Below are 55688 nucleotides of genomic sequence, written 5' to 3' on the forward strand. Positions count from 1 at the left end.
GAAGAGCCTGTCGTTCGCCCAAGCCGCCGCTCTTCCCCTCACCTCGATCACCGCCTGGGAGCTGCTGTTCGACCGGCTCGGTGCGGTGCCGGGCAAGAGCGTCGATCCGCGCACGCTGTTGATCACGGGCGGCGCCGGCGGCGTCGGCTCGATCCTGATCCAGCTCGCCCGCCGCCTCACCGGGCTGACGGTGCTCGCCACCGCGACACGGCCGGAGTCGCAGAAATGGTGCCTCGATCTCGGCGCGCATGCGGTGATCGACCATGGCAAGCCGATGAAGGAGCAGATCGAGAAACTGAACCTGCCGCCGGTCGCACTCGTGGCCAGCCTCACCTTTACCGACCAGCACTACAAGGCGATTGCGGAATTCATGGCACCGCAGGGCAAGTTCGGCCTGATCGATGATCCTCCGGAGTTCACGATTGCCGCATTCAAGGGCAAGGCAATCTCGGTGCACTGGGAATCGATGTTCACGCGCTCCTCGTTCCAGACGCCTGACATGATCGCGCAGCATCATCTGCTCAATGACGTGGCCGACCTCATCGACAAGGGCGTGTTGCGCACCACACTCGACCAGACCTTCGGCACAATCAACGCAGCCAACCTGAAGCGCGCGCACACGCTGCTTGAAAGCGGCAAGTCGCGCGGCAAGATCGTGCTGGAGGGGTGGTAGGCTAAGGCTTCGTCAGGTGGGCAAGGCGCACTTGCGCAGTGCCCACCATCTCTCTCTAGTCGCGACAATGGTGGCACGCTTCGGTTTGCCCACCCTACGGCACCGGTGTCCCTTCAACGAACAACAGCCGCCGCTCCAGCGCCGTCTGCCGCAACTTGAGCGCTTCGGCATATTCCGGCGAGGCGTACCATTCCTTCAGCCGCCCCATCGACGCGAATTCGACGATGATAATGGCCTTTGGCGGCAAATTGCCTTCGGCAAGCTCGGCCTTGCCGCCGCGGACGAGATAGCGCCCGCCGTACTGCGCGACCGTCCTGGCGGCAAGTGCGCGATAGGTTTTGAAGTCCTCGGGATCGCGCACCTCGACCTCCGAGATCACATAGGCCGCCATGCGCATCTCCTCAGGCGATCGTGTTGACGATGCCACCTTCTGCGCGCAGCGCTGCGCCGTTGGTGGCGGATGCCTCCTTCGAGGCGACATAGACCACCATGTTGGCGATCTCGTCGACGCTGGCGAAACGCTGCAGCAGCGAGCTCGGGCGATGCTGCTTGACGAAGTTGGCGGCGGCCTCGTCCACGGACTGGCCGTTCTGCTTCGCGAGATCCTTGACGAACGTCTCGACGCCCTCCGACATGGTCGGGCCCGGCAGCACGGAATTGACGGTGACGCCGGTGCCGCTGGTGAGCTGCGCCAGGCCGCGCGCCACCGAAAGCTGGGCCGTCTTGGTCATGCCGTAGTGGATCATCTCGACGGGAATGTTGAGCCCGGATTCCGAGGAGATGAAGACGATGCGGCCCCAATTGCGCTTCAGCATGCCCTTCATGTAGGCGCGCGACAACCGCACGCCGCTCATCACGTTGACCTCGAAGAAACGGCTCCAGTCCTCGTCGGAGATGTCGAAGAAATCCTTGGGCTCGAAGATGCCGGCATTGTTGATGAGGATGTCGACCTCGGGCAGCGCCGCAACGAGTGCCTTGCAGCCTGCCGCGGTCGAGACGTCGGCCGCGATGCCGCGGACCTTGGCGCCCGTCCCTTCCAACCTGCGCACCGCCGCATCGACCTTGTCCTGGCCGCGGCCGTTGATCACGACGCTGGCGCCGGAGCCGGCGAGCCCCCTGGCGATGGCGTGGCCGATGCCGGCGGTCGAGCCGGTGACGAGGGCGGTTTTTCCGGAAAGGTCGATCTTCATGCGATATCTCCATGGATGCGGATGGAGATATCGGAAGCGGCTCCCTTAGCTGCAATCGGGGCTCACCGACGCGTGAGGAGCGTGAATGGGGGCACGGGGCGCCAAGAGAGCGCCTTTGTCCACCCGACCGTTCCAACAAAAAAGCGGCGCCAAAGGCGCCGCTCTTGAAACGTCATGCCGATCGGGCTTTACGCCGCCTCGGCTTCCTTCTCCTGCACCGGGCCGGAATCCTGGCCCTTGGCATCGACGTCGCGATCGACGAACTCGATCACGGCCATCGCGGCGTTGTCGCCGTAGCGGAAGCCGGCCTTGATGATGCGGGTGTAGCCGCCCTGACGGTCCTTGTAGCGGGTCGCCAGCGTGTCGAAGAGCTTCTTGACCATGTCGACGTCGCGCAGCTCGGAGATGGCCTGACGGCGCAGCGACAGGCCGCCCTTCTTGCCGAGGGTGACGAGCTTCTCGACGATCGGGCGAAGCTCCTTGGCCTTGGGCAGCGTGGTGACGATCTGCTCGTGCTTGATCAGCGCGGCCGCCATGTTGGCGAACATCGCCTTGCGGTGCTCGGCCGTGCGGTTGAGCTTCCGATGAACCTTGCCGTGACGCATGTGTGTAGTCCTTCTTCGATTGTGTCGCGGTGGTTCAGCGACTGGTTTTCAGGTGGGCTTCCTGCGTTCGCCCTAGGCTGCGAGTGGCGAATGGTGAGTAGCGAATAGATCTTCTTCCCCTACTCGCCACTCCCTACTCGCCATTCGCTCAGTAATGATCCTCGAAGCGCTTGGCGAGCTCGTCGATGTTCTCCGGCGGCCAGCCCGGTACTTCCATGCCGAGGTGCAGACCCATCTGGGCCAGCACTTCCTTGATCTCGTTCAGCGACTTGCGGCCGAAGTTCGGGGTGCGGAGCATTTCCGCCTCGCTCTTCTGCACGAGGTCGCCGATGTAGACGATGTTGTCGTTCTTCAGGCAGTTGGCCGAACGCACCGACAGCTCGAGCTCGTCCACCTTCTTGAGGAAGGCCGGGTTGAAGGCGAGGTCCGGGATGATCTCCTGGGCGACTTCCTTGCGCGGCTCTTCGAAGTTGACGAACACGTTGAGCTGATCCTGCAGGATGCGGGCGGCGTAGGCCACCGAGTCATCCGGCGTGATCGCGCCGTTGGTCTCGATCGTCATGGTCAGCTTGTCGTAGTCGAGGATCTGGCCCTCGCGGGTGTTCTCGACCTTGTAGGAGACCTTGCGGACCGGCGAGTACAGGCTGTCGACCGGGATCAGGCCGATCGGCGCATCCTCGGGACGGTTGCGCTCGGCGGGCACGTAGCCCTTGCCGGTCGAGACCGTGAACTCCATGCGGATCTCGGCGCCCTCGTCGAGCGTGCAGATCTGCAGATCGGGGTTGAGCACGACCACATCGCCGACGGTCTGAATGTCGCCCGCGGTGACGACACCCGGGCCCTGCTTCTTCACGACCATGCGCTTGGGGCCCTCGCCCTGCATCTTGATCGAGATGTCCTTGATGTTGAGCACGATGTCGGTGACGTCCTCACGGACGCCCGCGATCGAGGAGAACTCGTGCAGCACGCCGTCGATGTGCACCGACTGCACCGCCGCGCCCTGGAGCGAGGAGAGCAGGATGCGGCGCAGCGCATTGCCGAGGGTCTGGCCGAAGCCACGCTCGAGCGGCTCGGCGACGATGGTCGCGAAACGCGAGGAATCGCTGCCGGGCGTGACCTGGAGCTTGTTCGGCCGAATCAGTTCTTGCCAATTTTTCTGGATCGTCACTGTTTCACCCATACAGGCCAGTCAATTTGACGGTGCAAATACTGGCGTTGGAGAAAGGCCGCAGATCATTCCCGCGGCTTCTTGCAAAGTCGCCGCGGGCGCCGACGCGCCCGCAGCTCGTCAAAATCAAACGCGCCGACGCTTGCGGGGACGGCAGCCGTTGTGCGGGATCGTGGTCACGTCGCGGATCGAGGTGACGGTGAAGCCGGCAGCCTGGAGCGCGCGGAGCGCCGATTCGCGGCCCGAACCGGGACCGGCGACCTCGACTTCCAGCGTGCGCATGCCGTGCTCCTGCGCCTTCTTGGACACGTCCTCGGCGGCAACCTGCGCGGCATACGGGGTCGACTTGCGCGAGCCCTTGAAGCCCATCGTGCCGGCCGAGGACCAGGCGATCGTATTGCCCTGCGCGTCGGTGATGGTGATGGTCGTGTTGTTGAACGACGAGTTCACATGCGCGACGCCGGAGGCGATGTTCTTGCGCTCACGACGACGAACGCGGGTGGCTTCCTTGCCCATTGAGTCCCTTTCCTGAAGATCTCAAACGCCGCCGTAATGCCAGCGGCTACACCTATGGAAGCGAATAGCGAGTAGCGAGTGGCGAATAGGGAAGCCCCCTACTCGCCACTCGCCACGTCCGATTCGCCAGTTTACTTCTTCTTGCCGGCGATGGCCTTGGCCGGGCCCTTGCGCGTGCGCGCATTGGTGTGGGTCCGCTGACCGCGCACCGGCAGACCGCGACGATGACGCAGGCCGCGATAGCAGCCGAGGTCCATCAGACGCTTGATGTTGATGCCGACCTCACGACGCAGGTCGCCCTCGACGAGATAGTCGCGGTCGATCACTTCGCGGATCTGGAGCACTTCGGCGTCGCTGAGCTGATTGACGCGACGATCCACGGGGATCTTCACCTTCTCGAGGATCTCACCAGCGATCTTCTGGCCGATGCCATGGATGTACTGGAGCGCGATCAGCACGCGCTTGTTGGTGGGAATGTTCACGCCGGCAATACGGGCCACGGCCTTCTCTCCTGTTGCCGATCCCTCGTCAGGGATCGGGCTTTAAGTGCTTGCTTTCTCGGGCAGGTGTTCACAAACGCGAACACGACGCCCACCCCCGGTCTTCCTGGGGCCCGGCATCGTCTGAAACTATCCGACTTGGATGCGGGGCTTATTAAGGGATTCCGGGGGCTTTCGTCAACCGCTGCTAGCGCTTGGCTCGCTTTTTCGTGACCTTTTTTGCGGCCTTTTTGGCACCCTTTTTGACCGACTTCTTGGCTGCTTTCTTGACGGCTTTCTTGGAGGCTTTCTTGGCCGCCTTCTTTGGGCCTTTCACCGCCGATTTGGCGGCCTTTTTAGCCGATTTGACGCCCTTTTTGACCGTTTTTGCCGGCCTTGCCGCCGCCTTCTTCCCCGCCTGGGCCTTTTTAGCCGGCGCCGCCTTGGCGGCGCTCCGGGCATGCGTCTTGGGCTCGACCGCCCCCAGAGCCAGCAGCTGGCGATGGATGGCGCGGGTGACCTCGTCGATGGTCATCATGCCGTCGATGGTCGAGAGTTTCCGCCGCTCGGAATAGTAGTGAATCAGCGGTTCCGTCTGGCTGCGATAGCTGGCCAGCCGCTTGGTCAGGACCTCCGGGGTATCGTCGAGCCGGACCTCCTCGCCGCGCTCCCGCATTTGGGCGACGCGGGTCTCGACGCGGCTCAGAAGCGCACTCTCATTGACCCGGAGCTCGATCACCGCGTCCAGCTTGAGGTGCTTGCGCTTGAGCAGCTCGTCCAGCGCCTCGGCCTGCGGCACGGTGCGGGGGAAACCGTCGAGGATGAAACCGCTCTTGGCGTCCGGCTGCTCGATGCGGTCGGAAATGATTCCCACCACGACGTCATCGGGCACGAGGCCGCCGCTCGCCATGATCTCCTTGGCCTTCAACCCGACCGGGGTGCCGGCCGCAACCGCGGCACGCAGCATCTCGCCAGTCGAGAGCTGGACGATGCCATAGCGCTGCACCAGGAGCTGGGCCTGGGTCCCCTTGCCCGACCCCGGCGGTCCCAGAAGTATAATTCTCATCGGCGTACGCCCCCCGGATTGGTGAGCGACACCTCGCGCACCTGCGTTTTGATATCAAGGACGGTGCAAACCACAACCAGCACTGCACCACCATTGACGACCATACTATAAGGCAGCCCGATCCCGTAAAGCTCGAACACCTCCGGAATCAACTGCAACGCCGTCAGGTAGACGGCTCCGACGACTGTCGTCAATGACACGACGCGATCGAGATAGTCCGCGGTGGCCTCGCCGGGACCGACACCGGGAATTGCGCCCTCATGGCGGGTCAGGGATTTGGCGGTGTATTCGGGATCGATCACATAAGCAGTGTAGACGAAGGCGAGCACGAACACGGCGATCGACACGAGAATGAGGTGCGCCGGCTGCCCCAGCTGGAGATGCCGGTAGGTTGCGGCAACCAGGGGATGATCGCCTCCCAGGATGAAGCCCGCAAAGGCAAGCGGCAGATAGAATATCCACGGCGCCACGGTGACGGGAATCACGAACCCGGCGCTGTTGAGCTTAATCGGCAGTATTGCATCGCGCACAGGCAGTTGCCGCGTACCGACGCTTTGTGCTGCGAACTGGACCCGGATATTTCGCCGCGCACCTTCGACAAGCACGATCACGACGACGATCGCGATCCAAAACACGACATGGCCGAGCACAAGATTGCCCGAGATCGTCCCGCTCCGCACGAGATCCGCGATACCGGCAATGTTTTGCGGAACGGCGACGATGAAGCCGGCACTCAAGATCAGCGCCAAGCCATTGCCGATGCCGTAGCGGGTCATCTGTTCGCTGAGCCACACCAGCACGACGACGCCGCCGACCATCGAGGCCGTAGCCGTCGTCACGAACCAGCCGTCGGGATTTTTGACGAGGCCCGGGATCGACGTCAGTGCCGAGGCGATGCCGTAGGCCTGAAAGGCCGCAATTCCGAGTGTGAGCCCGAGCGTGGCACGTGCGATCTTACGCCGTCCGCCCTCGCCGGATCGTTCGAGCGAACTCAGGCCGCGCCACACCATGGACAGCAGCCGGATCAAGATTGCCGCAGTCAGATAGGGAATGAGGCCGAGCGCAAAGATCGAAAGCCGGGAGACGAGATCCAGCGCCGGCGAGACGTCGGAGAGATTCAGTCCCGCAATCGGGATCTGCGTGCCGAGCCTGAAAAGGAGCAGCGCGCCGATCGTGAAAGCGATTCGGCGCGCGAGCTCCCTGCTCATCTACGGCGGCCCCGCAGCTTGGACTTGCGGATCAGACCTTCATACTGGTGCGCCAGCAGATAGCCCTGGACCTGCGCCACCGTGTCCATGGTGACGCTGACGACGATCAGCAGCGAGGTGCCGCCGAAATAGAACGGCACCGAAGCGTAGGAGATCAGGATTTCCGGGATCAAGCAGACGATGGCGAGATAAATCGCACCCAGCACGGTGATGCGCGACAGCACATAGTCGATGTATTCCGCGGTGCGTTCGCCCGGGCGAATGCCGGGAATGAAACCGCCGTGCTTCTTCAGATTGTCCGCGGTCTCGGTCGGGTTGAACACGATCGCGGTGTAAAAGAAGGCGAAGAACACGATCAGCGCCAGATACATGATCAGGAACAGCGGACGGCCATGGCCGAGCTGTGTGGTGATCCACTGGAACCATTCCGGCCCGCTGCCCGTGTTGAAGTTCGCAACCGTCGTCGGCAAGAGGAGCAGCGAGGATGCGAAGATCGGCGGGATCACGCCGGAGGTGTTGAGCTTGAGCGGCAGATGCGAGGACTGGCCCTCGAACATCTTGTTGCCGACCTGGCGCTTCGGATACTGGATCAAGAGGCGGCGCTGGGCGCGCTCCATGAAGACGATGAAGGCGATCACGACGACGGCCATGATGATGACGACCAGGATCAGGCCGGTCGACATCGCGCCCTGACGGCCGAGCTCGAGCATGCCGGCGAGTGCCGCGGGCAACTCGGCGACGATGCCGGCGAGAATGATCAGCGAAATGCCGTTGCCAATGCCGCGCGAGGTGATCTGCTCGCCGAGCCACATCAGGAACATGGTGCCGCCGGTCAGCGTGATAGAGGTCGAGAGCAGGAAAAACAGTCCAGGTTCGCTGACGACATTGCCGGCGCCCTGAAGTCCTACCGCGATGCCGTAGGACTGGAACGCGGCCAGGATCACCGTGAGATAGCGGGTATACTGATTCAGCGTCTTGCGGCCGGCTTCGCCTTCCTTTTTCAGCGCTTCGAGCTGCGGCGACACTGTGGTCAACAGCTGGATGATGATCGAGGCCGAGATATACGGCATGATGTTCAGCGCGAAGATCGCCATGCGGTTGATGCCGCCGCCGGCGAACATGTTGAACATGCCGAGGATGCCGCCGGCCTGCGAGCGGAACACCTGTTCCCAGGCGCTCGGGTCGATGCCGGGCAGCGGAATGTAGGTCCCGAGCCGATAAACGAGCAGCGCACCCAGGGTGAACCAGATGCGCTTCTTCAGTTCGTCGGCCTTGGCAAACGCGCCGAAATTGAGATTGGCTGCCAGTTGTTCCGCTGCAGAGACCATCTTGGACTTTCTCCCGCCGCCTATTGCGCCGTTGATGCCCGCGGCCGGGCTGAATTAGCGGACGCCGGACATTATCTGGGGCTCGGCTTCGATAAGTCCACGTCCCGCATGCGTAAAGGCCCGCGAGGCGCGGGCCAATGACGCAGTTGTTACGCCGCCTCGCCTTCTTCCTTGGGCTGGGCGAGGATCTTCACCGAACCGCCGGCCTTCTCGACCGCGGCGATCGCGGTCTTGCTGGCGCCGTGCACTTCGATGTTGAGCTTGGACTTGAGCTCGCCTCGGCCGAGCAGCCGCAGGCCGCCCTTGGCGCGGCGCAGCACGCCGCCTTTCACCAGGGCCTCGACATTGACGACGCTGCCGGCGTCGATCTTCTTGGCGTCGACCGCTTCCTGGAGCCGGTCGAGATTGATCTCGGCGAACTCGACGCGGAAGATGTTGTTGAAGCCGCGCTTGGGCAGACGGCGATGCATCGGCATCTGGCCGCCTTCGAAACCCTTGATGCGCACGCCCGAACGCGCGGTCTGGCCCTTGCCGCCGCGGCCGGACTGCTTGCCCTTGCCGGAACCGATGCCGCGGCCGACGCGCATACGCTTCTTGCGCGAGCCGGCGTTGTCGGCGATATCGCTGAGCTTCATCGCCCTTCTCCTTGTGTCTTGCGCACGATCTTCACCGAAAACCGCTTCCCGCTCTCCGGGACCGTGCGCCTTTGCTTACTTCTCGTCGATGATGCGGACGAGATGGTGAACCTTCTCGATCATGCCGCGGACCGCCGGGGTATCCGGCAGTTCGCTGGTGCGGCCGATCTTGTTGAGCTTGAGCCCGATCAGGGTCGAACGCTGCGAGTGATGGCGGCGGATCGCGCTGCCGGTCTGCTCGACCTTGATCGTCTTTGCGGTCTTGGCCATGGGAGTCTACTCCGAAAAGCTTCCGTTAGTCGGCGGCCGCCTCGGCATCGCCGCCGATACGACGGGACTGGAGGGTGGACACCTTGATGTTGCGGCGGGCTGCGACCGAACGCGGCGAATCCTGGTGCTTGAGCGCGTCGAAGGTCGCGCGCACCATGTTGTACGGGTTCGACGAGCCGATCGACTTCGCCACCACGTCCTGGACGCCGAGCGTCTCGAACACGGCGCGCATCGGGCCACCGGCGATGATGCCGGTACCGGCCGGAGCTGCACGCAGATAGACACGGCCCGCGCCATGACGGCCGGCGATGTCGTGATGGAGCGTGCGGCCCTCGCGCAGCGACACCCGCGTCAGGTTGCGCTTGGCGGACTCGGTCGCCTTGCGGATCGCCTCAGGCACTTCGCGCGCCTTGCCGTGACCGAAGCCGGCGCGGCCCTTCTGGTCGCCGATCACGACCAGCGCTGCGAAACCGAAGCGCTTGCCGCCCTTGACGACCTTGGCCACGCGGTTGATGTGGACGAGCTTGTCGACGAACTCGCTGTCGCGCTCCTCGCGCTCCCTGCGTTCACGTCCGCCGCCGCGTTGATCGCGTCCACCACGTTGTTCGCGTTCTGCCATTTTTCTAATCCTTCAGAGACTTACGCCTCAATCCTCAAATTCTGTTAGAAGCTCAGCCCACTCTCACGCGCTGCATCGGCAAGAGCCTTGACGCGCCCGTGATAGAGATAGCTGCCGCGATCGAACACGACCTCCTTGACACCCTTCTCTGCAGCGCGCTCAGCCAGCAGCTTGCCGACCGCCTTCGCCGCATCGATGTCGGCGCCGGTCTTGCCGCCGTCGCGCATCGACTTCTCGAGCGACGAAGCAGAGGCCAGCGTCTCGCCCTTCAGGTCATCGATGACCTGGGCGTAGATGTGCTTGGAAGAGCGGAACACCGACAGGCGCGGACGGCCGCCGGCGGAACGGCGCAGCTTCAGCCGCACACTCCGCTTGCGCCGGGCATTCGTAACCTTGGCTTTCGACATGACCGGCTCCGTTACTTCTTCTTGCCTTCCTTGCGGAAGATGAATTCGCCCACATACTTCACGCCCTTGCCCTTGTAGGGCTCCGGCGGACGATAGGAGCGGATCTCGGCGGCGACCTGGCCGACGCGCTGGACGTCGCTGCCCGCCACCGTGATCTCGGTCGGCTTCGGCACGGTGATCGTGATCCCCTCGGGGATCGGGTAGATCACGTCATGGCTGTAGCCGAGCGCGAGCTGCAGGTTCTTGCCCTGCATCGCGGCGCGATAGCCGACGCCGGTGATCTCGAGCTTCTTCTCGAAACCCTTGGTGACGCCTTCGACCAGATTCGCGACCTGGGCGCGAGCGGTGCCGTAGAGGGCCCGCGCGCGGTTGGTCTCGGTCCGCGGCTTGACCTTGACCTGGCCGTTCTCGAGCTTCACCTCGACGTCGTCGTGGACGACGAACTGAAGCTGGCCCTTCGGCCCCTTCATCTTGACGGTCTGCCCATCGACGGTCGCGGTCACACCCGACGGAACCGCCACAGGCCTTTTGCCAACTCGTGACATGGATGAAAAATCCTTCTCAGAACACCGTGAAGAGGACTTCACCGCCCACATTCGCGTCGCGCGCGCTGTGGTCGGCCATGATCCCCTTCGGCGTCGACAACACCGAAATGCCGAGACCGTTGTTCACCCGCGGCAGGTTCTTCACCGAGGCGTAGACTCTGCGCCCGGGCTTGGAAACGCGCTCAATCTCGCGAATGACGGGCTCGCCGTCGAAATACTTCAGCTCGATCTCGATCTCGCTGCGGCCCGAGGAGTGCTCGAGCGTGGCGTAACCGCGGATGTAGCCCTCAGCCTTCAGAACCTCGAGCACGTTCTCGCGCATCTTCGAGCCAGGCGTGGAAACCTTGGTCTTCGAACGCATCTGCGCGTTGCGGATACGGGTGATCAGATCGCTGATTGGATCGTGCGTAGACATCTAAACGACCCTCCTTACCAGCTGGACTTCACGAGGCCCGGGACCATGCCCTTGGAGCCAAGTTCGCGCAGCGCGATACGGGACAGCTTGTTCTTGCGATAGTTCGAGCGCGGACGGCCCGACAACTCGCAACGCAGGCGGATGCGGGTCGCCGACGAGTTGCGCGGCATTTCCGCCAGCTTCAGGGTCGCGGCGAACCGCTCCTCCATCGGCAGCGTCTTGTCGGCGATGATCGCCTTCAACCGCTCGCGCTTGGCGGCGGCGTTCTTCACCATCCGCTTGCGCCGGTTGTTCTTCTCGACTGAACTCTTCTTTGCCATGCTTGGCTCCTGGGTATCCGCGTTTGAGAGGCTCTAAGTCAGCGTCTCACTGCCGGAACGGGAAATTGAAAGCGGTCAACAAGGCCCTCGCCTCTTCGTCGGTCTTGGCCGTGGTGCAGACGGTGATGTCCATACCGCGGGCTTCCGTGACCTTGTCGAAGTCGATCTCGGGGAAAATGATGTGCTCCTTGATGCCGAGCGAGTAGTTGCCGCGGCCGTCGAAGCTCTTCGGGTTCAGGCCGCGGAAGTCGCGCACGCGCGGCAGCGCGACGTTCACCAGGCGATCGATGAACTCGTACATGCGGGCCTTGCGCAGCGTAACCTTGCAGCCGATCGGCTGGTTCTCACGCAGCTTGAAGGTCGCGATCGCGATGCGCGAATAGGTGACGATCGCCTTCTGGCCGGCGATCTGGGTCAATTCGGCAGCGGCGGTCTCGGCCTTCTTGCGGTCGTTGACGGAATCGCCAACGCCCATGTTCAGCACAACCTTGTCCAGGCGCGGAACCTGCATGACGTTCTCGTAACCGAACTTCTCGGTCAGAGCCGTGCGGATCTTCGCGTCATATTCCGCGCGCAGGCGCGGCGTGTAAGCGGCCTCAGCCATCGATCTCAGCTCCCGAGCTCTTGGCGATGCGGACCTTCTTGCCGTCCGCCAGAATCTTGAATCCGACGCGGGTCGGCTTTCCGTCCTTGCCGACATACGCGATGTTGGACAGTTGGATCGGCGCCTCTTTCGAGATGATGCCGCCCTCCTGGGCCTGCGTCTGCTTCTGGTGACGCTTGACCATGTTGATGCCGCGCACCAGCGCGGTGCCGGCGTCGGGGCGAACCTCGAACACTTCGCCGGTGCGGCCCTTGTCGCGGCCGGTCAGCACGACGACCTTGTCGCCCTTGCGGATCTTCGCAGCCATCACAGCACCTCCGGCGCGAGCGAGATGATCTTCATGTGGTTCTTGGCGCGCAGCTCGCGCGGCACGGGCCCGAAGATACGGGTGCCGACCGGCTCGGACTGGTTGTTGATCAGCACGGCGGCGTTGCGGTCGAAACGGATGACCGAGCCGTCGGCGCGGCGGATGTCCTTGCGGACGCGCACCACGACGGCCTTCATCACGTCGCCCTTCTTCACCTTGCCACGCGGAATGGCTTCCTTGATCGACACGACGATGATGTCGCCGATCGTGGCGTAGCGGCGCTTGGAGCCTCCGAGCACCTTGATACACATGACACGGCGTGCGCCAGAATTGTCGGCCACGTCGAGGTTGGTCTGCATCTGAATCATTGATGCACCTCGTCCTCTTTCTCTTTGCGCCAGCCCAGCCGGCGCTCAACATTTCCCTGAAGTCAGTCGGCTAAAGCCAACAGATCAGGCGCTTTTCTTGTGTTCGCCCCGGATCACGACCCAGCGCTTCAACTTCGAAATCGGCTTCGTTTCCTCGATCCACACCATGTCGCCCGGCTTGAACTGGTTGCTCTCGTCGTGCGCGTGGTAGTTCTTCGAACGGCGGATCGTCTTCTTGTAGATCGGGTGCGTGAAGCGGCGGTCGACGCGCACCACGATGGTCTTGGCTTGCTTGTCGCTGACGACCACGCCCTGCAAAGTACGTTTCGGCATCTTCGTAAGCCTCTTACTTCTTCTTCGCGCGCGTCTGCGCGGCGATGGTCTTGATCCGGGCGATGTCGCGGCGGGCCTCGCGCAGGCGCGAGGTGTTCTCGAGCTGCCCGGTGGCGCGCTGGAAGCGCAGGTTGAAGCGCTCCTTCTTCAGGTTCAGGATGGCCTCATCCTGCTGGTCGGGGCTCATCGCGCGGATGTCTTCGATCTTCATCTGTGCCATGGCCATTACTCCGCAATGCGCTCGACGAAGCGCGTCTTGATCGGCAGCTTGGCGGCCGCCAGGGTCAGCGCCTCACGCGCCGTCTGGGTGTTGACGCCGTCGATCTCGAACAGCACCCGGCCCGGCTTGACGCGCGCGACCCACAATTCCGGCGAACCCTTGCCGGAGCCCATGCGGACTTCGGCCGGCTTCTTCGACACCGGAACGTCGGGGAACACGCGGATCCAGACGCGGCCAGCGCGCTTCATGTGGCGGGTCAGCGCGCGGCGGGCGGCTTCGATCTGGCGCGCGGTGACGCGCTCAGGCTCGGTCGCCTTCAGGCCGAACTGGCCGAACGCCAACGTCGCGCCCGAAGACGCAACGCCGTGGATGCGGCCCTTATGCGCCTTCCGGAACTTCGTTTTCTTAGGTTGCATCATGGCTTTAAGCCCTCAAATTCCTGTCTGGCCTTAGGCAGCGGCCGTCTCGCGGCGCTGACGGCCACCGCGATCGCCACTGCCGCCGGTCTCGCCTTCGGCCATTCTCTTGTCCTGGGCCATCGGATCGTGCTCGAGGATCTCGCCCTTGAAGATCCAGACCTTGACGCCGCAGGTGCCGAAGGTCGTGAACGCGGTCGCAACGCCGTAGTCGATGTCGGCACGCAGCGTGTGCAGCGGCACGCGGCCTTCGCGGTACCACTCCATGCGCGCGATTTCCGCACCGCCCAGACGTCCCGAGCAGTTGATGCGGATGCCCTCCGCGCCGAGACGCATTGCCGACTGCACGGCGCGCTTCATGGCACGGCGGAACGCCACGCGGCGCTCGAGCTGCTGCGCGATCGATTCGGCCACCAGCGTCGCATCGAGCTCCGGCTTGCGGATCTCGACGATGTTGATGACGACGTCGGACGAGGTGATGTCCGCGACCCTCTTGCGCAGCTTGTCGATGTCGGCGCCCTTCTTGCCGATCACCACGCCCGGACGGGCCGAGTGGATGGTGACGCGGCACTTCTTGTGCGGACGCTCGATCACGATGCGGGCGACGGCCGCCTGCTTGAGCTCCTTGTGCAGGATCTCGCGGATCTTGACGTCCTCGTGCAGCAGCTTGCCGTATTCCTGCTTGCCGGCGAACCAGCGGGAATCCCAGGTCCGGTTGATGCCGAGACGCAGACCGATCGGATTGATCTTTTGACCCATCGTGTTCTCCTGCGCCCTTAAGCGGCGGCTTCAGCTTCGACCTGACGAACGATGATCGTCAGCTGCGAAAACGGTTTGTAGACACGGCCCGAGCGGCCGCGGCCGCGGGCGGCGAAGCGCTTCATCACGAGGCCATTGCCGACGAAGGCCTGCGCCACGACGAGATCGTCGACGTCGAGGTCGTGGTTGTTCTCGGCGTTGGCGATCGCCGATTCCAGGCACTTCTTCACGTCGACCGCGATCCGCTTGCGCGAAAACTGCAGGTCGGCGAGCGCGGCAGACGCCTTCCGGCCGCGAATGAGCTGGGCGACCAGGTTGAGCTTCTGCGGGCTCACCCGCAGCATCCGGGCGACCGCCTTGGCCTCGTTGTCGGCGAGGCTCCGTTCGCGCTTAGGTTTGCTCATCGTTTAATCCTCAAGCCTTCTTGGCTTTCTTGTCGCCGGAGTGGCCATGGAAGGTCCGGGTCGGCGAGAACTCGCCGAACTTGTGACCGACCATTTCCTCGTTCACGGCCACCGGCACGTGCTTCTGACCGTTGTAGACGCCGAAGGTCAGGCCGACGAATTGCGGCAGGATCGTCGAGCGACGGCTCCAGATCTTGATGACGTCGTGACGGCCGGACGCGCGCGCGGCATCTGCCTTCTTGAGCAGAGAACCCTCGACGAACGGGCCTTTCCAGACTGAACGAACCATGTCCGGCGTTCCTTACTTCTTCCGCTTGTGGCGGCTTAGGAGAATGAATTTGTTGGTCGACTTGTTGGTGCGAGTCTTCTTGCCCTTGGTCGGCTTGCCCCACGGGGTGACCGGGTGGCGGCCGCCCGAGGTACGACCTTCACCACCGCCGTGCGGATGGTCGATCGGGTTCATCGCGACACCGCGGTTGTGCGGCCTGCGGCCCATCCAACGCTTGCGACCGGCCTTGCCGATCGAGGTGTTCATGTGATCCGGGTTTGACACCGCGCCGATCGTGCCGCGGCAACGACCGTGCACCAGGCGCTGCTCGCCCGAATTCAGGCGGATGATGACGTAGTCCTGGTCGCGGCCGACGAGCTGGGCGTAGGTGCCGGCGGAACGCGCCAGCTGGCCGCCCTTGCCGATCTTGACTTCGATGTTGTGGATGATCGTGCCGACCGGCATGTTGCCGAGCGGCATGACGTTGCCCGGCTTCACGTCGACGTAATTGCCGGCGATGATCGTGTCACCCACCGCCAGGCGCTGCGGCGCCAGGATGTAGGCCTGCTCGCCGTCCTGATACTTGATCAGGGCGATGAAACCGGTGCGATTGGGATCATACTCGAGACGCTCGACGGTCGCGGGCACGTCGATCTTCTCACGCTTGAAGTCGACGGTACGCAGCGTCTGCTTGTGACCACCGCCGCGGAAGCGCACGGTGATGCGGCCGGTGTTGTTGCGGCCGCCCGAGGACTTCTTGCCTTCGGTGAGCGCCTTGACCGGCTTGCCCTTGTAGAGGGCCGAACGATCGACCATGACCAGCTGGCGCTGGCCCGGCGTCGTGGGATTGAATGTCTTCAGTGCCATCGTCGTACGACCTTACAGACCGGTGGTGACGTCGATCCGGTGACCCTCTTCGAGGGTCACGATCGCGCGTTTGCTGTTCGACTGCGAGCCGATGGTGCCGCGGAAGGCCTTGACCTTGCCCTTGCGGACCAGCGTGTTGACGCTCTTGACCTTGACGTCGAACAGCTTCTCGATCGCTTCCTTGATTTGCGGCTTGGTCGCCTTGGCGGCCACCTTGAACAGCACCTTGTTGTGCTCCGAGGCGATCGTCGCCTTTTCGGTCACGACCGGCGACAGGATCACGTCGTAGTGGCGAGGCTCGATGTTCTTGCTCATTTGAAGCGCGCCTCCAGCGCATCGATGGCGGCCTTGGTCAGAACGAGCTTCTGACGGCGCAGGATGTCATAGACGTTGATGCCCTGGATCGGCAGCACGTCCATGTTCGGGATGTTGCGAGCCGCAGCGGCGAAGCCGTTGTTGAGCTCGGCACCGTCGATGATCAGCGCGTTGGTGAGGCCGAGGCCCGAGAAGTGGCCGAGCAGCGCCTTGGTCTTGGCGGCTTCCAGCGCGGCCTTCTCGATCACGACGAGATCGCCGTCCTTGGCCTTGGCCGAGAGCGCATGCTTCAGAGCGAGCGCACGGACCTTCTTCGGCAGGTCGGTGGCGTGCGAACGCACCACCGGACCGAAGGCACGACCGCCGCCGCGGAACTGCGGCACGCGGGCCGAGCCGTGACGAGCACCGCCGGTGCCCTTCTGCTTGTACATCTTCTTGCCGGTGCGCCAGATCTCGGCGCGGCCCTTGGCCTTGTGCGTGCCGGCCTGGCGCTTGTTGAGCTGCCACTGCACGCAGCGCGCGATGATGTCCTCGCGCGGCTCGAGGCCGAAAATGGCGTCGGACAGCTGGACGGAGCCGGCTTCCTTACCTTCGAGGGTGGTGACCTTCAATTCCATCTCACGCCTCCTGCGCAGCCGGAGCGGCTTCCGCGTCGCCAGCAACCTTAAACTTGCCGGGCTTCGGGGCTTCCTTCGGCAGCGGCTTTTTGACGGCGTCGCGCACGCGGATCCAGCCGCCCTTGGAGCCGGGAACGGCGCCTTCGACGAGGATCAGGCCGCGCTCGACATCGGTCTGGACGACGCGAAGGTTGAGCGTGGTGATGCGATCGACACCCATGTGGCCGGGCATCTTCTTGTTCTTCCAGGTCTTGCCGGGGTCCTGACGGCCACCGGTCGAACCGATCGAGCGGTGCGAGATCGACACACCGTGCGTGGCGCGCAGACCGCCGAAGTTCCAGCGCTTCATGCCCCCGGCGAAGCCCTTACCGACCGAAGTGCCGGTGACGTCGACGAACTGGCCGACGACGAAGTGGTCGGCCTGGATCTCGGCGCCGACCGGGATCATGGCGTCCGCGGTGACGCGGAATTCCTCGACCCGGCGCTTCGGCTCGACCTTGGCGACCGCGAACTGGCCGCGCTCGGCCTTCGGCATGTAAACGGTCTTGCGGCTGCCCGAACCGAGCTGGAGCGCGACGTAACCGTTCTTCTCTTCGGTGCGGTGGCCTACGACCTGGCAATTGCCGAGCTTCAGCACGGTCACGGGGATATGTTCGCCGGCCTCCGTGAAGACCCGCGTCATCCCGACCTTTTGTGCGATCACTCCGGAGCGCATCGGCTTGCTTCCTGTTCTCTTTGTCCGCTTTTGGCGAACGGGATCCAAAATCTTAGAGCTTGATCTCGACGTCGACACCGGCGGCCAGGTCGAGCTTCATCAAAGCATCGACGGTTTGCGGGGTCGGATCGACGATGTCGAGCAGGCGCTTGTGAGTGCGCATCTCGAACTGTTCGCGGCTCTTCTTGTCGACGTGGGGCGAACGGTTGACGGTGAACTTCTCGATGCGGGTGGGCAGCGGAATGGGTCCGCGGACCTGCGCGCCGGTGCGCTTCGCCGTGTTCACGATCTCACGGGTCGACGTATCGAGGATACGATGGTCGAACGCCTTGAGACGGATACGAATGTTTTGGCCGTTCATTGCCGAATCTTTCTTAGTGAGTGGCGAGTAGCGAATAGCGAATAGAAACTATTCGCCACTCGCCATTCCCTATTCGCGTTGTTACTCGATGATCGAGGCGACGACGCCGGCGCCGACGGTGCGGCCGCCTTCGCGGATCGCGAAGCGGAGCTTCTCTTCCATCGCGATCGGCACGATCAGGTGCACTTCCATCGCGATGTTGTCGCCCGGCATTACCATCTCGGTGCCTTCCGGCAGGTGCACGACACCGGTCACGTCGGTGGTGCGGAAGTAGAACTGCGGACGGTAGTTGGTGAAGAACGGGGTGTGGCGACCGCCCTCTTCCTTGGTGAGGATGTAGGCCTCAGCCTTGAACTTGGTGTGCGGCTTGACCGAACCGGGCTTGGCCAGAACCTGGCCGCGCTCGACGTCCTCGCGCTTGGTGCCGCGGAGCAGCGCGCCGATGTTGTCGCCGGCCTGGCCCTGATCGAGCAGCTTGCGGAACATTTCGACGCCGGTGACGGTGGTCTTCTGGGTGGCGCGGAGACCGACGATCTCGATTTCCTCGCCGACCTTGACGACGCCGCGCTCGACACGGCCGGTCACGACGGTGCCGCGGCCCGAGATCGAGAACACGTCTTCAACCGGCATCAGGAACGGCTGGTCGATCGGACGCTCCGGCTGCGGGATGTACTCGTCGACGTTCTTCATCAGCTCGAGGATGGCGTCGTGGCCGAGCTTCTTGTCGGAGTCTTCGAGAGCGGCGAGCGCCGAACCCTTGATGATCGGAATCTTGTCGCCGGGGAATTCGTACTTGGAAAGCAGCTCGCGGACTTCGAGCTCGACGAGCTCGAGCAGCTCCGGATCGTCGACCATGTCGCACTTGTTGAGGAACACGACGAGCGCGGGCACACCGACCTGGCGGGCGAGCAGGATGTGCTCGCGGGTCTGCGGCATCGGGCCGTCAGCGGCCGACACAACCAGGATCGCGCCGTCCATCTGGGCAGCGCCGGTGATCATGTTCTTGACGTAGTCGGCGTGGCCGGGGCAGTCGACGTGGGCGTAGTGGCGGTTCGGCGTCTCGTACTCGACGTGCGCGGTCGAGATGGTGATGCCGCGGGCCTTCTCTTCCGGCGCCTTGTCGATCTGGTCGTACGCGGTGAACGTCGCACCGCCGGCTTCGGCGAGAACCTTGGTGATCGCCGCGGTCAGCGACGTCTTGCCATGGTCGACGTGACCGATGGTGCCGATGTTGCAGTGCGGCTTGGTACGTTCAAACTTTGCTTTGGCCATTTGACTCTCCGTTCAATCGTCAGCTTTCAACCGACGACAATCAGGCAAACTTCTTCTGGACTTCTGCCGACACGTTGGCCGGCGCTTCTGCGTAGTGATCGAACTGCATGGTGAAGGTCGCGCGACCCTGGCTCATCGAGCGCAGATTGTTCACGTAACCGAACATGTTCATGAGCGGCACCATCGCGTTGATGACGTTGGCGTTGCCGCGCATGTCCTGCCCCTGGATCTGACCGCGCCGGGAATTCAGGTCGCCGATGACCGAGCCGGTGTAGTCTTCCGGGGTCACCACCTCGACCTTCATGATCGGCTCGAGCAGGACCGACTTGCCCATCTGCAGCGCTTCGCGGAAGCAGGCGCGCGAGGCGATTTCGAAGGCGAGCGCCGACGAGTCGACGTCGTGATACTTGCCGTCGACCAGCTGCACCTTGACGTCGACCACGGGGAAGCCCGCGACCACGCCGGACGACAGCACGCTCTCCAGGCCCTTCTCGACGCCCGGGATGTATTCCTTCGGCACCGCGCCACCGACGATCTTCGATTCGAACTCGAAGCCCTTGCCGGGCTCGTTCGGCTCGACGATGAACGACACGGCCGCGAACTGGCCGGTACCGCCGGTCTGCTTCTTGTGGGTGTAGCTGTGCTCCACCCGCTTGGTGATGCGCTCACGGAACGCCACCTGCGGCGCGCCGATGTTGGCGTCGACCTTGTAGGTGCGCTTGAGGATGTCGACCTTGATGTCGAGGTGGAGTTCGCCCATGCCCTTGAGGATGGTCTGGCCGGACTCGTGGTCGGTCGACACGCGGAAGGACGGATCCTCCGCGGCGAGCTTGGCCAGCGCCACGCCCAGCTTCTCCTGGTCGGCCTTGGACTTCGGCTCGATCGCGATCTCGATGACCGGCTCGGGAAACTCCATCTTCTCCAGGATCACCTGCTTGTCGGGATCGCACAGCGTGTCACCGGTGCGCGCTTCCTTCAGACCGGCCAGCGCGACGATGTCGCCGGCATAGGCTTCCTTGATGTCCTCGCGGTTGTTCGCATGCATCAACAGCATGCGCCCGATCCGCTCCTTCTTCTCGCGGGTCGAGTTCACGACGCCGGTGCCGCTCTGCAGGATGCCGGAATAGATGCGGCAGAAGGTGATGGTGCCGACGAACGGGTCGTCCATGATCTTGAACGCGAGCAGCGCCAGCGGCTCCTTGTCGTCCGCCTTGCGCACGACCTCGTTGCCCTTGTCGTCGGTGCCCTTGATCGCGGGCACGTCGAGCGGCGACGGCAGATAGTCGACCACGGCGTCGAGCAGCGGCTGCACGCCCTTGTTCTTGAAGGCCGAGCCGCACAGCACGGGATAAAACGCGCCGGTCAGCACCGCCTTGCGGATCAGGCGCTTCAGGGTCGCCTCGTCCGGCTCCTTGCCATCGAGATAGGCGGCCATGGCATCGTCGTCGAGCTCGACGGCGGCTTCCACCATCTTCTCGCGGTATTCCTTGGCCTGGTCGGCAAGGTCTTCCGGAATATCGACATAATCGAACTTGGCACCGAGCGACTCGTCGTTCCAGACGACGCCCTTCATCTTCACGAGGTCGACAAGACCCTTGAAGTTGTTCTCGGCACCGATCGGAAGCTGGATCGCGACGGGCTTGGCGCCCAGACGGTCGACAATGTCCGCCAGACACTTGAAGAAGTCGGCACCGATCTTGTCCATCTTGTTGGCGAAGACGATGCGCGGAACCTTGTACTTGTCGCCCTGGCGCCAGACGGTCTCGGTCTGAGGCTCGACGCCCTGGTTGGAGTCGAGCACGCAGACGGCGCCGTCGAGCACGCGGAGCGAACGCTCGACTTCGATGGTGAAGTCGACGTGACCGGGCGTGTCGATGATGTTCAGGCGCTTGCCGTTCCAGAACGCGGTGGTCGCAGCCGAGGTGATCGTGATGCCACGCTCCTGCTCCTGCTCCATCCAGTCCATCGTCGCGGCACCTTCGTGCACTTCGCCGATCTTGTGGCTCTTGCCGGTGTAATAGAGGATGCGCTCGGTCGTCGTGGTCTTGCCGGCGTCGATATGCGCCATGATACCGAAGTTACGGTAGTCCTCGATGGCATGTTGGCGGGGCATGGGTCGTTCCTTGCGAGTCCGAGTGTGTCGCCGTTACCAGCGGTAGTGCGAGAAGGCGCGGTTGGCTTCCGCCATGCGGTGCACGTCTTCGCGCTTCTTGACGGCGTTCCCCCGGTTGTTCGATGCGTCCAAGAGCTCCGCCGAGAGCCGCTCGGTCATGGTCTTCTCGTTGCGCTCGCGCGCAGCCGCGATCAGCCAGCGAATGCCGAGCGCCTGCCGGCGGGTCGAGCGGACCTCGACCGGAACCTGGTAGGTCGCGCCGCCGACGCGGCGGGAGCGGACCTCGATGGTCGGCATGACGTTCTCGAGCGCCTGCTCGAACACGCCGAGCGGGTTCTGCTTGGTCTTGGATTCGATGATGCCGAACGCACCATAGACGATGCCTTCCGCAACCGACTTCTTGCCGGCGTACATCACCGAGTTCATGAACTTCGTGACGATGATGTTCCCGAACTTCGGATCCGGAAGAACTTCGCGCTTTTCCGCAGAGTGGCGACGAGACATAGGCTTGGTTCCCGCTTACTTCGGACGCTTGGCGCCGTACTTCGAACGACGCTGCTTACGGTTCTTGACGCCCTGGGTGTCCAGAACGCCGCGGAGGATGTGATAGCGCACGCCCGGCAAGTCCTTGACGCGGCCGCCGCGGATCATGACCACCGAGTGCTCCTGGAGGTTATGGCCCTCGCCAGGGATGTAGCCGATCACCTCGAAGCCGTTGGTCAGGCGCACCTTGGCAACCTTACGAAGCGCCGAGTTCGGCTTCTTCGGGGTCGTGGTGTAGACGCGCGTGCAAACACCACGCTTCTGCGGCGACTGCTGCAGCGCCGGCACCTTCTTGCGCGACTTCTGCACTTCCCGCGGTTGAGCGATCAGCTGGTTGATCGTCGGCATACTGGCCTTCACCCTTTTTCTGCCGCGGCCCCTCTCGGGTCCGCTGTCTTGCCGCGGCCCGTCACCGGGTCCGCAAATTCTGCTCGAGCTACCCGCCCGAACGGGCCGCCTGGCGCGAAAGACCCGCGCAAAGCGAAATTGCGCCAACCGCTCCATCAACGAGCGGAAAGCGCTTCGACGCCACAGAGGACCGCAGTCTCGAAGCCGTTCAGCGTAACGCCGCGGCCCGCGCACTGAGGTCATGCATCCGAATTCGATCTCAAGAGAACGTGCTCGAGAGAACTAAAGTCGCACTGGCATTGCCTAGCTATGATCGACAGCGTTTGAGCGGCATTCGTCGAGGTTGGTGCCCGTCTTTGCGACCCCTGGCAGATCTAGTCTTTGGGGATCAACGGGTGGCCCGTTCCGACGCTGGCGATGCTCACCGCCTGTCGTTAAGTGAGGCGCTTTCTATAAGTGGGAATCGGTCAAGTCAAGGTGAAACGACAGTCACAAAGCGCTTCATGCGCCTGCAAAAAATCGCCTCTTCGCCGCCTCCCCCGCGCCTGCCTGATATAGGACCGAGGCGACTGACTGCCAGATCTGAGAACAATTTTACCCGGGCTTAATGTAGTTTTATTACCAAGCTGAGGGGGTTTTTCTCCTGCTAGCGCTCAGTTTGCGGGCTGGTGGCCGGTCTACCAGCTTTTCCCGGCCCGCCGCGATGCCCGGTGTGACGCGGCTTCAGCCCGGACTGGTCGATCCGCGAATGGCTCTTGCCCCAAACCATGCGTGCGAAAAAACGCGGCGCGCGGCGGCCGAACGCCTTGCATCAGAGAATCGACGAGTCGACGCTGAACCGCGCGTTGCCTGTGAGACGAGACGATCAGACGCGGCCGCTCGAAGCTCACCGCCCGCGGTTACTCCTCCTCGTCGTCCTCATCGTCATCGAGGTCTTCGTCCTCGTCGTCATCATTGCGGTCGGCGTCGGCGTGAGCTGCCGCGCCACGGGGCTGGTGGATCTGGTCGTTCCACAGCTTGCGATAGGTGCCATTCTTGGCGAGCAACTCGGCATGGGAACCGCGCTCGATCGCCCTGCCCCCTGAAATCACGATGATCTCGTCCATCTCGACCACCGAGGTCAGGCGGTGGGTCGACCAGATCATGGTGCGGCCCTTGGCGACCCTGAGCAGCGTGCGGTTGATCGCGGCCTCGGTGGTCTGGTCCAGCGCCGAGGTGGCTTCGTCCAGCAGCAGCACGGAGGGGTTGCGGATGATCGCGCGCGCGATCGCGATGCGCTGGCGCTGGCCGCCCGACAATGTGTCGCCGCGCTCGCCGACCGGCGTGTCGTAGCGCTGCGGCAGGCTCATGATGTAGCGGTGGATCTCGGCCTTCTTGGCCGCCTCCTCCACCTCCTCGTCCGTTGCGCCCTCCTTGCCGAGCCGGATGTTCTCGCGGATCGACATGTTGAACAGCATGTTCTCCTGGAACACCACCGCCATGCTCCGGCGCAGCGAGTCCAGCGTCACCTTGCGGACGTCGACCCCGTCGATGGTGACGCGGCCTTCGTCGGGCACGTAGAGCCGCAGGATCAAATTGAGCAGCGTGCTCTTGCCGGAGCCGCTCGGACCGACGATCGCGATGCGCTTGCCGGCATCGAGCTTGAGGCTGAGATTGTCCAGCACCGGCGTCTGACTGCCCTCGTACTGGAAGGTGACGTGATCGAAGGTAATGTCGTGGGTGATGCGCGGCAGATCGGGCGCGCCCGGCCGATCGGCGCTGCGGGTCGGCTCGTCGAGCAATTCCTGGATGTGGCGGATCGCGGCGGCCGAGGAGATCGACACCGGGATGAAATGCATCACATGGGCGATGTTGTAGGAGACCTCCCAGAACGCGCTCTCGAAGGTGACAAAGGTGCCGATGGTGATATGGCCCTTGGTCGCCAGATACGCGCCGATCGCGAGCACCACAAGGTGCAGGAGGAGCACCGAGATGGTGACGGTCCGCTCCACCATGGTCGAGAGGAATGTGGCCGAGGCCATCTTGTTGCGGGTCTCGTCGTTGCGCAACCGGAAGAAGCCGAACATCTTGCGTTGCAGGCTGAACGCCTTGATGACCGCCTGGGCGGCCACGTTCTCCTGGACTTGGCCCAGCAACGCCGATTCATTGAGCTTCTGTTCGTAATTGGCCTGCACCGCCTTCGGCGTCAGGATCCGCGGGCCGATCAGCGTGATCGGGAACACCAGCAGCGCGACGACGGCGAGCTGCCAGTTGAGGAACAGCATCAGGATGATGCCGGCGATCAGCTCCAGGAACGGCAGCGCGGCACTGTTGGCGAACGTCTTGACCGAGCCTTCGAAGGCCGAGAGATCGACCGAGAAGCGCGATAGGATCTCGCCGCGCCTGGTGCGGCCGAAATAGGCGGCGGGCAGGTCCTGGACGTGCTCGAACAGGCGTTTGCGAACATCGGAGATGACGCAAGCGGCGAGTCGCGCGTCCCAGCGTTCGTACCAGACCGCAACGATCGAGGTGAAGATGCCGGCGACGGCGAGCACGCCGAGGATCTTGTAGAGCGCCTGAAAATCCTCCTCGCCGAGCGCATCGTCGATCAGGAACTTGAGGCTGAGCGGCATGATGACGTTGAACAACGTCTCGACCACGACGCCGAATGCCACGAATGACAGCATCCGCTTGTAGTTGGAGAGATAGGGCTTGACGAACCCGACAATGGTCGCAAGGGCCCCGGCGGCTTCGCGCGCGGTAAAGACGACGAGGTCCTCGTCCTCATCGTCCTCGTCGAGCTCCAGCTCGTCATCCCCCTCGTCTTCGGCGTCCTCGTCGTCCTTGAGATCCGGCTTGGCAGCGTCGGCGAGCTTGCCATCGAGCCCGGCCGCCTCCTCCGCGGCGAGCTTCTGTTGATCGGGAGATAGAGGCTTGTCGCCAGGCAAGAAAGGCTTGGATGCCATGAAACCAACCGATGCTGACGGCCGGCATGACCGCAGAGAACGCAGGAAATAGCGGCAACCGCTATTGCACCGATTCTATGCGATCAAGATGAATTCGGCAAAACAATTGGCGAATTCGGTTGGCGTCCCCCGGGCTAGTCCTCGTCCTCGACCTTGTCGAAGAAGGAATAGCGCAAGCTGTCCGCGTCGGCGTACCACTGCCCCGGCCCCTTGTTGGCGGCGAGCGTCGCCTCCCACAGCGCATCGGTGCAATCCTTGCGGTGCATCGACAGGTCGAAGCCGTTGCCGAAGAACAGTTCGGACCATTCCCACCAAGTGCCGAGCTTCTTGACTCCGCGCAAGAGGTCGTAGCGGTCGATCAATGCCGGCGCCATGTCCGAGGTGATGGAGCCGAACACGAGGCCGGTCTTGACCACGCGGTTGAGCTCGCGGATCGCGCGGACCACTTGCTTCGGGGAAACGTGGCAGAGGCTGGTCTCGAACACGAAGTCGAACGTGCCGTCCTTGAACGGCATGTCGGTGATCGTGCCGAGCTTGTTGTACTTCTTCAACGCTTTCGGCGTCCTGGCGTGGATCGCGCGGTTGTTTTCGATTCCCCATGCATCGATGCCGCGATCGCGCAGGGCGCCGACCAGTTCGCCGCTGGCGGAGCCCGCGACCAGCAGCTTGGCGCCCGCCGCCCTGCCCCAGACGATGCCGATCAGCTTCGTCAGGTAGTCGGGATCGGTGAAGTGCCGCCACGCCTGATGATAGGGGCCGAGACCGCGATAATTCTCGAAATATTTGCGATCGATCTTGTCCGAGAGCGGCTTGTCGTCCTGCGCGCGCTGGCGGCGCAGCCGCATCATCTCGGTCAGGATGATGTCGGTCGCCGCGTCCGAGGAATCCAGTAGGCCGTTCAGCGTCGAATCGAACAGATAGTCGCCGACCACCACGATGCCGGGGTGCTCCTTCGGCTCGGGCCGGTGATTGGTCATGACGTCGCGCGCGGGCAAACCACCAGGCAGCGCGTTCACCGAGGACAGCCAGCGGTGGATCTTGCCTTCCATAAAGTGCAGACGCGCATCGCCGAGAGAAGCCGGCAGCGATTTCAGGGCGGCCTCGATCAGCTCCTGGTCCGACAGATTGGCAAAAGCCAGCGCATCGGAGCCGGGAATGAGCCAATTCAGAACACCATGCTTGCCGACGTCGTGACGTGCGCCCTCGTTGTAGACGCAGCAGCCGCCGAAGGCTTCCGACATGAACCAGGCACCCGGAATCTTGTCGCCCCAGAACGGCTCGTCGAACAGGATCGAGACGCGCAGATAGTGCGCGGGACGGTCGAAATAGGCCACGTGCTTGACCATCGACCTGCGCAGCTGCTCGCCCTCCCAGCCGAGAGTGGCGAGCCAGGAATGCGGCAGGCAGACCAGCACGAGATCGAAGTCACGGGTCTCCGGCCCCTTGCCGTTCATCATCTTGAGCTGATACCGGCCGGTCGGCGCCTTACCGACGGTGAGCACGCGGTGATTGAGCTGGATGTCGGCATTGACCTCCGACTGCAGGCATTCGATCAGCTGCTCGTTGCCGTTCTGGATGGAATAGAGGCCGATATAGCCGTCGACGTCCATCAGATAGTTCTTGAGCGCGTTGAGCCCGTTGGTGTTGTGGCTCTCGGTCGCGATGTCGGAACGCGCCATCACCTTGAAGAAGCGCTTTGCGGTGACGTCCTCGACCTCCTCGTCGAGCACCTGCTCGGCAGTCTTGTAGGCCCAGGGATGTTCGTTGTCGTGCGCGCCGACGCCCTCGTAATATTCCACCGGCGACATCACCTCGGCGCAGCGCTTGCGGAAGGCTTCGATCGCGGCGGCAGTCCTGGCGCCGTATTTGCGGCGCATGCCGGGAACGTCGTTGAGCAGCTCACCGCCGAACTGCACCTGCTCGGCATCCATCGGAATGGTCTGAAGGCCGAAATGCTGGATCAGCTCGCGCAGAGGATCCGGGCCTGTCATGGAGTAGTCGTAGATCTCGGCAACGCCGGCCTCGTACATCGCGGGCGCCGAATCGAACTTGCGGGTGACGATCTTGCCGCCGAGCCTGTCGGAGGCCTCGTAGATGGTGACGCGGCAGAGGTCGCCGAGCTTGCGCTTCAGGTACCAGGCGCTCATCAGCCCGCCGGGGCCGCCGCCTACGATTGCGAGATCAAGCATGAGAGTTCCGTGGTCTTCCGGCCCTGCCCCCTTGGCGGGACCACCGGTCTAAGGCGCCATAGCACAAGCGCTTTTGCGGCTGAAGGAAAGATGAACAAAGGTTGATCTCGCATCGCAACAAAGCAGCAAAAAGGCCGGCAAAAGCCGGCCTTTTCATTGTCCTCGGTATTCCTACGGATGAACGATCATTCCGCGGGCGGCAGCGCAGGAAGCTCGGCTTCCGGCGCCGGCGACACGACGGCGGCCTGCTTCTCCCGCTCGTCCAGGATCAGCTTGTCGCGCTTCATGGCGACTTCGCGGATCTTGGCCATGGAGGCGCCGGTGCCCGCCGGGATCAGCCGGCCGACGATGACGTTCTCCTTGAGGCCTTCGAGCGGATCGATCTTGCCGTTGACCGCCGCCTCGGTGAGGACGCGGGTGGTCTCCTGGAACGATGCCGCCGAGAAGAAGGAGCGGGTCTGGAGGCTCGCCTTGGTGATGCCGAGCAGAACCGGCGTTCCCGTGGCGGGCTTCTTGCCCTCTTCCTTGGCCTTCACGTTCAGCGCGTCGAACTCGATCTTGTCGACCTGCTCGCCGGAGATCATGTCCGTGTCGCCCTGGTCGGTGATTTCCACCTTCTGGAGCATCTGACGGACAATCACCTCGATGTGCTTGTCGTTGATGAGCACGCCCTGCAGCCGGTAGACCTCCTGGATCTCGTTGACCAGATAGGCAGCGAGCTCCTCGATGCCCTTGACCGCGAGGATGTCGTGCGGCGCCGGGTTGCCTTCCACGATGAAGTCGCCCTTTTCGACGACGTCGCCGTCCTGAAGGTGGATGTGCTTGCCCTTCGGGATCAGGTACTCGCGCGGCTCGTCGGTCTTGTCCATCGGCTCGATCGAGATGCGACGCTTGTTCTTGTAGTCGCGCCCGAACCGGATGGTGCCCGCGATTTCGGCGATGATCGCCGCATCCTTCGGGCGCCGAGCCTCGAACAGTTCCGCCACCCGCGGCAGACCGCCGGTGATGTCACGCGTCTTGGCGCTTTCGGTCGAGACACGGGCGAGGATGTCGCCCGGCTGGACCTTGGCTCCGATGTCGACCGAGAGAATGGCGTCGACCGACAGCATGTAGCGGGCATCGCCGCCACGGGCGAGCTTGAGCACCTTGCCGTCCTTGCCCTTCACCACGATGGCCGGACGCAGGTCCGAGCCGCCGCGCGTCGAACGCCAGTCGATGACCACGCGCTTGGCGATACCGGTGGCCTCGTCGAGCGTTTCCGAGATCGACTGCCCCTCGACCAGATCCTCGAAGCCGATGGTTCCTTCGACCTCGGTGAGCAGCGGACGGGTGTAGGGATCCCATTCGACGATGCGCTGGCCGCGCTTGACCATGTCGCCCTCGTCGACGTGCAGACGCGAACCGTACTGGATACGGTGCGTCGCACGCTCGGTGCCGTCGGCATCGACGATCGCGACAACCATGTTGCGCACCATCGCGATCAGGTGACCTTCGCTGTTGCGGGCGATGGCCTTGTTCCTGATCACGATCTTGCCGTCGAAGTTGGCTTCGACGAAGGACTGCTCGTTGAGCTGCGCCGCACCGCCGATGTGGAAGGTGCGCATGGTGAGCTGGGTGCCCGGCTCGCCGATCGACTGCGCCGCGATGACGCCAACCGCTTCGCCGTGGTTGACCGGCGTGCCGCGGGCGAGGTCGCGGCCGTAGCACTTGCCGCAGATGCCGTTGACGAGCTCGCAGGTCAGCGCCGAGCGGATCTTCACCTCCTGGATGCCGGCCTGATGGATGGCATCCACGTGGCTCTCTTCCATCAGCGTATCGCGCTTGACGATCACCTGGCCCGAGCTGTCACGCACGTCTTCGCAGGCCGTGCGTCCGAGGATGCGCGAGCCGAGCGAGGCGACCACGGTACCGGCGTCGACGATGGCGCGCATCTTGATGCCGAGCTTGGTGCCGCAGTCGCTCTGCGTGATGATGCAGTCCTGCGCCACGTCGACGAGACGACGGGTCAGGTAGCCGGAGTTCGCGGTCTTCAACGCGGTGTCCGCGAGGCCCTTGCGGGCGCCGTGGGTCGAGTTGAAGTACTCGAGCACCGAGAGGCCTTCCTTGAAGTTCGAGATGATCGGCGTCTCGATGATCTCGCCCGACGGCTTGGCCATCAGGCCGCGCATGCCGGCGAGCTGGCGCATCTGGGCCGGCGAACCGCGGGCACCGGAGTGAGCCATCATGTAGATCGAGTTGATGTCGGCGTCGGCTCCGCTCGCCGTCTTCTTGGTGGCGGAGATCTCCTTCATCATCGCCTTGGCGATTTCTTCCGTGGCCTTCGACCAGGCGTCGACGACCTTGTTGTACTTCTCGCCATGGGTGATCAGGCCGTCGTTGTACTGCTGCTCGAAATCCTTCGCCAGCGTACGGGTGGTGTCGACGATCTTCCACTTGCCGTGCGGCACGACCATGTCGTCCTTGCCGAACGAGATGCCGGCCTTGAACGCGTTGTAGAAGCCGAGCGCCATGATGCGGTCGCAGAAGATCACCGTCTCCTTCTGGCCGCAGTGGCGGTAGACCTGGTCGATGACGCCGGAGATCTCGCGCTTGGTCATCAGCTTGTTGATGATCTCGTAGGAGATGCGCGGGTTCTTCGGCAGCAGATTGCCGAGCATGACGCGGCCGGCGGTGGTCTCGATCCAGCGCTTGGAGACCTTGCCGGTCTCGTCCATGCCTTCCCACCGGTACTTGATCTTGGTGTGGAGGTGGATGACCTTCGCGTGCAGCGCATGCTCGAGCTCGGCCATGTCGCCGAACACCTTGCCCTCGCCGGGCAGGCCTTCGCGCATGATCGAGACGTAGTACAGACCGAGCACGATGTCCTGCGACGGCACGATGATCGGCTGGCCGTTCGCGGGATGCAGGATGTTGTTGGTCGACATCATCAGGACGCGCGCTTCCAGCTGCGCTTCGAGCGACAGCGGAACGTGCACGGCCATCTGGTCGCCGTCGAAGTCGGCGTTGAACGCGGAGCAGACCAGCGGGTGAAGCTGGATCGCCTTGCCCTCGATCAGCACGGGCTCGAATGCCTGAATGCCGAGGCGGTGCAGCGTCGGGGCGCGGTTGAGCAGCACCGGATGCTCGCGGATCACCTCGTCCAGGATGTCCCAGACCTCGGGCCGTTCCTTCTCGACCAGCTTCTTGGCCTGCTTCACGGTGGTGGACAGGCCCTTGGCGTCGAGCCGCGAATAGATGAACGGCTTGAACAGCTCGAGCGCCATCTTCTTCGGCAGGCCGCACTGATGCAGGCGCAGCTCGGGACCGACCACGATCACCGAACGGCCCGAATAGTCGACGCGCTTGCCGAGCAGGTTCTGGCGGAAGCGGCCCTGCTTGCCCTTGAGCATGTCGGCGAGCGACTTCAGCGGACGCTTGTTGGCGCCGGTGATGACGCGGCCGCGGCGGCCGTTGTCGAACAGCGCATCGACCGCTTCCTGAAGCATGCGCTTCTCGTTGCGGATGATGATGTCGGGCGCGCGCAGCTCCATCAGCCGCTTCAAGCGGTTGTTGCGGTTGATGACGCGGCGATAGAGGTCGTTGAGATCAGAGGTCGCGAAACGGCCGCCGTCCAGCGGCACCAGCGGACGCAGGTCCGGCGGAATCACCGGGATCACGGTCATGATCATCCATTCCGGCTTGTTGCCGGAATGGCGGAACGCTTCCACGATCTTCAGACGCTTGGCGAGCTTCTTGTGCTTGATGTCGGAGTCGGTCTCCTGCATCTCGGCACGCAGCGAGGCCTCGAGCTTCTCGAGGTCCATGCCCTTGAGCAGCTCGCGGATCGCCTCGGCGCCGATCATGGCGGTGAAGCTGTCCTGGCCGTACTCGTCCTGCGCCTTCAGATACTCGTCTTCCGACAGCAGCTGACGGTCCTTCAGCGCGGTGAGGCCCGGCTCGAGCACGACGTAATATTCGAAGTAGAGGATCCGCTCGAGATCCTTCAGCGTCATGTCGAGCAGGAGGCCGATGCGCGAGGGCAGCGACTTCAGGAACCAGATATGCGCGACGGGGGCTGCGAGTTCGATATGACCCATGCGCTCGCGCCGGACGCGCGACAGCGTGACCTCGACCGAGCACTTCTCGCAGATGATGCCCTTGTACTTCATGCGCTTGTACTTGCCGCACAAGCACTCGTAGTCCTTGATCGGCCCGAAGATGCGGGCGCAGAACAGGCCGTCGCGCTCGGGCTTGAAGGTACGATAGTTGATGGTCTCCGGCTTCTTGATCTCGCCGTAGGACCAGGACAGAATCTTCTCTGGAGACGCGATCGAGATCCGGATCTGGTCGAAGACCTGAGCCGGCGTCGTCGGGTTGAAGAGATTCATAATTTCTTGGTTCATCGTCTTCTCCTCGCGTGCCGGTCGCCTCCGGCCGCAAATTCGAAAATCACTTCTGCATGGCGCCCTGCCCTCAAGGCCTCGGGCGGGGCGCCGATGCCCGGCCGCGAAGGCCGGGCATGACAGGTCGAATTACTCGGCCGCTTCCGACGTCGGCGCCGGTCCCATCTTGGAGTTGTGCAGGTCGACGTTGAGGCCGAGCGAGCGCATTTCCTTGACCAGCACGTTGAACGATTCCGGAATACCGGCCTCGAACGTGTCGTCGCCGCGCACGATCGCCTCGTACACCTTGGTACGGCCGGCGACGTCGTCCGACTTCACCGTCAGCATCTCCTGGAGCGTGTACGCCGCGCCGTAAGCCTCGAGCGCCCACACCTCCATTTCGCCGAAGCGCTGGCCGCCGAACTGCGCCTTGCCGCCCAGCGGCTGCTGGGTGACGAGCGAGTACGGACCGATCGAACGCGCATGGATCTTGTCGTCGACCAGATGGTGCAGCTTGAGCATGTAGATGTAGCCCACCGTCACCTTGCGATCGAACGGATCGCCGGTGCGGCCGTCATAGACGGTCGACTGACCCGAAGCGTCGAGACCAGCAAGCTTCAGCATCTCCTCGATATCGGCTTCCTTGGCGCCGTCGAACACCGGGGTTGCGATCGGCACGCCGCGGCTGAGGTTATGGCCGAGTTCGAGCAGCTCGTTGTCGTTGAGCGACTTGATCGTCTCGTCCTCGCCGTAGACCTTCTTCAAGGTCTCCTTCAGCGGCTTGATGTCCTGCTTCGACAGGTACGCATCGACGGTCTGGCCGATACGCTTGCCGAGGCCGGCGCAGGCCCAGCCGAGATGGGTCTCGAGGATCTGTCCGACGTTCATGCGCGAAGGCACGCCGAGCGGATTGAGCACGATGTCGGCATGCGTGCCGTCTTCGAGGAACGGCATGTCCTCGATCGGCACGATCTTCGACACCACGCCCTTGTTGCCGTGGCGGCCGGCCATCTTGTCGCCGGGCTGGATCTTGCGCTTCACCGCGACGAAGACCTTGACCATCTTCATCACGCCGGGCGGCAATTCGTCACCGCGCTGAAGCTTCTCGACCTTGTCGAGGAAGCGCTGTTCCAGTCCCTTCTTCGACTCGTCGTACTGCTTCCGCATGGCCTCGATCTCGGCCATCAGCTTGTCGTTCGGCGAAGCGAACAGCCACCATTGCGACTTCGGATACTCCTCGAGCACCGCACGGGTGATCTTGGTGTCCTTCTTGAAGCCCTTGGGACCTGCAATGCCCTGCCGCCCCTCGAGCAGCTCGGCAAGACGGTTGTAGACGTTGCGGTCCAGGATCGCCTGCTCGTCGTCGCGGTCCTTGGCGAGGCGCTCGATCTCCTCCCGCTCGATCGCCAGCGCACGCTCGTCCTTGTCGACGCCGTGGCGGTTGAACACGCGCACTTCGACGATGGTGCCCTGCACGCCCGGGGGAACGCGCAGCGAGGTGTCGCGGACGTCGGAGGCCTTCTCGCCGAAGATGGCGCGCAGCAGCTTCTCTTCCGGCGTCATCGGGCTTTCGCCCTTCGGCGTGATCTTGCCGACCAGGATGTCGCCGGCGCGCACTTCCGCGCCGATGTAGACGATACCGGCTTCGTCGAGGTTCTTCAGCGCTTCTTCCGAGACGTTCGGAATGTCGCGGGTGATTTCCTCAGGTCCGAGCTTGGTGTCGCGGGCCATCACCTCGAACTCCTCGATGTGGATCGAGGTGAAGACGTCCTCCTTCACGATCCGCTCGGAGAGCAGGATCGAGTCTTCGAAGTTGTAGCCGTTCCACGGCATGAACGCGACCAGCACGTTGCGGCCGAGCGCGAGCTCGCCGAGATCGGTCGAAGGACCGTCGGCGATGATGTCGCCCTTCCTGACGACGTCGCCGACCTTCACCAGCGGACGCTGGTTGATGCAGGTCGACTGGTTCGAGCGCTGGTACTTCATGAGGCGGTAGATATCGACGCCCGACTTGGTCGGATCGAGATCTTCCGTGGCGCGGATGACGACGCGGGTCGCATCAATCTGGTCGATCACGCCCGAACGGCGCGCCGCGATCGCAGCGCCCGAGTCACGGGCAACCACGCCCTCCATGCCGGTGCCGACGAACGGCGCCTCGGCGCGAACCAGCGGCACCGCCTGGCGCTGCATGTTCGAGCCCATCAGCGCGCGGTTGGCGTCGTCGTTCTCGAGGAACGGGATCAGCGCCGCGGCGACCGAAACGAGCTGCTTCGGCGACACGTCCATGTAGTCGACCTTGTCGGGCGTCATCGGCACGACGTCGCGGGTGCCGCTCGAACGGCAGACCACGAGGTCTTCGGTGAAGCGGCCCTTGGCGTCGACCGGCACGTTGGCCTGGGCCACGGAATAGCGCCCTTCCTCCATCGCCGACAGGTACACGACCTCGTCGGTGACACGGCCATCCTTGACCTTGCGATACGGCGTCTCGACGAAGCCGTACTTGTTCACGCGCGCGAAGGTCGCGAGCGAGTTGATCAGGCCGATGTTCGGACCTTCCGGCGTCTCGATCGGGCAGATGCGGCCGTAATGCGTCGGGTGCACGTCGCGCACCTCGAAGCCGGCGCGCTCGCGGGTGAGACCGCCCGGTCCGAGCGCCGAGAGGCGGCGCTTGTGGGTGATCTCGCTGAGCGGGTTGGTCTGGTCCATGAACTGCGAGAGCTGCGAGGAGCCGAAGAACTCGCGCACCGCGGCGGCGGCCGGCTTGGCGTTGATCAGGTCCTGCGGCATGACCGTGTCGATGTCGACCGAGGACATGCGCTCCTTGATCGCGCGCTCCATGCGCAACAGGCCGATGCGGTACTGGTTCTCCATGAGCTCGCCGACCGAACGCACGCGGCGGTTGCCGAGATGGTCGATGTCGTCGATCTCGCCCTTGCCGTCGCGCAGATCCACCAGCGTCTTGATGACCGAGAGGATGTCCTCCTTGCGCAGCGTGCGCTGGGTGTCGGGCGCATCGAGGTCGAGGCGCATGTTCATCTTGACGCGGCCGACCGCGGAGAGGTCGTAGCGCTCGGCGTCGAAGAACAGCGACTGGAACATGGCCTGCGCCGATTCCAGCGTCGGCGGCTCGCCCGGACGCATCACGCGGTAGATGTCGAACAGCGCGTCCTCGCGCGTCATGTTCTTGTCGGCCGAGAGCGTGTTGCGGATGTAGGGGCCGACATTGACGTGGTCGATGTCGAGCAGCGGCAGTTCTTTGTAGCCCTGCTCGTTGAGCGCCTTCATCAGCTTGTCGGTGATCTCCTCACCGGCCTCGGCGTGGATCTCACCGGTCTTGGGGTTGACGAGATCCTCGGCGACGTAATTGCCGACCAGTTCCTCGTCGGCCATGCGCAGCGCCTTCAGCCCCTTCTCCTGGAGCTGGCGGGCGGCGCGGACGGTGAGCTTCTTGCCGGCCTCGAGCACGACCTTGCCGGTGTCGGCATCGATCAGGTCGTTGACCGTGGAGTAGCCGCGGAAGCGGTTGGCGTCGAACGGAACGCGCCAGCCTTCCTTGGTCCGCTTGTAGAGAATCTTCTTGTAGAACGTGGACAGGATCGCCTCGCCGTCGAGGCCGAGGGCGAACATCAGCGACGTCACCGGAATCTTGCGGCGACGGTCGATACGCGCATAGACGATGTCCTTGGCGTCGAACTCGATGTCGAGCCAGGAACCGCGATAGGGGATGACGCGGGCGGCGAACAGCAGCTTGCCCGAGGAATGGGTCTTGCCCTTGTCGTGGTCGAAGAACACGCCGGGCGAACGGTGCATCTGCGAGACGATGACGCGCTCGGTGCCGTTGACGATGAAGGTGCCGTTCATCGTCATGAGCGGGATGTCGCCCATGTAGACGTCCTGCTCCTTGATGTCCTTCACCGACTTCGCGCCGGTTTCCTCGTCGATATCGAACACGATGAGGCGCAGCGTCACCTTGAGGGGCGCAGCGAAGGTCATGCCGCGCTGGCGGCACTCGTCGACGTCGTATTTCGGCTGCTCGAACTCGTAGCGGACGAATTCCAGCATCGAGGTGCCGGAGAAGTCGGAGATCGGAAACACCGAGCGGAACACCGCCTGCAGACCCTCGTCGAGACGTCCGCCCTGGGGTTCGTCCACCATCAGGAACTGGTCATAGGACGCCTTCTGAACCTCGATGAGGTTCGGCATCTCGGCGACTTCCTTGATGTGTCCGAAGAACTTGCGAACGCGTTTGCGACCGGTGAATGTCTGCTGCGCCATCGTGGCCTCTCATTTTCGTCGCCCGCCCTGGGCGCACCGTCCGGACCGCGGCTGCCACCGCTTTCCGGGTTGAATTTTCGAACCCGTCTTGGGGGGCCGGAGACGCAGTTTCAGGCGCCGATGTCCTGAATCTGTTCTTCAGACCTTCAAAACGCAAAACGACGCGCGGGGCGCAGATGCGCGCCCGCCCGTCACAACGATCATCTTCACGGACTGCAAAAGCCCGAAATAGCCTGCTCTCCCAACGGCTTACAGGGAAATCCGGCATCCCTGCCCACCGCGCTTTCGTGCTGCCGACCCGATATGGGGCGACAATAGTGCAGATTCGAGGGTCAAACCCTCAAATCCCCACACTTTTTCGTGTTTGGCCTGCGTCGGATCGTTCCGTCGCACGCCTTTTGCATTCCGGTCCACCCTCTCGAAGGGGGACCAGGATCCCGGGCAGAGCCGTTGCCCGCCCGGGATCCCGCCAGTAAGCAGTGCTTACTTGAGCTCGACCTTGGCGCCAGCCTTCTCGAGCTGGGCCTTGATCTTGTCGGCTTCGTCCTTGTTCACGCCTTCCTTCAGCGGCTTCGGAGCACCCTCGACGAGGTCCTTTGCTTCCTTCAGGCCGAGACCGGTGATGGCGCGGACTTCCTTGATGACCTCGATCTTCTTGTCGCCGGCGCTGGCGAGAACGACCGTGAACTCGGTCTTCTCTTCCGCCGGAGCGGCAGCACCGCCGCCGCCAGCGGCCGGGCCGGCCACGGCGACAGCCGCGGCAGCCGAAACGCCCCACTTCTCTTCGAGGAGCTTCGCGAGTTCGGCAGCTTCGAGCACGGTCAGGCTCGAGAGGTCGTCAACGATCTTCTGCAGGTCAGCCATTGTTCAGTTTCCTTAACTGTAAGTCTGGTTCGGGTTTGAGTTTTGCGAAGGGCGTCAGGCCGCTTCGCCCTTTGAGGCATGAGCCTGGATGACGCGCGCGAGCTTGCCCGCGGGCGCGTTGGCGAGCTGGGCCAGCTTGGTCGCCGGGGCCACGATGAGGCCGACGATCTTGCCGCGCAGTTCGTCAAGCGACGGCAGCGAGGCAAGCGCCTTCACGCCGTCGACATTCAGGACGGTCTTCCCCATCGATCCGCCGACGATGACGAACTTTTCGTTCGCCTTGGCGAATTCGATGGCGACCTTTGGCGCCGCTACCGGATCGTTCGAAGTCGCGATCACGGTCGGCCCCTTCAGCATGGGGCCGATGGCAACGACGTCAGTGCCTTCAAGAGCAATTTTGGCGAGACGGTTCTTCGAGACCTTCACCGCGGCACCCGCCTGCTTCATCTGCTGGCGCAGCTTCTGCATCTGGGCGACGGTGAGGCCGGAATATTGAGCAACGATCGCGACGCTCGTGGTCTTGAAGACCTCGTTGAGCTGTTCGACCGCTTCTTTTTTTGCCGCTCGTTCCACAGCAAGCTCTCTCCGGTTGGCGGTCATCGCGAGAAGCGGGACCGCCGGGTTGCACCCATCGTCCCGCCCAAACCTGAACCTCCGGGTCAAAAACCCATCGGACACGCCGGGCAAGACGACAATTCAAAGCCTGCCCTCCGGGAGCCCAAGGGCCCACGGCGTGTCGAGGTCCGAACCAGACCCGTTTCGCAAAACCAGCCCTTAAAGCTGGATGCGAAGTGAAATCCGGTCTTCACCCGTCTATGCAGGCCATGCGATTAAGCCGTTGAGGAATCGAAATTCCCCGCGGGCGCCTGCAGTCTTGGACAGGACGAGGTCAGCCGGCGAACCGCCCGACCTCTGCCCGCATCCCTGCCAAAAGACGGATCTTCCTTCCTTTTCGGGCAAATCCTCACGGACGTCCTGAAAAGGAATGATCTCCTGTCGTGTCGGGTTTTCGGAATGCGTGCACGAACGCGCCAGCCGAGGCCGGCACGTCCGGAGGCGGTTCTTTAACCGCTCGGAGCCTGCTTGCCAAGAGCAAAATTCACACCAGTTCCAATCGATTGGCGGTTGGCCTTGAGATGGCCCAACAAGGGCCGATTCAGGCCGATTTGATCCGGTACGGCAGCGTTTTGCCCTCGAAGAATGCGGTCAGGTTGGCCAGCACGCAGTTCTGCATGGCGACGTGCGAATCCAGGGTGTGGCCGCCGATATGCGGGGCGAACACCACGTTGGGGAGTTCGGTCAGGGCGTCAGGCGCGTGCGGTTCCTTCTCGAAGACGTCGAGGCCCGCCCCCGCGATGGTCTTGTCGGTGAGCGCCGCGACCAGCGCCTTCTCGTCGATGACGGAGCCGCGGGAGATGTTGACGACGTAGCCCTCCGCCCCGAGGCGCCTGAGGATATCGGCGTTGACGGCATGTTGCGTCTCGGCCCCTGCCCGCACCGCGATCATCAGGACGCTGCACCAATCGGCGAGCGCCTCCAGGGTCTGAAAGTACTGATAGGGCAGATCATACCGGGTGCGGCTGAAATAGCCGACCTCGCTCTCGAAAGCAGCACAGCGCGCGCCGATCTTGCGGCCGATCTCACCCATGCCGTAGATGCCGATGCGGCGGCCGGGCATGCCGGCCTGGGGACGCATCATCGGTGACTGTTTCGAGGCCGCCCAATCGCCGCTGCGGACATATTGGTCGGCCACCAAAATCCGCCGCGTCGTCGCCAGCATCAAGGTCATCGCGATGTCGGCGACAGAAGCCGCATTGGCACCTGGGCTGTGACCGACCGCGATGTTCCGGCTGGCCGCCGCCTTCAAGTCGACGCCATCATAGCCAGTCCCATAGCAGACGATGGCGCCGAGCTTCGGAAACAGGTCCATCGCCTCCGCACCGAGTGGCGAGCCGCCAGCAGTCAGCAGTGCGCGGATGCCGCCCAGCTCCTCCGCCGGAAACACCTCCCGCACGGGCTTGCCGCCGGTGTCGAGCAGCTCGAACCGCTCGGCGAAGCGCGCCATCATCGACTTGGGAAAGCGCGAGTAGATCAGGACCTTGTCAGCCATTGTTGTTGTTTCCGAAGAGCGCCGCCACAAACGACGAGGGGCGGAATCGGTCGCCCGATCCCGCCCCTCGCCTCATGCAATTTCCAAACCTCAGCCGAGAATGGTGCCCGGCTCGACCTTCACGCCGGGGCCCATCGTCGAGGACACCGCAACGCGCTGGATGTAGGTGCCCTTGGAACCGGCCGGCTTCGCCTTGGAGACCGCGTCAGCCAGAGCCTTGATGTTCTCGACCAGCTTCTCCTCGGAGAACGAGGCCTTGCCGACGCCGGCCTGCAGGATGCCGGCCTTCTCGACGCGGAACTCGACCGAGCCGCCCTTGGCGCCCTTCACCGCACCGGTGACGTCCATGGTCACGGTACCGATCTTCGGGTTCGGCATCAGGCCGCGCGGGCCGAGCACCTTACCGAGGCGGCCGACCAGCGGCATCATGTCGGGGGTGGCGATACAGCGGTCGAAATCGATCGTGCCGTTCTGCACCTTCTCGACCAGGTCCTCGGCGCCGACGACGTCCGCACCGGCGGCCTTGGCTTCATCGGCCTTGGCGCCGCGGGCGAACACGCCGACGCGGAGCGTACGGCCGGTGCCGTTTGGCAGGGTCACGACACCGCGGACCATCTGGTCGGCGTGGCGCGGATCGACGCCGAGATTGATCGCGACCTCGATGGTCTCGTCGAACTTCGCTTTCGCGCGTTCCTTGACCATCTTGATGGCGTCCGCGAGCGGGTAAAGCTTTTCGCGGTCAATGCCTTCGCGGGCTTTGTTCAAACGCTTTCCGATTGCCATGGCCGCTTACCCCGCAACTTCCAGACCCATCGAACGGGCCGAGCCCTCGACCATCTTCATGGCCGATTCGATGGTGTCGCAATTCAAGTCCTTCATCTTCTTCTCGGCGATCTCGCGCACCTGCGCCTTGGTCACCTTGCCGGCCTTGTCGCGGCCCGGCGCCTTCGAGCCGGACTGGATTTTTGCAGCCTGCTTGAGGAAGTAGGACATCGGCGGCGTCTTCATCTCGAAGGTGAAGGAACGGTCCGCATAGATGGTGATGATCACCGGGATCGGGGTGTTCTTCTCTTCCTTCTGGGTCTGGGCGTTGAACGCCTTGCAGAACTCCATGATGTTGAGACCGCGCTGACCGAGCGCGGGACCGATCGGGGGCGAGGGATTCGCCGCGCCGGCCGGGACCTGAAGCTTCAGGTATCCGGTCACTTTCTTTGCCATGTATCACTCCTGTTGTGCCGGCAGGACCGGCGGTTTCAGGTTCGTGGTCTGGGTCGGATGCGGCTGGCAACCGCCCCTCCCTCCCACGGCCTCTTGTTGCGCGAGACCGAAGCCTCCCGCGTTACCCGATCAGACCTTCTCGACCTGACCGAATTCCAGCTCGACCGGCGTCGCGCGGCCGAAGATCGACACGGCGACCTTCACGCGCGAGCGCGCCTCGTCGATTTCCTCGACCACACCCGAGAACGAGGCGAACGGGCCGTCGGCCACGCGCACGTTCTCGCCGATCTCGAACGACACCGACGCCTTCGGCCGTTCCACGCCCTCTTGCACCTGGTGCAGGATGCGCATGGCCTCGGCTTCCGAGATCGGCATCGGCTTGTTCTCGGCGCCGAGGAAGCCCGTGACCTTCGGCGTGTTCTTGATCAGATGGAACGCCTCGTCGGTCAGCTTCATCTTCACCAGCACGTAGCCGGGGAAGAACTTGCGCTCGGCGTCGATCTTGCGGCCGCGGCGCACTTCCGTGACCTTCTCGGTTGGAACCAGCACCAGCTCGAACAGCTCCTCGAGCCCGCGCTGCTTGGCCTGCTCGCGGATCGATTCGGCGACCTTCTTCTCGAAGTTCGAATAGGCGTGGACGATGTACCAGCGCTTGTCGGACACTTGAGCGGTTGCTGTTGCCATCATTGAATGCCCAGGAGGAAGGTGACGAGGTAACGAATGATCAGGTCGGCGGCGAAGAAGAAGATCGAGGCCACGGCGACCATGACGAACACCATGATGGTGGTGATCGTGGTCTCACGGCGGGTCGGCCAGGTGACCTTGGCAGTCTCCGAGCGCACTTCCTGCAAGAACTTGAACGGGCTGACTGCCATCGTTTGGGGTCCAGCGTCCGTCGACAGACGCAAATGAATTTCAGGGATCCGAACAGCCGCCGTTGGCCCAGCCCTCTGTCTCGAAGGATGAGCCGGAAACCGGGCTCGATTGTTCGGGGATTTCAAGGCCGCGCCGGAAATCCGCGTCTAACGGGCCGGCTGCGAGTGCCGGGTATCTACTGCGGATGCGGCCAAAGGTCAAGGTAGAGAGAGTTCGCCCGGGCAGGCCGCCCTGCCCCCGACGGTCGTGCAGAGGCCATGTGGATCAAGGACTTGTCGACCGCCCCGAACGCGCTATCCCCGGCAAGGCCATCGGGAGCCCGGCACCGTCAGTCGGCCCGGTCGACCATGGAAATCCCCGGCAGCGGCACCACGAACTTCCCGCCTTCGGCGAAATAGCGGGCGTGCTTGGCCCGGATCGGGTCAACATAGCGCCAGGCGAAGACCACGACGAAAGCGGGCTTGCGCTCGTAAAGGGCGGCAGGCGGCAGGATCGGGATGTCATAGCCGGGACCGGCCATCACCTTCCCCTTGTTGGGGTCGTCGTCCACCAGGAAGTCGATCTTGTTCTCCAGGCCGAACTGCGGCAGCAGCGTCGTGGTGCCCACGGAGACACCATAGCCGGCGACCAGCTGACCGCGCGCATGGGCGGCATCGGCCATCGCGACCAGTTCGTCACGGATGGCGGCGATCCTCTTCACATACGGCGCATAATAGGCCGGCTGATCGACACCGAGCCGCTCTTCCTCGGCAACGAAACGCGCGACCTCGGCCGACGGTTTCTTGGCGCCGCCGGCGCGCTGCACGGTCACGCGGATCGAGCCGCCTTTGGTCCAGATGTGCTGGACGTCGATCAGCTCCATGCCGAGCCGGGCGAAGAAACGGATCAACGGCTTTATGTTAAAATACGACAGATGCTCGTGATAGACGGTATCGAGCAGGTTCTTCTCGGTGACGTCGACGCCGTATTGCGTTTCGAAGACAAACAATCCGTCCGGCGCCAGCACGTCGCGAACCCCGATCACCAGGGGATCCAGATTGTCGACATTGGCGATCATGTTGTTGGCGATCACGACGCTCGCCGCGCCATGGCTCTGCAGGATGCGGCGGCCGATAGCATCGGTGAAGAAATCGCCGATGGTCTCGATGCCCGCCTCCGTGGCGCGCCGCGCGATGTCGACGGCGGGATCGACGCCCAGCACCCGCATCCCCCGCTCCTTGAAGAAGCCGAGCAGCGATCCGTCATTGCTGCCGAGCTCGACCACCAGCGAACCCGGCGCGATGCCGAAACGGCTGACGACGTCGTCGGCATAGGTAGCGAAATGCTCGCGCAGGCCGAGCGAGAGCGAGGTGGTATAGACGTAGTTGCGATACTGGATCTCCGGATTGCCGACTTGGAGAATCTGTAGGTGACCGCAGTCCCGGCACAGATGCAGCGCCATCGGGACCGCAGCGCGGAAGACGGGATCGTCGACGCTGGCGTTCGGCACCTGGAAGTTCGGCGTGCCGATCGGCATGCCCGCCATCGGGACAACCAGCTCTTGCTTGTCGGAATGACAGAGGCGGCAGGTATTGCGGAGGTAGAACAGGTTTTTCATCGTGCAACCGAAGAATGAGTTACGCGCGCGAGTGAAGTAATCCCACCCTGTGAAGACCAGATCGGCAACGGGCTCCAGGGGGTCATGGATGGCTCGAGGCCTCGTTGCCCAGCCCGTAGCCGGGCGCGTCCTCCGCCGCCTTGGCCGCCTTGTCGGCCGAATACGAGCCGCGCTCCGGACTTGCCAGCCAGATGACGCCACCGACGAGTCCAATGATCACGCTGATGGCGCCCAGCAAGAGCGATACCGACAGCGCCTGCTCGGACGGCACACCCGCCAGACCAACGCAGGCGACCATCGCTCCCTCGCGAACGCCCCAGCCGCTGATCGAGATGGGGACCGCCGTCAACAGCACCACCGGCGGAATCAGGATGCCGGCATCGAGGATCGAGAGCTGCGCTCCGACGCCGCGCGCCAAAGCGTAGCAAGCCGCGGCGGTGACGAGATGGATGAGGAGCGCCGATCCGAGCAGCAGCGCACGGCGCTCGGACTGCAGGAGCAAAAACCTGACCAGCGTTCCGAACCGGACGAAGCTCGCAATCGCGGGAAGCGCGATGAAGCGCTTCGGCAGACGGTCGAGCGTCAACAGGACCAGCGTGCCGGCGACGCCGGCCACCGTCAGTCCGCCGATGGCCAGGATCGCAGCGTGATTCGACACGCGCGACAGCAGAAACGGCAATCCGGCCACCATCAACACGATCAGTCCGATCAATGCCGTAAAGCGGTCGGCTGCGACGCCCCTGACCGCCTCGGGCCACCGCACGTCGCGTTGGCGCAGCAGCCAGATCCGCACCGCGTCACCGCCGACCGACGACGGCAACACCTGGTTGAACCACAGGCTGATCATGAGGATCCGCCAGCCGGCGAGCCAATCCAGCGACACGCCGAGCGCGCGCATGATCAGCTCCCACCGGCCGTTGAGCACGAAGGTCTGAAAGAAGATCAGCGCAAGCGCGACGGCGAACAGGACCGGATCGACCGAGACGAGATGGTCGCGCAGCTGGCGCAGGTCGAGGCCACGCGCGATGTAGACCAGCACGGCGATCGACAGCAGCAGCTTCACTGAAAACAGGGCCGCATGCTTGAATCGCGACTGCATCGGATGCCCGCCTCAGGACGCCGGATATTCCGCGCGACCGATGATGAGGTCGATTGCGGCCATCATCCAGAACTGGTGCGTGGTCTCGACAATGTTGTAGCTACGGCTGTCGACCCAGAAATTGACGTCGCCGAGATTGCGCAGCGGATTGTCCGCGTTCATGCCCGACAACGTGATCACGTCGAGCTTCATCTGGCGCGCCTGCGCAACCGCGTTGAGGATATTCTTCGAACGCCCCGACGAGCTGATCGCGACGAGGCAATCGCCGGCGCGCGCGTTCAGCCGCACGGCGTGCGCGATCCAGTCCTCGAACCCGTAATCGTTGGCAAGGCACGACATCATGCTCGCATCGCTGAAGCAGAGTGCGGGCACCGACGCATTCTTCGCCAGATCGATCGCCAGATGCGAAGCGATGCCGGCCGACCCGCCATTGCCGATGAAGATGACGCGACCACCCTGCTCGCGCGTGCGCAACCAGGACGCGCGCGTCGCGGAGATCCTCGCAAAAACACCGTCGTCGACCGCCGTCGCGCGATGCAGGCGCCCCACGTAATCGTCGAGGAAAGCCTTGTGATCGGGATCGACGGATTCGACAGGCATAGGCTGACGGCTCGATTGCAACATTACCGGGTGATACCGGCTATTACCGAGGATTGCAAAGGTATAATACTTGCAAAGTTTGCGAGCGGCTGATAGTCGGCCTTTCGGGTTTCACTCAACATGGCGAGCCTATTTCGCTGGGCATTCGCGTCACGGATGTTCCCCATGAAATGCATCGTTACTGGCGGCGCCGGCTTCATTGGAAGTCACCTCGTCGATCGCCTGCTCGATGACGGCCATGAGGTCATTGCGCTCGATAATTTCGTGATCGGACGCGCTGAAAACCTCGCCGCACGCGCCGGTTCGAGCCAGTTGAAGGTCGTGCGGGCGGACGTCACCGATCTGGACGCGATCAAACCGTATTTTCACGGAGTAGATTGGGTCTTCCATCTCGCCGCGCTGGCGGACATCGTACCCTCGATCGAATCACCGATCCCCTATCACCGCGCCAATGTCGACGGCACGGTCAACGTTCTCGAAGCGGCGCGGCACGCGGGCGCCAGCCGCTTCATCTATGCGGCTTCCTCTTCCTGCTACGGCATTCCGGATGTCTATCCCACGCCGGAAAGCGCCGAGATCCGGCCGATGTATCCCTACGCGCTCACCAAGAATCTCGGCGAGCAATGCGTCATGCACTGGTGCCAGGTCTACAAGCTGCCCGCCGTGGCGCTGCGCCTGTTCAACGTGTTCGGACCGCGCCATCGCACCACCGGCACCTACGGCGCCGTGTTCGGCGTGTTCATGGCACAGAAGCTCGCGGGCAAGCCCTTCACGGTGGTCGGCGACGGCGAGCAGACGCGCGACTTCACCTTCGTCAGCGACGTCGCCGATGCCTTCGTGACCGCCGCGCACTCCGACGTCTCGCACGAGATATTCAATGTCGGCTCGGACAACACCTACAGCGTGAACCGCCTGGTCGAGCTCCTCGGCGGCGACAAGGTCCACATTCCCAAGCGCCCGGGCGAGCCCGACTGCACCTACGCCGACATCAGCAAGATCAAGCGGGTCCTGAAATGGGCGCCGAAGGTGAAGTTCGAGGACGGCGTCGCGACGATGCTGAAATCGATGGACCAGTACAAGGACGCTCCGCTCTGGACGGTGGACAAGATCGCCGATGCCACCAAGGACTGGTTCAAATATCTCGGTGACGACAAGGTTCCCCCGCAGAAGGCAAGCCGTTGAGCAGATTCGTTCACCCCCCAATTTCGCCGCCTGCCGATCATGTCCGGGCCGGCCAATCGAGACCGACCGGCGCCTTGGGTCATTCACATGGGTAATGCTGCGACAGACAAGCCGGCCGGCCATCCGGCACCGCACGAGAAAATCAAGACGATCGAGGAGCTCGGCGAGATTGCGCGCGCCGCACAGGCTGAGGGCCTGACCGTCGCGCTCTGCCACGGCGTGTTCGATCTGGTGCATCTCGGCCACGTCCGGCACATCCTGGCAGCCCGCAACGAGGCCGACGTCGTCGTGGTGACCATCACCGCCGACCGTTACGTCAACAAGGGCCCGGGACGGCCGATCTTTCCGGAGAACATGCGCGCCGAGATGCTGGCCGCGCTCGGCACGGTCGACTGGGTCGGCATCAATCAGACCTCCAGCGCCGAGCCGGTCCTCGATACCGTGCGCCCCGACATCTACGTGAAGGGCTCGGACTACGAGAATCCCGAGGATGACGTGACCGGCAAGATCGCGGTGGAGCGCGAGGCGGTCGAGCGTCACGGCGGGCGAATCGTCTTCACCCGCGACGTGACGTTCAGCTCGTCGTCGCTGCTGAACCGCTATTTCGACATCTACGATCCCCCACTGCGCGACTACCTCCAGAAGGTGCGCGATGGCGGGGGCGCCGAACGCCTGCTGAAGCTGATCGACAAGATCCAGGACATGCACGTCGTGTTGGTCGGCGACACCATCATCGACGAATACCAGTACGTCACCGCGCTCGGGAAGGCCTCCAAGGAGAACATCGTCGCGACCCTGCTCAAGAATGGGGAGCAGTTTGCCGGCGGCGTCATTGCCGCGGCCAATCATGTCGCGAGCTTCTGCAAGTCGGTCGAGATCGTCACGACGCTGGGTGGCAACGACTATCCTGAAGAGTTCATTCGAGCGCATGTCCGCCCGAACGTCACGCTCACGCCGATCCGCGTTCAGGGCCGTCCGACCACCCGCAAGCTGCGCTACGTCGAGATGGGCTACCTGCACAAGCTGTTCGAAGTCTACACGATGGACGACACGCCGCTCGACGAGGCCGCGCGAACGGAGATCGACCGCGTCACCACCGAGCGCGTCCGCGGGGCCGACGTCGTCATCGTCACCGATTTCGGTCACGGCATGATCGCATCCAGCACGATCGACGCCTTGATCGCGAATTCCAGGTTCCTGGCCGTCAACGCCCAGAGCAACAGCGGCAACCACGGCTACAACCTGATCACGAAATATCCGCGGGCCGACTACATCTGCATCGACGCACCGGAAGCGCGGCTGGCGGCCACCGACAAGTTCAACGAGATCGCTTCGGTGATCCAGGACGGCCTGCATCGCAAGATCGATTGCGACAACATGATCATCACGCACGGCTCCTTCGGCTGCTACCCCTTCTCGTCGAAGACCGGCGTTGCGCGCGTCCCTGCTTTCACCAAGACCGTCGTCGACACCGTCGGTGCGGGCGATGCCTTCCTAACGATCACGGCGCCGCTGGTGGCGGCCGGCGGCAACATCGAGGACGTCGCCTTCATCGGCAATGCGGCGGGCGCGATCAAGGTCGGCATCGTCGGTCATCGCAACTCGGTCGAGAAGGCGCCGCTGGTCAAGTTCGTCACCGCGTTGTTGAAGTAGCGCGATCGAAGAATCCGGAGAACGACAGTGATTGATCGGAAATGGAATGTGATGGTCACCGGTGGCGCCGGCTATGTCGGCAGCGTGCTGGTTCCGCAATTACTTGCCGCGGGCCACAAGGTCACCGTGCTCGACTTGTTCATGTATGGCGAGGACGTCTTCGACGCCGTTCGCGACAATCCGAACCTGCGCCTGATCAAGGGCGACATCCGCGATGAAGCCGCAATCAACGAGGCCCTGCGCGGCAACAACGCGGTGATTCACCTCGCCTGCATCTCCAACGATCCCTCCTTCGAGCTGGATCCCGCGCTCGGCAAGTCCATCAACTACGACTGCTTCCGCCCGATGGTGCGCGCCGCGAAGAAGGCGGGTATCAAGCGCTTCATCTACGCCTCCTCCTCGAGCGTCTACGGCATCAAGGACGAGGCCGAGGTGACCGAGGAGCTGTCCTGCGAGCCGCTCACCGACTACTCCAAGTTCAAAGCGATGTGCGAGACCGATCTTGCCGACGAGGCCGCGTCCGGCTTCATCACCTGCACCGTTCGCCCCGCCACCGTCTGCGGCTACGCTCCGCGGCAGCGGCTCGACGTCGTCGTCAACATCCTGACCAATCTCGCCGTCAACACCGGCCGCATCCGCGTCTTCGGCGGCACGCAGAAGCGGCCCAATCTGCACATCCAGGACATGACGGCGGCCTATCTGTTCCTGCTGCAACAGGATGATGCGAAGATCGACGGCAAGACCTACAACATCGGCTACGAAAACCACTCGCTGATGAAGATCGCCGACATCGTCAAATCGGTGGTTGGAAACAATGTCGACGTGGCCGTCGAGCCGACCGACGATCTGCGTTCCTACCACGTGTCGTCGGAGAAGATCCGCCGCGAGCTCGGCTTTGCGCCGACGCACACAATCGAGCAGGCCGTGTCCGGCCTCGTGGACGCTTTCAGGGCGGGCCGCCTGCCGAACTCGCTCAACGATCCCAGGTATTTCAACATCAAGATGATGCAGAACATCAGCCTGAAGTGAGCGGCGTGCGGATCGGCATCGATTTCGACAACACGATCATCTGCTACGATAAAGTCTTTGCCGCCGCCGCGCGCCAGCGCGGGCTGGTGCCGGAGGGCTGGGACGGGCTGAAGACCGACGTGCGGGATTTCTTGCGATCCCGCGCCGGCGGCGAGCTTGCCTGGCAGGGACTGCAAGGCTTCGTCTACGGCAAGGGAATCGGCGGCGCCGAGATCTACCCAGGCGTCCGCGAATTCCTCGCCGCGAGCCGCAAGGCCGGCGCGAGCGTCCATATCGTCAGCCACAAGACGCAGTTCGGCCATCAGGATCCCGATCGGGTCGACTTGCGCGAGGCTGCGCGTGGCTGGCTGAAGTGCGCGGGGCTCATCGACACCGCCGACGCGGCGATCTCGGCGGGCAATGTCTATTTCGAGGACACGCTGGCGGCCAAGGTCGAGCGGTTGGCAAGCCTGCAGCTCGACATCTTCATTGACGATCTCGTCGACGTCTTCGAGCAGCCGCATTTTCCGAAGGCGACGCGATCGATCCTGTTCACGCAGTCGCGGCCGCCGCATCCCGCGCATTGCGAGCCGCTCGCGACCTGGGCCGATATCCACCGCGGAGTGTTCGGAGCATGAGCCAGTCGGACCTCAGCGCACAGGATGCGGTCTCGATCGGCAGCCGCCTCTCCGGGGTGCGGGTCGCGGCGGCGCAACCGGCGCGGGCCGGCGGCAACAACCGGGTGTTTCGGCTGGAGATGGCGGAAGGCCCGCCCCTCGCCCTCAAGCACTATCCGTCCGACGGGCGCGATCGGCTGGGACAGGAATATGACGCGCTCTCGTTTCTCTCGCGCCACGGCATCAATGCGACGCCGCGGCCGATCGCGAAGGATCCGGCCGCGTTCTGTGCGCTGTATCAATGGTTAGACGGTGAACCCGCGGTCCTGCATCCGCAGCCCGACGACGCCGACCAGTTGGCCGATTTCCTGATCGAGCTGCAAAAGCTGCACGACGCTGAAGGCGCGCAGACTCTGCGGAATGCGTCGGCCAGCATCTTCTCGGCCGAGGCGGCCATCGCCCAGTACGAGCAACGCCTCGACGACCTGAGGCGGACTTCGGATGATCATCCGGATCTGCGCGCGTTCATGGACGGCAGCCTGGTTCCCACCGCTGCCGTCGCGATCCGGCAACTCCGTCGGCGCTATGCGGAACGGGGCCTGGATCCCGCCGCGGACCTTGCGCCCGCCCAACGTGCATTGAGCCCGTCGGATTGCGGACTACACAACGCACTGCGCACCGACGACGGCAAATTGCGCTTCATCGACTTCGAGTATTTCGGCTGGGACGACCCGGTCAAGCTCGTGTCCGACACCGCGATTCACCCCGGCAGCGGTCTGCCCGTGGCCGATGCGAACCGATTGATCGAGCGGCTCTCGCGCGCTTTCGCGGCTGGGGATGACGCGTTTGCGGTCCGCCTTGACGTACTGTATCCTGTGTTCGGGGCGATTTGGTGCCTGATTGTCCTGAATGCCTATTTGCCGGAAAGCCGCTCCCGGCGTGCCCTGGCTGCGCAAGATGGCGATCTGACGGTCCGCCTTGCCGGCCAGCTCGACAAAGCCCGTCGGCTCCACCAAACGATTTGCCAACGTGATCCAGATCTCACCCCACGCTGAAGCTGCTCTCACCTGCACGCTGGACGAGCGGAGCCTCTATTTGCGCCGCCTGGTCCTCGGTTCTGTCCGCTCCGCGGGACGCGGCCATGTCGGGCCTGCCCTGTCGCTGATCGAGATGGTCCGCGTGCTTTACGACGACGTGCTGCGGATCGACCCGAAGAACCCGGGCGATCCCGATCGCGACCGCGCCATCCTCAGCAAGGGACACGGATGTCTGGCGCTCTATGCGCTTTTGGCCGATCGCGGCTTCTTCCCGCTGTCGGAGCTGGACGGCTTTTGCGGTCCCGACAGCATTCTGGGCGGACATCCCGAATACGGCATGGTGCCCGGCGTCGAGGCCTCGACCGGCGCGCTCGGACATGGCCTCTCGATCGGCGTCGGCCTTGCGCTCGCCGCCCGCATGCGCGAGCGCAGCTACCGCACCTTCGTGCTGCTCGGCGACGGCGAGATCAACGAGGGATCGGTGTGGGAAGCGGCGATGGGCGCGACCAAGCACGGCCTCGACAACCTCGTCGCGCTGATCGACTACAACAAGCTGCAGAGCTACGGCCCCACCGACTACGTGCTGCCGCTGGAGCCGCTCGCGGAGAAGTGGCGCAGCTTCGGCTTCGCCGTGCAGGAGGTCAACGGCCACGACGTCGGCGCACTGCGCACGGTCCTGAAGCAGCTCCCGGCCGTTGCCGGCAAGCCCACCGCCATCATCTGCCATACCGTCAAGGGCAAGGGTCTTCCGGCTGCGGAATCCAATGCCGATTGGCATCACAAGAACAAGCTGACCGACAGCGAGCTCGACGCCATTCGCGTCGCCGTCGGCGATTTTTGATCGGCTCCCCATGCGCAACACCGCGATGAACATGGTCCACAAGCTCGCCGCGCGCGACGAGCGTGTGCTTTACATCGGCTCCGATCCGGGTGCCGGCACGCTGCGCGCGATGAGCAAGGAGTTTCCCAAGCGCCACCTGATCGAGGGCATCTCGGAAGCGCATATCATCGGCATGTCGGCCGGTCTCGCGATGGAGGGCTTCGTGCCTTACGTCAACACCATCGCGACCTTCCTCACCCGCCGCTGCTACGAGCAGGTCGCGGTCGATCTCTGCCTGCACAATCTGCCGGTACGGCTGATCGCCAATGGCGGCGGCCTCGTCTATGCGCCGCTCGGTCCCACGCACCAGGCGATCGAGGACATCGCCATCATGCGGGCGCTGCCCAACATGACGGTGATCTGCCCGTGCGACGCCGACGAGGCTGCGCGCATGATGGAGCAGACGCTGGATTGGAAGGGCCCGATCTACATCCGGCTCGGCAAGGGCGGCGATGCCATCGTGTCCAAGGCCGAGCACGGCTTCGAGATCGGCAAAGCCATCCTGATGCGGCCGCCCGGCGACGTCCTCATGGTGACCACCGGCATCATGCTCCAGCGGGCGCTGGCCGCAGCCGACCTGCTGGCCGCGCAAGGCATTCGCGCCGGCATCCTGCACATGCATACCGTGAAGCCGCTCGATACCGCAGCGCTGCTGCAGGCGATCCGCGGCACCAGGCTCGTGGCCACGCTGGAGGAGCACGTGCCCTCCGGCGGCCTCGGCAGCGCGGTCGCGGAGGCGCTGATCGACAAGCTCGGCTCCGGTTTCCCTGCGATGCTGCGGCTGTCGCTGCCCGACCGCTTCATGCACAATTACGGCTCTCAGGACTCGCTGCTGAAGAAGCACGGGCTCTCCGCCGGCGCCATTGCGACCTCGATCGAGCATGCGCTCGCGGCGTCGCACACCCCCTCACCTCAACTTCATTCCACCTGACGGGTCACATGTACGACGTTCGATATTCCTATCTGCTCGAGCAATTCGCGGATCCCGCACCGATCCTCGCCGAGATCGGCCGGCTGGTTGCGACCGGTGACTTCACCCTTGGCAAGCCCGTCGCCGAGTTCGAGAAGCGCTTCGCCGAATTGATCGGCGTCCGGCACGCCATCGGCGTCGGATCCGGCACCGACGCGCTCAAGCTGCCGCTCAAGGCGCTCGGCATCGGTCATGGCGACGAGGTCATCACCGCCGCGAACACCTTCATCGCCACGGTCGGCGCGATCGCGGAAACCGGCGCGACGCCGGTTCTTGTCGATTGCGACGATTCCTTCTGCATGAACGTGGACCAGGTCGAGGCTGCCATCACCGGGAAGACCAAGGCGATCATGCCGGTCCAGTTGACCGGCGAGGTCACCGACATGGGCAAGCTGATGCCGATCGCGCAGCGCCACAATCTGCCGGTGGTCGAGGACGCCTGCCAGGGCATCCTGTCGGAGTTTGCGGGAAAACGCTCCGGCACCCACGGCATCGCGGCCGGCTTCTCGCTGCATCCGCTCAAGAACCTCAACGTCTGGGGCGATGCCGGCGTCGTCGTCACCAATGACGACGGCATGAACGAAAAGCTCCGCCTGATCCGCAACCACGGCATGAAGAACCGCGACGAGATCGCGATCCTCGGCTGCAACTCGCGGCTCGATTCCTTGCAGGCCGTGGTCGGCAACTGGCTGATCGGCCAGACCAGCGAGATCACGCGCCGCAGAATCGAAAATGCGGCCTACTACGATGCGGGTCTCGCCGGCCTGCCCGGCCTGCGCGTCCCGCCGCGCCGTCCCAACGTGAAGCACGTCTACCATCTCTACATGGTGTTCGCCGAACGTCGCGACGAGCTCTACAAATATTGCCTGGACAACGGCATCGAGGCCAAGATCCACTATCCGATCCCGCTGTACCAGCAGGAAGGCCTGAAGCATCTCGGCTACGCGCCGGGCACGTTCCCGGTCACCGACCGCCATGCCAAGGAAGTCATCAGCTTCCCGGTCGACCAGCACCTGACGCGCGCCCAGCAGGACCGCGTCATCGAGACCGTCAGGAAGTTCTGCCATGGACGCTGACACCGGCCGCCGGCGCATCGGCTACGTCAATCTTCCCGCGCAGTTCGAGGAAGAGCGCGCCGAGATCATGCAGGCGGTCGAGGGCGTGTTCCAGCGCGGCGACTTCATCGGCGGGGCGGCGGTCGGAAGGCTCGAGGAGGAATTATCCGCCTATCTCGGCTCGCCGCATGTGGTGACGCTGAATTCGGGCACCGACGCGCTGATCCTCGCCATGCGGGCGCTCGACATCGGTCCCGGCGACGAGGTGATCACGCCGCCGAATTCGTTCGTGGCATCGACCGCCGCGATCATCGCGGTCGGCGCCACGCCGGTGTTTGCGGACGTGCTGCCGGACCAGAACATCGATCCGGCCGCGGTCGAGGCCGCCGTCACGCCGCGGACCAAGGCGATCATGCCGGTGCATCTGACCGGACGCATGGCCGACATGGCTCCGCTGATGGCGATCGCTGCGAAGCACGCGCTCGCCGTGATCGAGGACAGCGCCCAGGCGGTCGGCTCGACCTATGACGGCCGGATGAGCGGCACGATCGGCACCTTCGGCTGCTTCTCCGCCCACCCCTTGAAGAATCTCAATGCCGCCGGAGATGCCGGCTTCCTCGTCACTGCCAACGCCGAGCTTGCCGCAAGAATCCGACGGCTGCGCAATCACGGCCTGATCAACCGCAGCGACGTCCAGGAATGGGGGATCGTGTCGCGGCTCGACACGCTCCAGGCCGAGGTGCTGCGCATCCGCCTGCGCCACCTTTCTTCCGTGATCGAACGCCGGCGGCGCAACGCCGCGCAATACCGCGCCGAGCTCGCCGGCCTGCCCCTGTTCATTCCGCCCTGCCGGAACATCGAGTTCAACACCTTCCACACTTTCGTGGTGCAGACCGAGCGTCGCAACGACTTCCAGAAATATCTTGCCGACAAAGGCATCGAGACCGCGATCCATTATCCGGTCCCGATCCACCTGCAGCCGGCAGCAGCGCATCTCGGCCATGGCCGCGGCGCGTTCCCGGTGACGGAACGGCAGGCGGACCAGATCCTCACGCTTCCCATCAACCAGTTCCTGTCGGCCGCCGACATCAGCTATATTTGCGCGACCGCCCGGGAGTATTTTGCATGACGGACACGGACTTCCTGCACGCCGACGAGCAGGCGCTGGCGCAGCGTTTCATCGACGATGGCTTCGTCACCACCCCGGCCGACGATCGCGCCGGGCTCGACCGGGTCCAGCGCCGTGCTGCCGAGCTCGCGGCGGACTATCTGAAGCTGCCGCACAGCAACGATCCCTACGCGATGCTCGACACCATCCACACGCGGGTGAGCGTGGATGATCTCAACGGCCTGCGGCTGCACGTCTTCAACGGCCTCAACGCCGAGCCCTGGTTCCGGCCGACCTATTTCCGCCTGGCGCGCTCGACGATCGAGACCATCGTCGGCAACGAGCTCTGCATGCAGCGCCGCGTCAATCTCAGCATCCAGCTTCCCGGCGACAGCTCCTCGCTGCTCGCCACCCATTCCGACGTCTGGTCGGGCGACTCGCCGTTCGAGGTCGTGGTGTGGGTGCCCCTGGTCGATGTCCACCGCACCAAGTCGATGTATCTGCTGCCGCCGTCCCTGAACGGCGAGATGCAGGACCGGATGGCGGCCTTGCGCAGCGCCGAAGAGCTCTACAAGACCATCAAGCCGCACGCGACCTTCATCGAGATTCCCTACGGTCACGTCATGCTGTTCAACCAGACCCTGATGCACGGCAATCGCGTCAACGAGGAAGCCGGCACGCGCTGGAGCATGAACTGCCGCTTCAAGAGCATCATGTCGCCCTACGCGGACAAGCGCTTCGGCGAGTTCTTCGAGCCGATCCTGCTGCGCCCCGCAACCCGTGTCGGGATGCAGTACAAGCTGCCGGGAGGCTTCCATGGCTGAGCGAGCCGGCCACCGCGGCTATATCGGCGCCAGGCCGCTGAACGGCAGCCGCACCCCGCAGCACGTCCAGAACATCGTGATCCGCGACTATGCGCGGCGCAAGAACCTGCACTATCTGTTGAGCGCCGCCGAGCACACCATGCCCGGCAGCTACATGGTGCTGGAAGACATCCTGGACGAGCTGCCGCAGCTGCGTGGCCTGATCCTCTACAGCATCTTCATGCTGCCGCCCGACGAGGCTCGGCGGCGGCAGATCTACGACCGCGTGCTGCGCGAGGGCTGCGATCTCCATGCAGCGGTCGAGGAGATCACGCTGGCGTCTCAGAAGGACATCCAGGCCATCGAGGACATCCTGCTCGTCAACAGGTTCGCGACTATCCTGTGATGATGCCGCGGACCGGTTGGCCCCCATGACCGAGATCAACCTGCTCCAGCCGATGCACGCATCAACGAGGCGGGACTACGTCCAGCGCGTGGTCGAGCACGACAAGGCGGAATCCGCCACTGTGGCGCGGCAATGGGGACGCGACTATTGGGACGGCGACCGGCGCTACGGCTACGGCGGCTATCGCTATGACGGACGGTGGCGCCCGCTCGCCCAGACCCTGATCGATCGCTACGGCATCAAAACGGGCATGAGCGTACTCGACGTCGGCTGCGGCAAGGGCTACCTGCTCTATGAGTTCACCCAGCTCGTCCCCGATCTCAGGATCGCCGGCATCGACATCTCCGAGTATGGCATCGCCAACGCCAAGGAGGAGGTGCGGCCGCATTTGAAGGTCGGCAGCGCCGTCGAGCTCCCCTACCCCGACCACAGCTTCGACCTCGTCGTCTCGCTCGGCGTGCTGCACAACCTTCCGCTCGAGGACGTGTTCCGCGCGGTGCCCGAGATCGAGCGCGTCGGACGCGGCACCTCGAAATATCTGATGGTCGAATCCTTCCGCAA

61 protein-coding genes (2 of these 61 running past the window's edge) are annotated in these 55688 nt (G+C 63.7%); 13 read left to right on the forward strand and 48 right to left on the reverse strand.

The window, feature by feature from the left end; genetic code table 11:
* On the forward strand, nt 1–673 hold the 3' portion of the coding sequence (locus ACTEK7_RS33100; protein ID WP_225147667.1) for a zinc-binding alcohol dehydrogenase family protein. The gene continues 341 nt to the left of window position 1, outside the view; 673 of the gene's 1014 nt are visible here — the last part of the coding sequence; the start codon falls outside the window, past its left edge; it ends in the stop codon at nt 671–673.
* Nucleotides 674–767: 94 nt separating this feature from the next.
* On the opposite strand, the gene ACTEK7_RS33105 is transcribed toward ACTEK7_RS33100, so the two are convergent.
* The 48 genes from ACTEK7_RS33105 to ACTEK7_RS33340 all read right to left on the reverse strand — a co-directional run bounded on the left by ACTEK7_RS33105 (nt 768) and on the right by ACTEK7_RS33340 (nt 44408).
* On the reverse strand, nt 768–1064 hold the full coding sequence (locus tag ACTEK7_RS33105; protein WP_225147668.1) for a DUF1330 domain-containing protein: 297 nt from the start codon (nt 1062–1064) through the stop codon (nt 768–770).
* 10 nt (nt 1065–1074) lie between these two features.
* Nucleotides 1075–1863, reverse strand: a complete 789-nt coding sequence (locus ACTEK7_RS33110) for an SDR family NAD(P)-dependent oxidoreductase (protein ID WP_109143365.1) — start codon at nt 1861–1863, stop codon at nt 1075–1077.
* Nucleotides 1864–2051: 188 nt separating this feature from the next.
* Entirely contained in the window at nt 2052–2468 is a 417-nt protein-coding gene (rplQ, locus tag ACTEK7_RS33115; RefSeq protein ID WP_025036979.1) for a 50S ribosomal protein L17, read from the reverse strand.
* A gap of 148 nt (nt 2469–2616) precedes the next feature.
* A complete protein-coding gene (locus ACTEK7_RS33120; protein ID WP_036011050.1) occupies nt 2617–3648 on the reverse strand; it encodes a DNA-directed RNA polymerase subunit alpha in 1032 nt (343 codons plus the stop codon).
* 114 nt (nt 3649–3762) lie between these two features.
* The gene (rpsK, locus tag ACTEK7_RS33125) at nt 3763–4152 is read right to left on the reverse strand and encodes a 30S ribosomal protein S11 (protein ID WP_007603045.1); all 390 of its coding nucleotides are present in this window, start codon (nt 4150–4152) and stop codon (nt 3763–3765) included.
* Between the two features lie 131 nt (nt 4153–4283).
* Nucleotides 4284–4652, reverse strand: a complete 369-nt coding sequence (gene rpsM / locus ACTEK7_RS33130; RefSeq protein ID WP_008549231.1) for a 30S ribosomal protein S13 — start codon at nt 4650–4652, stop codon at nt 4284–4286.
* Between the two features lie 187 nt (nt 4653–4839).
* Nucleotides 4840–5697: an adenylate kinase gene (locus tag ACTEK7_RS33135; RefSeq protein ID WP_036011049.1), complete on the reverse strand. Its 858-nt coding sequence runs from the start codon at nt 5695–5697 to the stop codon at nt 4840–4842.
* Nucleotides 5694–6905, reverse strand: coding sequence for a preprotein translocase subunit SecY (locus ACTEK7_RS33140; RefSeq protein ID WP_225147669.1), 1212 nt, complete (start codon nt 6903–6905; stop codon nt 5694–5696). The genes ACTEK7_RS33135 and ACTEK7_RS33140 overlap by 4 nt, the downstream gene beginning before the upstream one ends.
* Nucleotides 6902–8233: a preprotein translocase subunit SecY gene (secY, locus tag ACTEK7_RS33145; RefSeq protein ID WP_036011045.1), complete on the reverse strand. Its 1332-nt coding sequence runs from the start codon at nt 8231–8233 to the stop codon at nt 6902–6904. Before secY ends, ACTEK7_RS33140 begins: the two co-directional genes overlap by 4 nt.
* A 149-nt stretch (nt 8234–8382) precedes the next feature.
* Nucleotides 8383–8868 carry a 50S ribosomal protein L15 gene (gene rplO, locus ACTEK7_RS33150; RefSeq protein WP_036011044.1) on the reverse strand — a complete coding sequence of 162 codons (486 nt, stop codon included), beginning with the start codon at nt 8866–8868 and terminating at the stop codon, nt 8383–8385.
* Nucleotides 8869–8943: 75 nt separating this feature from the next.
* Nucleotides 8944–9138 (reverse strand): 50S ribosomal protein L30, encoded by a 195-nt coding sequence (rpmD, locus tag ACTEK7_RS33155; protein ID WP_225147670.1) that lies wholly within the window; start codon nt 9136–9138, stop codon nt 8944–8946.
* A gap of 25 nt (nt 9139–9163) precedes the next feature.
* Nucleotides 9164–9757: a 30S ribosomal protein S5 gene (rpsE, locus tag ACTEK7_RS33160; protein ID WP_025036985.1), complete on the reverse strand. Its 594-nt coding sequence runs from the start codon at nt 9755–9757 to the stop codon at nt 9164–9166.
* Between the two features lie 44 nt (nt 9758–9801).
* Complete coding sequence (gene rplR / locus ACTEK7_RS33165; protein WP_024342458.1) at nt 9802–10164, reverse strand: 50S ribosomal protein L18; 363 nt, start codon at nt 10162–10164, stop codon at nt 9802–9804.
* An 11-nt stretch (nt 10165–10175) separates the two neighbouring features.
* Complete coding sequence (rplF, locus tag ACTEK7_RS33170) at nt 10176–10709, reverse strand: 50S ribosomal protein L6 (RefSeq protein WP_036011036.1); 534 nt, start codon at nt 10707–10709, stop codon at nt 10176–10178.
* 16 nt (nt 10710–10725) lie between these two features.
* Nucleotides 10726–11124, reverse strand: coding sequence for a 30S ribosomal protein S8 (rpsH, locus tag ACTEK7_RS33175; RefSeq protein WP_024342456.1), 399 nt, complete (start codon nt 11122–11124; stop codon nt 10726–10728).
* A gap of 14 nt (nt 11125–11138) precedes the next feature.
* The gene (gene rpsN, locus ACTEK7_RS33180; protein ID WP_028137018.1) at nt 11139–11444 is read right to left on the reverse strand and encodes a 30S ribosomal protein S14; all 306 of its coding nucleotides are present in this window, start codon (nt 11442–11444) and stop codon (nt 11139–11141) included.
* A 46-nt stretch (nt 11445–11490) separates the two neighbouring features.
* Nucleotides 11491–12048: a 50S ribosomal protein L5 gene (gene rplE / locus ACTEK7_RS33185; RefSeq protein WP_025036988.1), complete on the reverse strand. Its 558-nt coding sequence runs from the start codon at nt 12046–12048 to the stop codon at nt 11491–11493.
* Nucleotides 12041–12355 (reverse strand): 50S ribosomal protein L24, encoded by a 315-nt coding sequence (rplX, locus tag ACTEK7_RS33190; RefSeq protein WP_011088142.1) that lies wholly within the window; start codon nt 12353–12355, stop codon nt 12041–12043. The genes rplE and rplX overlap by 8 nt, the downstream gene beginning before the upstream one ends.
* Complete coding sequence (gene rplN, locus ACTEK7_RS33195) at nt 12355–12723, reverse strand: 50S ribosomal protein L14 (RefSeq protein ID WP_007603030.1); 369 nt, start codon at nt 12721–12723, stop codon at nt 12355–12357. Before rplN ends, rplX begins: the two co-directional genes overlap by 1 nt.
* Nucleotides 12724–12807: 84 nt before the next feature.
* Nucleotides 12808–13056, reverse strand: coding sequence for a 30S ribosomal protein S17 (rpsQ, locus tag ACTEK7_RS33200; RefSeq protein ID WP_024342452.1), 249 nt, complete (start codon nt 13054–13056; stop codon nt 12808–12810).
* Nucleotides 13057–13069: 13 nt separating this feature from the next.
* The gene (gene rpmC, locus ACTEK7_RS33205) at nt 13070–13276 is read right to left on the reverse strand and encodes a 50S ribosomal protein L29 (RefSeq protein WP_025036989.1); all 207 of its coding nucleotides are present in this window, start codon (nt 13274–13276) and stop codon (nt 13070–13072) included.
* Between the two features lie 5 nt (nt 13277–13281).
* A complete protein-coding gene (gene rplP, locus ACTEK7_RS33210; protein ID WP_008136349.1) occupies nt 13282–13695 on the reverse strand; it encodes a 50S ribosomal protein L16 in 414 nt (137 codons plus the stop codon).
* A 30-nt stretch (nt 13696–13725) separates the two neighbouring features.
* Nucleotides 13726–14451: a 30S ribosomal protein S3 gene (gene rpsC, locus ACTEK7_RS33215; RefSeq protein WP_036011029.1), complete on the reverse strand. Its 726-nt coding sequence runs from the start codon at nt 14449–14451 to the stop codon at nt 13726–13728.
* Between the two features lie 17 nt (nt 14452–14468).
* Nucleotides 14469–14855, reverse strand: a complete 387-nt coding sequence (gene rplV, locus ACTEK7_RS33220; protein WP_008549264.1) for a 50S ribosomal protein L22 — start codon at nt 14853–14855, stop codon at nt 14469–14471.
* A gap of 10 nt (nt 14856–14865) precedes the next feature.
* Nucleotides 14866–15144, reverse strand: a complete 279-nt coding sequence (gene rpsS, locus ACTEK7_RS33225; RefSeq protein ID WP_008136357.1) for a 30S ribosomal protein S19 — start codon at nt 15142–15144, stop codon at nt 14866–14868.
* Between the two features lie 12 nt (nt 15145–15156).
* A complete protein-coding gene (gene rplB / locus ACTEK7_RS33230) occupies nt 15157–15990 on the reverse strand; it encodes a 50S ribosomal protein L2 (RefSeq protein ID WP_024342450.1) in 834 nt (277 codons plus the stop codon).
* Between the two features lie 12 nt (nt 15991–16002).
* Nucleotides 16003–16305 carry a 50S ribosomal protein L23 gene (locus ACTEK7_RS33235; protein WP_025036992.1) on the reverse strand — a complete coding sequence of 101 codons (303 nt, stop codon included), beginning with the start codon at nt 16303–16305 and terminating at the stop codon, nt 16003–16005.
* Complete coding sequence (gene rplD / locus ACTEK7_RS33240; RefSeq protein ID WP_018647243.1) at nt 16302–16922, reverse strand: 50S ribosomal protein L4; 621 nt, start codon at nt 16920–16922, stop codon at nt 16302–16304. The genes ACTEK7_RS33235 and rplD overlap by 4 nt, the downstream gene beginning before the upstream one ends.
* A gap of 1 nt (nt 16923) precedes the next feature.
* A complete protein-coding gene (rplC, locus tag ACTEK7_RS33245) occupies nt 16924–17637 on the reverse strand; it encodes a 50S ribosomal protein L3 (RefSeq protein WP_025036993.1) in 714 nt (237 codons plus the stop codon).
* A gap of 52 nt (nt 17638–17689) precedes the next feature.
* Complete coding sequence (gene rpsJ / locus ACTEK7_RS33250) at nt 17690–17998, reverse strand: 30S ribosomal protein S10 (RefSeq protein WP_002712302.1); 309 nt, start codon at nt 17996–17998, stop codon at nt 17690–17692.
* An 81-nt stretch (nt 17999–18079) separates the two neighbouring features.
* Entirely contained in the window at nt 18080–19270 is a 1191-nt protein-coding gene (gene tuf, locus ACTEK7_RS33255; RefSeq protein WP_025036994.1) for an elongation factor Tu, read from the reverse strand.
* Nucleotides 19271–19310: 40 nt separating this feature from the next.
* The gene (gene fusA / locus ACTEK7_RS33260) at nt 19311–21383 is read right to left on the reverse strand and encodes an elongation factor G (protein WP_225147671.1); all 2073 of its coding nucleotides are present in this window, start codon (nt 21381–21383) and stop codon (nt 19311–19313) included.
* Nucleotides 21384–21416: 33 nt separating this feature from the next.
* Complete coding sequence (gene rpsG / locus ACTEK7_RS33265) at nt 21417–21887, reverse strand: 30S ribosomal protein S7 (RefSeq protein WP_018647239.1); 471 nt, start codon at nt 21885–21887, stop codon at nt 21417–21419.
* A gap of 15 nt (nt 21888–21902) precedes the next feature.
* Nucleotides 21903–22274 carry a 30S ribosomal protein S12 gene (gene rpsL / locus ACTEK7_RS33270; RefSeq protein WP_007603006.1) on the reverse strand — a complete coding sequence of 124 codons (372 nt, stop codon included), beginning with the start codon at nt 22272–22274 and terminating at the stop codon, nt 21903–21905.
* An 899-nt stretch (nt 22275–23173) separates the two neighbouring features.
* On the reverse strand, nt 23174–25219 hold the full coding sequence (locus ACTEK7_RS33275; RefSeq protein WP_225147672.1) for an ABC transporter ATP-binding protein: 2046 nt from the start codon (nt 25217–25219) through the stop codon (nt 23174–23176).
* 134 nt (nt 25220–25353) lie between these two features.
* The gene (locus ACTEK7_RS33280; RefSeq protein ID WP_225147673.1) at nt 25354–27408 is read right to left on the reverse strand and encodes an FAD-dependent oxidoreductase; all 2055 of its coding nucleotides are present in this window, start codon (nt 27406–27408) and stop codon (nt 25354–25356) included.
* Between the two features lie 185 nt (nt 27409–27593).
* On the reverse strand, nt 27594–31790 hold the full coding sequence (gene rpoC / locus ACTEK7_RS33285; RefSeq protein WP_036011015.1) for a DNA-directed RNA polymerase subunit beta': 4197 nt from the start codon (nt 31788–31790) through the stop codon (nt 27594–27596).
* A 129-nt stretch (nt 31791–31919) separates the two neighbouring features.
* Nucleotides 31920–36044, reverse strand: coding sequence for a DNA-directed RNA polymerase subunit beta (gene rpoB, locus ACTEK7_RS33290; RefSeq protein WP_036027612.1), 4125 nt, complete (start codon nt 36042–36044; stop codon nt 31920–31922).
* A 483-nt stretch (nt 36045–36527) separates the two neighbouring features.
* Nucleotides 36528–36908: a 50S ribosomal protein L7/L12 gene (gene rplL, locus ACTEK7_RS33295; protein WP_036027614.1), complete on the reverse strand. Its 381-nt coding sequence runs from the start codon at nt 36906–36908 to the stop codon at nt 36528–36530.
* Between the two features lie 54 nt (nt 36909–36962).
* Nucleotides 36963–37481 carry a 50S ribosomal protein L10 gene (gene rplJ, locus ACTEK7_RS33300; protein WP_036010998.1) on the reverse strand — a complete coding sequence of 173 codons (519 nt, stop codon included), beginning with the start codon at nt 37479–37481 and terminating at the stop codon, nt 36963–36965.
* 583 nt (nt 37482–38064) lie between these two features.
* Complete coding sequence (locus ACTEK7_RS33305) at nt 38065–39018, reverse strand: 2-hydroxyacid dehydrogenase (RefSeq protein WP_225147674.1); 954 nt, start codon at nt 39016–39018, stop codon at nt 38065–38067.
* Nucleotides 39019–39108: 90 nt separating this feature from the next.
* On the reverse strand, nt 39109–39801 hold the full coding sequence (rplA, locus tag ACTEK7_RS33310) for a 50S ribosomal protein L1 (RefSeq protein WP_025037003.1): 693 nt from the start codon (nt 39799–39801) through the stop codon (nt 39109–39111).
* Nucleotides 39802–39807: 6 nt separating this feature from the next.
* Nucleotides 39808–40236 (reverse strand): 50S ribosomal protein L11, encoded by a 429-nt coding sequence (rplK, locus tag ACTEK7_RS33315; RefSeq protein ID WP_011088164.1) that lies wholly within the window; start codon nt 40234–40236, stop codon nt 39808–39810.
* A gap of 129 nt (nt 40237–40365) precedes the next feature.
* Nucleotides 40366–40920 carry a transcription termination/antitermination protein NusG gene (nusG, locus tag ACTEK7_RS33320; RefSeq protein WP_018647229.1) on the reverse strand — a complete coding sequence of 185 codons (555 nt, stop codon included), beginning with the start codon at nt 40918–40920 and terminating at the stop codon, nt 40366–40368.
* Entirely contained in the window at nt 40920–41111 is a 192-nt protein-coding gene (gene secE / locus ACTEK7_RS33325) for a preprotein translocase subunit SecE (RefSeq protein ID WP_036010992.1), read from the reverse strand. Before secE ends, nusG begins: the two co-directional genes overlap by 1 nt.
* Nucleotides 41112–41440: 329 nt before the next feature.
* The gene (locus ACTEK7_RS33330; protein ID WP_225147675.1) at nt 41441–42709 is read right to left on the reverse strand and encodes a class I SAM-dependent methyltransferase; all 1269 of its coding nucleotides are present in this window, start codon (nt 42707–42709) and stop codon (nt 41441–41443) included.
* 82 nt (nt 42710–42791) lie between these two features.
* Entirely contained in the window at nt 42792–43808 is a 1017-nt protein-coding gene (locus ACTEK7_RS33335; RefSeq protein WP_225147676.1) for a lysylphosphatidylglycerol synthase transmembrane domain-containing protein, read from the reverse strand.
* Between the two features lie 12 nt (nt 43809–43820).
* Complete coding sequence (locus ACTEK7_RS33340; protein ID WP_225147677.1) at nt 43821–44408, reverse strand: SIS domain-containing protein; 588 nt, start codon at nt 44406–44408, stop codon at nt 43821–43823.
* A 165-nt stretch (nt 44409–44573) separates the two neighbouring features.
* Between ACTEK7_RS33340 and ACTEK7_RS33345 the strand changes: the two genes are divergently transcribed.
* The 12 genes from ACTEK7_RS33345 to ACTEK7_RS33400 all read left to right on the forward strand — a co-directional run.
* Nucleotides 44574–45590, forward strand: a complete 1017-nt coding sequence (locus tag ACTEK7_RS33345) for an SDR family oxidoreductase (protein WP_225147678.1) — start codon at nt 44574–44576, stop codon at nt 45588–45590.
* An 87-nt stretch (nt 45591–45677) separates the two neighbouring features.
* On the forward strand, nt 45678–47243 hold the full coding sequence (locus tag ACTEK7_RS33350; RefSeq protein WP_225147679.1) for a PfkB family carbohydrate kinase: 1566 nt from the start codon (nt 45678–45680) through the stop codon (nt 47241–47243).
* 27 nt (nt 47244–47270) lie between these two features.
* On the forward strand, nt 47271–48272 hold the full coding sequence (locus ACTEK7_RS33355; RefSeq protein ID WP_225147680.1) for an NAD-dependent epimerase/dehydratase family protein: 1002 nt from the start codon (nt 47271–47273) through the stop codon (nt 48270–48272).
* Between the two features lie 5 nt (nt 48273–48277).
* Nucleotides 48278–48889 (forward strand): hypothetical protein, encoded by a 612-nt coding sequence (locus ACTEK7_RS33360; protein ID WP_225147681.1) that lies wholly within the window; start codon nt 48278–48280, stop codon nt 48887–48889.
* Complete coding sequence (locus ACTEK7_RS33365) at nt 48886–49923, forward strand: aminoglycoside phosphotransferase family protein (protein ID WP_225147682.1); 1038 nt, start codon at nt 48886–48888, stop codon at nt 49921–49923. The genes ACTEK7_RS33360 and ACTEK7_RS33365 overlap by 4 nt, the downstream gene beginning before the upstream one ends.
* A complete protein-coding gene (locus ACTEK7_RS33370; RefSeq protein WP_225147683.1) occupies nt 49898–50746 on the forward strand; it encodes a transketolase in 849 nt (282 codons plus the stop codon). Before ACTEK7_RS33365 ends, ACTEK7_RS33370 begins: the two co-directional genes overlap by 26 nt.
* Nucleotides 50747–50756: 10 nt before the next feature.
* The gene (locus ACTEK7_RS33375) at nt 50757–51716 is read left to right on the forward strand and encodes a transketolase family protein (RefSeq protein WP_036010951.1); all 960 of its coding nucleotides are present in this window, start codon (nt 50757–50759) and stop codon (nt 51714–51716) included.
* A gap of 8 nt (nt 51717–51724) precedes the next feature.
* A complete protein-coding gene (locus tag ACTEK7_RS33380) occupies nt 51725–52831 on the forward strand; it encodes a DegT/DnrJ/EryC1/StrS family aminotransferase (RefSeq protein WP_036041517.1) in 1107 nt (368 codons plus the stop codon).
* Nucleotides 52821–53939 carry a DegT/DnrJ/EryC1/StrS family aminotransferase gene (locus tag ACTEK7_RS33385; RefSeq protein WP_109143349.1) on the forward strand — a complete coding sequence of 373 codons (1119 nt, stop codon included), beginning with the start codon at nt 52821–52823 and terminating at the stop codon, nt 53937–53939. Before ACTEK7_RS33380 ends, ACTEK7_RS33385 begins: the two co-directional genes overlap by 11 nt.
* Complete coding sequence (locus tag ACTEK7_RS33390; protein WP_225147684.1) at nt 53936–54742, forward strand: sporadic carbohydrate cluster 2OG-Fe(II) oxygenase; 807 nt, start codon at nt 53936–53938, stop codon at nt 54740–54742. The genes ACTEK7_RS33385 and ACTEK7_RS33390 overlap by 4 nt, the downstream gene beginning before the upstream one ends.
* Nucleotides 54735–55127: an LIC12192 family sporadic carbohydrate cluster protein gene (locus ACTEK7_RS33395; protein ID WP_036041521.1), complete on the forward strand. Its 393-nt coding sequence runs from the start codon at nt 54735–54737 to the stop codon at nt 55125–55127. The genes ACTEK7_RS33390 and ACTEK7_RS33395 overlap by 8 nt, the downstream gene beginning before the upstream one ends.
* Nucleotides 55128–55152: 25 nt before the next feature.
* Nucleotides 55153–55688, forward strand: the 5' portion of a protein-coding gene (locus ACTEK7_RS33400; protein WP_225147685.1) for a class I SAM-dependent methyltransferase. It continues 130 nt past the right edge of the window; 536 of the gene's 666 nt are visible here — the first part of the coding sequence; the start codon lies at nt 55153–55155; its stop codon lies off the right edge, out of view.

This window comes from Bradyrhizobium sp. JHI2711 (genome assembly GCF_056156565.1).

Excerpts from the sequence above, each read along its gene's own strand:
- rplN (WP_007603030.1), bottom strand. The coding sequence starts at position 12,723 with ATGATTCAGATGCAGACCAACCTCGACGTGGCCGACAATTCTGGCGCA.
- rplL (WP_036027614.1), bottom strand. The coding sequence starts at position 36,908 with ATGGCTGACCTGCAGAAGATCGTTGACGACCTCTCGAGCCTGACCGTG.
- rplF (WP_036011036.1), bottom strand. The coding sequence starts at position 10,709 with ATGTCACGAGTTGGCAAAAGGCCTGTGGCGGTTCCGTCGGGTGTGACC.
- rpsG (WP_018647239.1), bottom strand. The coding sequence starts at position 21,887 with ATGTCTCGTCGCCACTCTGCGGAAAAGCGCGAAGTTCTTCCGGATCCG.
- ACTEK7_RS33110 (WP_109143365.1), bottom strand. The coding sequence starts at position 1,863 with ATGAAGATCGACCTTTCCGGAAAAACCGCCCTCGTCACCGGCTCGACC.
- ACTEK7_RS33140 (WP_225147669.1), bottom strand. The coding sequence starts at position 6,905 with ATGAGCAGGGAGCTCGCGCGCCGAATCGCTTTCACGATCGGCGCGCTG.
- nusG (WP_018647229.1), bottom strand. The coding sequence starts at position 40,920 with ATGGCAACAGCAACCGCTCAAGTGTCCGACAAGCGCTGGTACATCGTC.
- ACTEK7_RS33340 (WP_225147677.1), bottom strand. The coding sequence starts at position 44,408 with ATGCCTGTCGAATCCGTCGATCCCGATCACAAGGCTTTCCTCGACGAT.
- rpoB (WP_036027612.1), bottom strand. The coding sequence starts at position 36,044 with ATGGCGCAGCAGACATTCACCGGTCGCAAACGCGTTCGCAAGTTCTTC.
- rpsL (WP_007603006.1), bottom strand. The coding sequence starts at position 22,274 with ATGCCGACGATCAACCAGCTGATCGCTCAACCGCGGGAAGTGCAGAAG.
- fusA (WP_225147671.1), bottom strand. The coding sequence starts at position 21,383 with ATGCCCCGCCAACATGCCATCGAGGACTACCGTAACTTCGGTATCATG.
- ACTEK7_RS33345 (WP_225147678.1), top strand. The coding sequence starts at position 44,574 with ATGAAATGCATCGTTACTGGCGGCGCCGGCTTCATTGGAAGTCACCTC.
- rplP (WP_008136349.1), bottom strand. The coding sequence starts at position 13,695 with ATGATGCAACCTAAGAAAACGAAGTTCCGGAAGGCGCATAAGGGCCGC.
- ACTEK7_RS33375 (WP_036010951.1), top strand. The coding sequence starts at position 50,757 with ATGCGCAACACCGCGATGAACATGGTCCACAAGCTCGCCGCGCGCGAC.
- rplO (WP_036011044.1), bottom strand. The coding sequence starts at position 8,868 with ATGAAGCTCAGCGATATCGCCGACAACGCCGGCTCGCGCAAGAAGCGT.
- rplA (WP_025037003.1), bottom strand. The coding sequence starts at position 39,801 with ATGGCAATCGGAAAGCGTTTGAACAAAGCCCGCGAAGGCATTGACCGC.
- rpsE (WP_025036985.1), bottom strand. The coding sequence starts at position 9,757 with ATGGCAGAACGCGAACAACGTGGTGGACGCGATCAACGCGGCGGCGGA.
- secE (WP_036010992.1), bottom strand. The coding sequence starts at position 41,111 with ATGGCAGTCAGCCCGTTCAAGTTCTTGCAGGAAGTGCGCTCGGAGACT.
- rpsC (WP_036011029.1), bottom strand. The coding sequence starts at position 14,451 with ATGGGTCAAAAGATCAATCCGATCGGTCTGCGTCTCGGCATCAACCGG.
- rpsQ (WP_024342452.1), bottom strand. The coding sequence starts at position 13,056 with ATGCCGAAACGTACTTTGCAGGGCGTGGTCGTCAGCGACAAGCAAGCC.
- rpoC (WP_036011015.1), bottom strand. The coding sequence starts at position 31,790 with ATGAACCAAGAAATTATGAATCTCTTCAACCCGACGACGCCGGCTCAG.
- rplQ (WP_025036979.1), bottom strand. The coding sequence starts at position 2,468 with ATGCGTCACGGCAAGGTTCATCGGAAGCTCAACCGCACGGCCGAGCAC.
- tuf (WP_025036994.1), bottom strand. The coding sequence starts at position 19,270 with ATGGCCAAAGCAAAGTTTGAACGTACCAAGCCGCACTGCAACATCGGC.
- secY (WP_036011045.1), bottom strand. The coding sequence starts at position 8,233 with ATGGTCTCTGCAGCGGAACAACTGGCAGCCAATCTCAATTTCGGCGCG.
- ACTEK7_RS33380 (WP_036041517.1), top strand. The coding sequence starts at position 51,725 with ATGTACGACGTTCGATATTCCTATCTGCTCGAGCAATTCGCGGATCCC.
- rplB (WP_024342450.1), bottom strand. The coding sequence starts at position 15,990 with ATGGCACTGAAGACATTCAATCCCACGACGCCGGGCCAGCGCCAGCTG.
- ACTEK7_RS33390 (WP_225147684.1), top strand. The coding sequence starts at position 53,936 with ATGACGGACACGGACTTCCTGCACGCCGACGAGCAGGCGCTGGCGCAG.
- ACTEK7_RS33365 (WP_225147682.1), top strand. The coding sequence starts at position 48,886 with ATGAGCCAGTCGGACCTCAGCGCACAGGATGCGGTCTCGATCGGCAGC.
- ACTEK7_RS33120 (WP_036011050.1), bottom strand. The coding sequence starts at position 3,648 with ATGGGTGAAACAGTGACGATCCAGAAAAATTGGCAAGAACTGATTCGG.
- ACTEK7_RS33395 (WP_036041521.1), top strand. The coding sequence starts at position 54,735 with ATGGCTGAGCGAGCCGGCCACCGCGGCTATATCGGCGCCAGGCCGCTG.
- rplD (WP_018647243.1), bottom strand. The coding sequence starts at position 16,922 with ATGGAATTGAAGGTCACCACCCTCGAAGGTAAGGAAGCCGGCTCCGTC.
- rplR (WP_024342458.1), bottom strand. The coding sequence starts at position 10,164 with ATGTCGAAAGCCAAGGTTACGAATGCCCGGCGCAAGCGGAGTGTGCGG.
- rpsK (WP_007603045.1), bottom strand. The coding sequence starts at position 4,152 with ATGGGCAAGGAAGCCACCCGCGTTCGTCGTCGTGAGCGCAAGAACATC.
- ACTEK7_RS33335 (WP_225147676.1), bottom strand. The coding sequence starts at position 43,808 with ATGCAGTCGCGATTCAAGCATGCGGCCCTGTTTTCAGTGAAGCTGCTG.
- rpmD (WP_225147670.1), bottom strand. The coding sequence starts at position 9,138 with ATGGCCAAGACCGCAAAGACGATCAAGGTCGAGCAGACCGGCAGCGCG.
- rpmC (WP_025036989.1), bottom strand. The coding sequence starts at position 13,276 with ATGGCACAGATGAAGATCGAAGACATCCGCGCGATGAGCCCCGACCAG.
- rplV (WP_008549264.1), bottom strand. The coding sequence starts at position 14,855 with ATGAGCAAACCTAAGCGCGAACGGAGCCTCGCCGACAACGAGGCCAAG.
- ACTEK7_RS33280 (WP_225147673.1), bottom strand. The coding sequence starts at position 27,408 with ATGCTTGATCTCGCAATCGTAGGCGGCGGCCCCGGCGGGCTGATGAGC.
- rplC (WP_025036993.1), bottom strand. The coding sequence starts at position 17,637 with ATGCGCTCCGGAGTGATCGCACAAAAGGTCGGGATGACGCGGGTCTTC.
- ACTEK7_RS33350 (WP_225147679.1), top strand. The coding sequence starts at position 45,678 with ATGGGTAATGCTGCGACAGACAAGCCGGCCGGCCATCCGGCACCGCAC.
- rpsJ (WP_002712302.1), bottom strand. The coding sequence starts at position 17,998 with ATGAACGGCCAAAACATTCGTATCCGTCTCAAGGCGTTCGACCATCGT.
- rplX (WP_011088142.1), bottom strand. The coding sequence starts at position 12,355 with ATGGCTGCGAAGATCCGCAAGGGCGACAAGGTCGTCGTGCTGACCGGC.
- ACTEK7_RS33330 (WP_225147675.1), bottom strand. The coding sequence starts at position 42,709 with ATGAAAAACCTGTTCTACCTCCGCAATACCTGCCGCCTCTGTCATTCC.
- rpsN (WP_028137018.1), bottom strand. The coding sequence starts at position 11,444 with ATGGCAAAGAAGAGTTCAGTCGAGAAGAACAACCGGCGCAAGCGGATG.
- ACTEK7_RS33275 (WP_225147672.1), bottom strand. The coding sequence starts at position 25,219 with ATGGCATCCAAGCCTTTCTTGCCTGGCGACAAGCCTCTATCTCCCGAT.
- ACTEK7_RS33235 (WP_025036992.1), bottom strand. The coding sequence starts at position 16,305 with ATGAGCAAGAACATCGAGCCTCGCCACTACGACGTGATCCTGTCGCCG.
- rpsS (WP_008136357.1), bottom strand. The coding sequence starts at position 15,144 with ATGGTTCGTTCAGTCTGGAAAGGCCCGTTCGTCGAGGGTTCTCTGCTC.
- ACTEK7_RS33135 (WP_036011049.1), bottom strand. The coding sequence starts at position 5,697 with ATGAGAATTATACTTCTGGGACCGCCGGGGTCGGGCAAGGGGACCCAG.
- rplE (WP_025036988.1), bottom strand. The coding sequence starts at position 12,048 with ATGGCTGAGGCCGCTTACACGCCGCGCCTGCGCGCGGAATATGACGCG.
- rpsH (WP_024342456.1), bottom strand. The coding sequence starts at position 11,124 with ATGTCTACGCACGATCCAATCAGCGATCTGATCACCCGTATCCGCAAC.
- ACTEK7_RS33385 (WP_109143349.1), top strand. The coding sequence starts at position 52,821 with ATGGACGCTGACACCGGCCGCCGGCGCATCGGCTACGTCAATCTTCCC.
- ACTEK7_RS33105 (WP_225147668.1), bottom strand. The coding sequence starts at position 1,064 with ATGGCGGCCTATGTGATCTCGGAGGTCGAGGTGCGCGATCCCGAGGAC.
- ACTEK7_RS33305 (WP_225147674.1), bottom strand. The coding sequence starts at position 39,018 with ATGGCTGACAAGGTCCTGATCTACTCGCGCTTTCCCAAGTCGATGATG.
- rplK (WP_011088164.1), bottom strand. The coding sequence starts at position 40,236 with ATGGCAAAGAAAGTGACCGGATACCTGAAGCTTCAGGTCCCGGCCGGC.